Below are 42,257 nucleotides of genomic sequence, written 5' to 3' on the forward strand. Positions count from 1 at the left end.
CTGCCGCCCGGGGGGGGGGGGATAAGGCGGCTCCGCCCCCGCGGGGCGTTTCCCCCGCCCGGCCGGGGCCCCGTCGGGCCCCCCGCCCCGGGGGGCCCCCCCCGGGGCCCCCCCCGACGAGCGACTTGTCGACGAGGGAGCCGAGCAGATCCAGCACCTCGGCGGGGGCGGGCCCGGCCGGGACGGGGCCTTCCGCCGCCCCGAAGGGCGCGACGGGGCCGTCCGGCGCGTCCTTCGCGCTGTCCGGGGCGCCCTCCGCGCCGCCCGTCCCATCCTCCGCGCCGTGCGTCGCCTCCTCCGTGCCGGCCGGCGCGCCGCAGACCGCCTCCGCCGCCTCCAGGTCGCAGCCGCCGCGGAACACCGCAAGGCGGCGGAGCACGGCGCGCTCGCCTTCGTTCAGCAGGTCCCAGGACCAGTCGACGACCGCCCGCAGGGTCTGCTGGCGCGGCAGGACGGTGCGGGCGCCGGAGGTGAGGAGGCGGAACCGGTCGTCGAGGCGGTCGGCGATCTGGCGGGCCGTCAGTACCCGGAGCCGCGCAGCCGCGAGCTCGATCGCCAGCGGCAGGCCGTCGAGGCGGCGCACGATCTCGGCCGCCGCCTCCGGATCCCGCGCGACGTCGAAGCCGGGGCGCACGGCGGCGCCGCGCTCGCCGAGCAGGCGCACCGCCGCCGCGTCGGCCAGCGGGCCCACCGGGCGCAGCACCTCGCCCGGCACGCCCAGCGGCTCCCGGCTCGTCGCGAGCACGGTCACGTCCGGGCAGCGGGCCAGCAGGGCGGCCGTCAACCCGGCCGCCGCGCCCACCACGTGCTCGCAGTTGTCGAGCACGAGCAGCATCCGGCGCCGGGCGCAGTGCTCGACGAGGACGGTGAGCGGGTCGCGCCCCCCGGCGTCCGGGAGCGCGGATCCGCTCCAGACGGCGGTCTCGCGGGCTTCGAGGGCGGTGAGGACGGCGGCGGGCACATCCGACTCCTCACGTACGGAAGCGAGTTCGGCGACCCGGACCTCCTCGGCCCGTGCCGAGACGGCCTCCAGGGCGAGCCGGGTCTTGCCGACGCCGCCGGGGCCGGTCAGGGTGACGAGCCGCGCACCGCCGCCCGTCAACTCCTTCTCCAGGTCGCGCAGTTCGGTGTCGCGGCCGAGGAAGGAGGTGAGCGGCGCCGACACCGGACGTCTGGCGGCGACGACCGGCTCCACCGCCCGGCCCTCCAGCAACTCGGCGTACAGCGCTTTGAGTTCGGGTCCCGGCTCGGTGCCCAGCCGGTCGGCCAGGGCCCGGCGCACCGTCTCGTACGCCTCCAGGGCCTCGGCGGGTCGACCGGCGGCCCGCAGGGCGCGCAGGCGGAGGACGTGCAGGGGCTCGTCGAGCGGGTGCTCGGCGGTGAGGGCGGCGAGCGGGGCGAGGGCTTCCTGGGCGCGGCCGAGGGCGACGTCGGCCGCGAGCCGGTCGCGGCGGGCGCGGGTGCGGCGCGCCCCGGCCCGTACGGCGAGCGGGTCCGTCTCGTGTCCGGGGAGGTCGGCGAGGGCGGGGCCGTGCCAGAGGCCGAGGGCGTGGTCGAGGAGGGCCGCGGCGGAGCCGGGGCGGCCGGCGTCCAGCTCCCGCACGGCCTCGTCGGCGAGGTGTTCGAAGCGGAAGACGTCGACGTCCTCGGGCGCGGCGGCCAGCCGGTAGCCGCCGGGCGCGGAGGCGACCGCGTCGCGGCCGAGGGCGCGGCGCAGCCGGCCCACCAGGGCCTGGAGGGCCGCGACCCGGTCCTCGTCGGTGTCGTCCGCCCACACCTGGGCGATCAGGGCGTCGGCGCGGACGGTGCCGCCGCCCGCCGCGGCGAGTGCGGTGAGCAGGGCACGCAGCCGGGCGCCGTTCAGGACCGCTTCGACGCCGTCGGTGCGGCGGGCCCGGGCGGGGCCGAGGACGCGGTAGGGCGGGGACGGGGGCTCGAACGGCGACTGCACCGGCCCATTCTGCCGAATCCACCCGTGTGGCGTCGTCCGCGCCATGGCGTGCGCGGGGTGCCGGTTCGACAATGGGGAGGATGACCGATGACGAGCGGAGCACGCGCGGCGGCGAGATCGGGCCGACCGAGCGCCTCGCCATGAACCGTACCGGCAGTTTCGACTGGGACCTCGACACGGGCACCATCGATGTCGACGACGCGGGACTGCTGGTCTTCGGTGTTGCCCCGCACGAGTTCGACGGGCGCCCCACGACGCTCGTGCGCGGTCTCGACCCGACGGAGCGGACGCGTCTGGAACAGGTGATCCGCGACGCGATCACCGGCGGCAGGTCCTCGTACACCGCGCACGTCCGGCTGGAGCGGGCCGACGGTACACCCCAATGGACGCACGTGCAGGCGCGGATCCTGCGCCGGGGCGGCGGGATGGCGCACCGGATCGTGGGGATCGTGCGGGACGCGACGGCGGAGGTGACGCACTCGGCGTTCGTCCTGGACCTGGAGAAGCGCCGCGAGGTGCAGACCACGATCGTGGAGCGGACGACGCACGCGCTGTCGCGCGCGGTGACCGTGGACGACGTGACGGCCGCGCTGACCGGGCCCGGCGGGCTCGCGCGGCTCGGCGCCGAGGGGCTGGCACTGGGCCTGGTGGAGCACGGCTCGCTGAACATCATCGCGCTGAGCGGCGAATCGCTGGAGGCCTTCGACGACTTCCGCAGCCGGCGGCTCGACCGCGGGCTGCCGCTGGCGGAGACGGTGCTGAGCGGGCGGCCCCGGTTCGTTCCCGCCTTTCCGTCGCTGGGGCAGGACTTCCCCGAGCTCGCCCCGTACGTGGCGCGGATGCCGTTCCTCTCGGCCTGCTATCTGCCGCTGGTGGCGCAGGCCCGCTCGCTGGGCGGGATGGCGCTGTTCTACCGGCGCCGCAGCAACTTCAACGCCGACGAGCGCAACCTGCTGCTCGGACTCGCGGCGATCGTGGCCCAGTCGCTGCAGCGGGCGATCCTCTTCGACGAGGAGCGGGAACTGGCGACCGGGCTCCAGGCGACGATGCTGCCGCGCCGGATCCCGCAGATCACCGGCGGTGAGATCGCGGTGCGCTACCACGCGGCGTGGAGCGGACGGCAGGTCGGCGGCGACTGGTACGACGTGATCCCGCTGCCGCGCGGCAGGGTCGGGGTGGTCGTCGGCGACGTGCAGGGCCACGACACCCACGCGGCCGCGATCATGGGCCAGCTGCGGATCGCGCTGCGGGCGTACGCGGGCGAGGGCCACGCACCGTCGACGGTGCTCGCCCGGGCCTCCCGGTTTCTCGCGGAGCTGGACACCAATCGCTTCGCGACCTGTACCTATGCCCAGGTGGACCTGGCCGGCGGTACGGTGCGCGGGGTACGGGCGGGGCACCTGGGGCCGCTGATCCGGCACACGGATGGACGGGTGGGCCGGCCGAAGCTGCGGGGCGGGCTGCCGCTCGGCCTGGCGACGGTGTTCGGGGACGAGGAGTTCCCGGAGACCCGGCTCGACCTGGTGCCCGGCGAGACGCTCGTGCTGTGCACGGACGGCCTGGTCGAGCAGCCCGGCACGGACATCGAGGCGGGTTTCGCGGCGCTCGCCGAGGCGGTGGGCAGCGGCCCTCCGCAGGCGGAGGCGCTGGCCGACCACCTCTCGGAGCGGCTGTGGGAGCGCTGGGGCTCGGGCGACGACGTGGCACTGCTCGTGCTGCGGCGCAGCCCGGACCCGGGCACGCCGAAGGCGCCCCGCATCCACCAGTACATCCATCAGGCCGACCCGCAGGGCCTGTCGGACGCGCGGGCAGCGGTGGGGCAGGCGCTGGTGGACTGGGGCATGCCCGAACTCGCCGACGACGCGGAGCTGTTGACGGGCGAGCTGCTCGTGAACGTGCTGCTGCACACCGAGGGCGGCGCGGTGCTCACCCTGGAGGTGCTGCCCGAGCCGGTGCGGCGGGTCCGGCTCTCGGTGCAGGACCGGTCGAGCGCGTGGCCGCGGCGGCGCACGCCGGGCGAGGCGGCGACCTCGGGCCGTGGACTGCTGCTGATGGACGCGATCGCCTCGCGGTGGGGCGTGGAGCCGCGCGGCGAGGGCAAGGCGGTGTGGTGCGAGATCGGGCCGCCTCCGTCGGACCTCCCGGCTCCGCACTCGGCCTCGGCGTCGGCGTCGACGTCGGCCTCGACGTCGGCGTCCTCCTCGGTCTCTTCGGCTTCTTCGGCTTCTTCGGCCTCTTCGGCGCAGAGGCCGGCGGACTAGGGCGAGGGCCTGCGGACTGGCGGAGGGTGGTGCGGCCGATGGACCCGGTGGCGGCGCTGGAACGGATCGCGTTCCTCCTGGAGCGCTCGCAGGCGCCCACGTACCGCGTCCGCGCCTTTCGTACGGCGGCAGCGGCCGTGACGGCGCTCGGCGCGGAGGAGGTGGCGCGGCGCGCCGCCGCCGGCACCCTCGAGGCGGTGAAGGGCATCGGCCCGAAGACGGCGGCGGTGGTGCGCGAGGCGCTCGCGGGGCGGGTTCCGGACTATCTGGAGCACCTGGAGCGGGAGATCCCGGTCCCCGAGGCGGACGGCGGCGAGGAGCTGCGGGCGGCGCTGCGCGGCGACTGCCACGTGCACTCGGACTGGTCCGACGGCGGCAGCACCATCGAGGACATGGGGCGCACGGCGGCCGGGCTCGGGCACGACTGGACGGTCCTGACGGACCATTCGCCGAGCCTGAAGGTGGCGCGCGGTCTCTCGCCCGAGCGGCTGCGGGAGCAACTGGACGTGGTGGCACGGCTGAACGCGGAGTGGGCGCCGTTCCGCCTGCTCACCGGCATCGAGTGCGACATCCTGGAGGACGGCTCACTCGACCAGGAGCCCGAGCTCCTCGACCGGCTGGACCTGGTGGTCGGCTCGGTGCACTCGAAGCTGCGGATGGAGGCGCGGGCGATGACCCGCCGGATGGAGCGCGCGGTGCGCAATCCGCTGATGGACGTGCTCGGTCACTGCACGGGCCGGCTGGTGAGCGGCGGACGGCTGCGGCCCGAGTCGGAGTTCGACGCGGAGCGGGTCTTCGCGGCCTGCGCGGAGTCGGGTACGGCGGTGGAGATCAACAGCCGCCCGGAGCGGCTCGATCCGCCGCGCAGGCTGCTTCGGGAGGCGGTGGCCGCGGGCGTCTACTTCGCCGTGGACACGGACGCGCACGCGCCGGGCCAGCTGGAGTGGCAGATCTTCGGCTGCGCGCGGGCGGAGGAGTGCGGGGTCCCGGCCGACCGGGTGATCAACACCTGGTCGGCGGACGAACTCCTCGCCTGGACCCGCGCCTGAGCAGCCGTCCCCGGCCCGGCGCGCACGAAGCCGCTGCCCGGACCAGACCGCAGGAAGCCGCTGCCTGGACCCCTCAGCAGGAAGCCGGTCCCTGGACCCGCGCGCAGAAAGCCGGTCCCTGGACCCGCGCCTGAGGAAGCACGTCGGGCCGCGCCGGTGTCAGGCGCGCTGCCAGACCGTGGTGACGTTGCAGAACTCGCGGATGCCGTGGCCGGAGAGCTCACGGCCGTAGCCGGAGCGCTTGACGCCGCCGAAGGGCAGGGCGGGGTGGGAGGCGGTCATGCCGTTCACGAAGACGCCGCCCGCCTCCAGGTCCCGTACGAAGAACGCGATGTCCTCGTCCTTGCGGGTCCAGACGTTCGAGCTCAGCCCGAACGGCGAGTCGTTGGCGACGGCCACGGCCTCCTCGATGTCGCCGACCCGGTACAGGGTCGCGACGGGCCCGAAGGTCTCCTCGCGGTGGACGCGCATCTGCGGCGTGATCCCGGTGAGCACGGTGGGACGGTAGAACCAGCCGCGGGGCAGCTCGGACGGGCGGCTGCCGCCGCACAGCGCGGTCGCGCCCTTGTTCACGGCGTCGTCGACGAGCTCCTCCAGGTCGGCGCGGCCCTGCTCGGTGGCGAGTGGCCCCACGTCGGTGTCGTCGTCGAGCGGGTCGCCGACGGTGAGGGCGTTCATGGCGGCGGTGAAGCGTTCGGCGAAGTCGTCGTAGACGTCGCGGTGGACGATGAAGCGCTTGGCGGCGATGCAGGACTGGCCGTTGTTCTGCACGCGAGCCGTGACCGCGGTCTTCACGGCTCTGGGCAGGTCGGCGGAGGGCATCACGATGTACGGGTCGCTGCCGCCCAGCTCCAGGACGGTCTTCTTGACCTCGTCGCCGGCGATCGCGGCGACCGAGCGGCCGGCGGGTTCGCTGCCGGTGAGGGTCGCGGCGGCGATCCGGGGGTCGCGCAGGACGCCCTCGACGGCGCCGGAGCCGATGAGGAGGGTCTGGAAGCAGCCCGCGGGAAACCCGGCGCGGCGGAACAGCTCTCCGAGGTAGAGGGCGGTCTGCGGCACGTTGGAGGCGTGCTTGAGGAGTCCGGTGTTGCCGGCCATCAGCGCGGGCGCGGCGAAGCGGATCACCTGCCAGAGCGGGAAGTTCCACGGCATGACGGCGAGGACCGGGCCGAGCGGACGGTAGTGGACGCGCGCGAGGTCGGCGCCGGAGTCCTGGACGTCGTGCTCGGCGGGACGCTCGTCGGCGAGCAGGGCCTCGGCGTGCTCGGCGTACCAGCGCATGGTCCGGGCGCACTTCGCGGCCTCGGCGCGGGCGGCGACGATCGGCTTGCCCATCTCGGTGGTCATGGTGCGGGCGATGTCCTCGGCGTCCTCGTCGAGGAGGGCCGCGGCGGCCTTCATGAGCCGGGCGCGCTCGGCGAAGGGCGTGGTGCGGTACTGGCGGTAGGCCTCGTGGGCGGCGTCGATGCGCCGCTCGACCTCGGCGGGGCCGTGGGCCTCGTACGTGCGCAGCGTCTCGCCGGTCGCCGGGTTCACGGTGGCGATGCCCATGTCGTCTCCTCCTGAGCTGGAGCCCCCGGCCGCAACCTCCCCACGGTCAACCTTCCGCCGCCCGGCGCGGCCCGCAAATCGAGGCGGGGCGGCAGGGTGACGGACGCACCGGGCAGGCCTGCGCCGGGACGCCGCTCCGACGCCGGTCAGCCGCCGGTCACCCAGTGGAGGGCGCCCGCCAGGTGGGCGCGGAAGGCGGGGTCCGCGTACGCCTCGGTGGTGTGGCCGAGGGCGGTGAACAGCACCCGGCCGCGGTCGGGCGCGGCCTCCCGGCACCACACGAGGGGATGGTCGGCGCCGAGGGTACCGCCCTCGTAGCTCGTCTCGTCGGCGCGGGCGAGCACGTGGACGCCGGAGGCCCTGGGATGGGTGGTGTACTCGTACCACTCGTCGGTCCAGGACCAGCGCGCGGGCAGCGGGGCGGTGGCCGGGTGGGCGTGGTCGTCGACGCACACGGTGCCCGGCTGGAGCGGAGGGTGACCGGCGAAGCGGGTGCCGAGGAGTTCGCCGTAGAAGGGCCAGTCGGGCTCGGCGTTGGCGGCGGCGTGGACGACGAGGAGGCCGCCGCCGCCCCGTACGTACGCCTCGAAGGCGGCACGGCCCTCGCCGGTGAGGACGGTCCCGGTGGTGGAGAGGAGCACGACGGCGGCGCAGCGGGCCAGCCGGTCCGGCGCGAACGCGGCCGGGTCCTCGGTGGTCTCGGCGGTGAGACCGGCCGCGGCGGCCAGTTCGGCGAGCGCGGCGGCCCCGGCGGGGATCGAGTCGTGGCGGTAGCCGGTGGTGCGGGTGAAGACGAGGACGTCCGCCGCCCTGCTGCTGTGCACGTGCCGCCACTCCCCTGCCGTCGGTGTACGGTCTCCGGCGCTCCGCGTGGAGCAAGCGCTTTCTCACCCTGACCGTAGCCAGCGAAATCCGGATGCCGCAAGATCCCCGTCTGCGTCAGACTGCGTCATGGACCTCTTGCCCCGGCCCCGCCGCGCCCTCGCCCACGTCTCCGCCCGCGCCACGGGCGGCCCGGTCGACCCCGCTCTCCGGGTCACCCTGAACTTCCACCCGACCTTCCTCGACCGGCTCTCCGAGGACGGCGTCTACCGCTCGCAGTTCGTCACCGGCACGAGCAACGGCGGCCTCACCGCCCGCCCCGGCGGCGATCGCTGGCGCTGGGAGAGCCGGATCTTCGGCGGCGCCTACGACGACGCCCCCGCGCACGAGCGACCGGTGTACGGCGCGCTCGACCACCGCCGCAGACCGTACGGCGCCGCGCCCCGGTTCGGCTCGGCCCATCTGCGGCTCACGTCCGCCACCCTCGCCCGTACGACCTTCTGCTACCCGGACAGCGTCATGGAGCCCGAGGACTTCGGCGTCGCGGAGCGGGCCGCCGCGCTGGTCGAGCTCGCCCTCGCCGACGGCCGGGACCCGCTCGACGACTACGTCGAGGCCCAGGTGCACGGACACGTCGAGATCGGCCGGGACGTGGAGGCGCTGGTGCTCGATCCCTCCTTCCGCGGCACGGCGGTGGAGGCCGCCGCCCGCGCGCTGCCCTGCGCGGTGGAGTGGCACGGCGGTTTCCGGCTCTCCGTCGCGGAGCTGCGCCGGCATCCCGGGTTCCGCGGACCGGAGTACGTGGAGCTGGGCGCCGCCATCGCCGTCGACGGCTGGCTGGATCCTCGGATCGTGCAGGAGGCGGCCGAGTCGGGGCGCCACGACCGGCAGGACGTGAAGCGGGTCTGGCACCTTCTCGCCCGGTTCGGGGCGCCGGAGGTCCGAACGGATGCGCCGGCGCCGAGCACCGCAACCCCGGCTCCGGAAGCCCGAGTTGCGCCCTGAGCCCCAGCGACTACGCCCGGTCCGGCGGCCCCGTGGGCCGGGTCACGGACTCCAACAGCGGAGCCAGGAAGTCGCGTTCGAGGCTGCCGGGCGGGAGCTCGGCCGGCTCGACGTAGCTCTGCGCGAGGCCGCCTTCGCGCAGGGCGACGACCAGCCGGGCGAACCGGTCGGCGTCCACGGTGAGTTCGCGTCCGGCGCGGCTCAGCACCAGCTCCAGGCCGCGGGCGATCTCCGTGCGGAGCCGGGCGTCGTGCCGGGCGAGCACCCACGCCGCCTGGGGGTCGCGGATGGCGTGGAGCGTGAACTCCGTGCTCACCAGGTACCAGTCGCGCTCGTCCGGCTCGACCCGTGAGGCGAGCCGGGCGAGCCGCTCCAGCGTGTAGTCCTCGGGCCCGAGCGCGTCGATCGCCTCGGCGAGGCGCCGCACGATCCGCTCGCCGTGCTCGTCGAAGAGGGCGAGGAAGAGCTCCTCCTTGCTGGCGAAGTTCGAGTAGTACGCGCCGCGCGTGAAGCCGGCGCGCTCACAGATCTGCTCGATCGACGCGGCGTGGAACCCGTGCTCGGCGAAGGTCTCCAGGGCCGCCCGCAGGAGGGCCGCACGGGTGCGGGGACGGCGCTGGGTGACACCTTTCGGCACGGGTGGGCTCCTCCTGCTTCGCGGTCGCGCTCGTCACGGTCTGCCAGGTCGTGGTCGTGGTCGGCCGGTCGCGGCCGTCGACGGTCGGCGGCGGCACTTCCCGGCCGGCGCCCGGGTCGGGCCGGCCGGGCCTGGCCGGCCGCCCACGATACCGGCGCCTCGTCCGGCCTCCCCAGCCCGGCCTCTCCGCCGGCCTCCCCCGCCCGGCTCCGCGGGGCCCCTCCGCCCGGGCCGGCGGGAGTCCTTCCGCTCGCCCGGCAGGCAGCGGCGCGCGACGTTAAGATTCACGCATGGGAGAGCGGCCCGGCGCGCCCGCCGCGCCCGAACTGGTCCTCGAGATCAACGGGGACGCGACCGTGATGAACCCGGGCCGCGTCTATCGCATCGGACGCGACCCCACCAGCGATTTCGTCCTCGCCGACGCCCGGGCGTCCTGGCACCACGCGGTCCTGCGGACGGTCGGCGGCCACTGGACCCTCGAGGACGAGGGCAGCACCAACGGCACCTTCGCCGACGACCGCCGGGTGGCCCTCAGCACGGTCGGCCCTGGCACCGTCATCCGCTTCGGGCATCCCCTGGACGGCCCCCGCGCCATGCTGCTCCCGGCGGGGCCGTCACCCGAGCCGCGGGAAGCACGGCAGGCGCAGCAGGCGCCCCCGGTCGCGCCACCTGAGCCGGCGCCGGCACCACCGCCGCCGCCCCCGCCCGGTCCCGAACCCGCGCCCGTACGGGCACCCGCGCCCGCGCCCGCTCCGGCGGTGAACGCGCCACCGCGCCCGTCCTCCGTCTCGTACCCCGCGCTCACCGGCACCTTCCGGCAGCCGACGTCCGTGCGGCCGCTGCCGGCCCGCAGCATCCGCATCGGCCGCGCGCCCGACAACGACCTCGTCGTGGACGACCTGACCGTCTCGCGCCGGCACGCCGAGTTCCGGGCGGCGCCGGACGGCACGTACTGGATCCGCGACCTCGGCAGCCACAACGGCACCTTCCTCAACGGCCGTCCGGTCGTCGACGCGCGGGTGACTCCCGACGACATCGTCGGCATCGGCCACTGCGCGTACTGCCTGATCGGCGGCAACCTGGTCGAGTTCACCGACACCGGTGAGGTCTCCCTCGACGTGCAGCGGCTCGCCGTGACCGTCGACCACGGCCGCAAGACGCTCCTCGAAGACGTGTCCTTCCCCGTCGGGCAGAAGTGCCTGCTCGCGGTCGTCGGCCCGTCCGGCGCGGGCAAGTCCACCCTGCTCGGCGCGCTCACCGGGCAGCGGCCCGCCGACCGCGGCACCGTCCTGTACGACGGCCGCGACCTCTACCGGGACTACGCGGAGCTGCGCCAGCGCATCGGCCTGGTCCCGCAGGACGACATCCTGCACCTCCAGCTCACCGTCCGCCGGGCCCTGGGTTACGCCGCCGAGCTGCGCTTCCCCGAGGACACGGCCCGCGCGGAGCGGCGGGCCAGGGTGGACGAGGTGATCGGGGAGCTGGGACTGGAGGAGCGGGCCGGGCAGCCGATCCACAGCCTGTCCGGCGGCCAGCGCAAACGCGTGAGCGTGGCCCTGGAGCTGCTGACGAAGCCCTCGCTGCTCTTCCTCGACGAGCCGACCTCCGGCCTCGACCCCGGTATGGACCGCTCGGTGATGCACATGCTGCGCGGCCTCGCCGACGACGGGCGCACGGTCATTGTCGTCACCCACAGCGTGCTGAGCCTCGACGTGTGCGACCGGCTGCTCGTGCTCGCTCCCGGCGGGCGGGTCGCGTACTACGGTCCGCCCGCCGACAGCCTGGACTTCTTCGGCTTCGCGCAGTGGCCGGAGGCGTTCGAGGCCTTCGAGAACGACCGCGGACGCGACTGGGCGGGCCAGTACCGGACCTCGCGCTTCCACCGGCAGTACATCGACGATCCCTCCGTACGGCCGGGACCGGCGCCGGCGGCCGGTGTGCCGCCGGAGCCGGCCCCGCCGCCGAAGGCGCAGAGCTGGGGCGCCCAGCTCCGTACCCTCGTCCGGCGGTACGCGGCGGCGCTGTCCGCCGACCGGACCTTCCTGGCCATCATGGTGGCGCTGCCCTTCGTCATGGGTGCCATGGCCCGGGCCCTGTCGGAGGGCAGCCTCAACCCCGAGTCGACGCTGAACGTGCTCCTGATCCTGTGCGTGGGCGGCGTCCTGACGGGCGCGGCGAACGCGGTGCGCGAGCTGGTGAAGGAGCGCACGATCTACCGCCGTGAGAGAGCCGTCGGCCTCTCCCGTTCCGCGTATCTGATGTCCAAGGTCACGGTCCTCGGTGTGATCACGGTGGTGCAGGCCGTGGTCCTGACGCTGGTGGCGCTGATCGGCGTCCCGCTGAACGTTCCGGGCGACGGCAAGGGCGTGCTCATGCCACCGCTGATCGAGCTGACGCTCGCCGTCGCGCTGCTCGCCTTCACCGCGATGATGCTCGGTCTGTTCGTCTCCGCCCTGGTGAGCAAGGAGGAGGTGACGATGCCGCTGCTCGTCCTCCTCGCCATCGTCCAGGTGGTGTTCTGCGGCGCGCTGCTCCAGGTGAGCGGCACGCCCGTCCTGGAGCAGCTGGCGTGGCTGGTGCCGTCGCGGTGGGCGTTCGCGGCGATGGGCGCGACGATCGACATCGGCGCGACGGTGCCGGGCGAGAAGACCGCCGACCCGCTGATGGACCACTCCGTGGGCGTCTGGCTCTTCGACATGGGCATGCTGGTGGTGCTCTGTGCCGTCCTCGGTCTGGTCGTGGCCCGGCTGCTGCGCCGGCACGAGCCGGTCGTGATGCGGAGGTAGGAACCCGTGGTCTCTACGGATGGCACGCCGGAGTACGTGCCGGGGTACGTCCCGGAGTACGTGCCGGACTTCCGGCCCACGCACGTGGTGCCCCGCGACGGGCTGCCCGCGTGGGAGGCGCCCGACCCGACGCTGCCGACCGCGTCCCTGGACGCTTTCCTGCCGGTGCAGCTGCTGGAGCGGGTGGGTGACTGGGGCCAGGTGCTGTGCTCCAACGGCTGGTCCGCGTGGGTGGACGCACGGCTGCTCGTCTCCGTACCGGCGGATCCGCCCGCCGCGGGCGGCCCGTCGGCCCGCACCGCCGACCCCCGCCCGCTGATCGCACGCGCCGAGGACGCCCTCGGGCGCTACCGGCGGGCCGCGGAGGAGCTGGCGGCGGGCCGGGCGGACGGCGAGACGTTCCGGCAGCGCACCCGCGGTCTGCGGGTGGGGATGGTCGTCGACGGCGAGTCGGTGTGGCTGTACGACGCGGAGCACGAGCGGTGGGTGTACTGCGACGGCGTGGGGCTCCGTACGTACGCGGCCTCGTCGGGCCCGTCGGCGGCGGCGCGCACTCCTGCGGCCGGGCCGGCGCCCGCCGCCTCTGCCGGACGGCCGGCGGCCGCGCCCCCTCCGCAACCGGCGCCCGAGCTCCCGCCCGAGGCCTCGCCCCAGCCCCGGTCGCAGCCCCAGCCCCAGTCCCAGTCCCAGCGCGAGCCCACGCCCGCCGTCGAGCTGGGTCACGAGCCGACCCAGGTGGTGCCGCAGCTCGTCCAGGACGCCGCGCGGGGCACCGTGCCCGGGGAGGGGCCGGAGGCCACCAGGGTCGTCACGGAGCCGCCGGCGGAGGAACGGGCGGACGCCGGGGCGGAACCGCCGGAGCCGGACGGAACGGGTGAGGGCCGATGACGCCCCCGGCCGGGGCGGACGGGCGCGGCGAGCCGGGCACGGCCCCGGCGCCCCACCCGACCACGCATCCCGGGCTCCCCGCCGCCGGCCGCGACTCGGGCGTCCTCGGCAAGCGGATCGCCGGCTACCTGGTGGAGGAGGAGATCGGGCGCGGCGGCATGGCCGTCGTCTACCGGGCCTTCGACGTCAAGCTGGAGCGGACGGTGGCGCTGAAGCTGCTCGCTCCCGAGCTGGCCCGCAACGACACCTTCCGCAAGCGCTTCGCGCACGAGTCGCGGGTGGCGGCCGCCATCGACCATCCGCACATCGTGCCGGTCTTCGAGGCGGGCGAGACGGAGGGCGTGCTGTACATCGCGATGCGTTACGTGCCGGGCCAGGACCTGCGGGCGCTCCTCGACCGGGAGGGACCGCTGGCCCCGGTGACGGCGGGTCGGATCGCGGCACAGGTGGCCTCGGCCCTCGACGCGGCGCACGCGCACGACCTGGTGCACCGCGACGTGAAGCCCGGCAACATCCTGGTGGCCGAGGGCACGGACCGGGACCACCCGGAGCACGTGTACCTGACCGACTTCGGGCTGACGAAGAAGTCGCTGTCGCTGACCGGGTTCACGACGGTCGGGCAGTTCGTCGGGACCCTGGACTACGTGGCGCCCGAGCAGATCTCCGGCAAGCCGGTGGACGGGCGCTGTGACGTGTACAGCCTGGCCTGCGTGGTCTTCGAGACGCTGACGGGAGTGCCGCCGTTCCGCAGGGACGACGACATGGCGCTGCTGTGGGCCCACCAGTACGACCCGCCGCCGCCCCTGTCGGAGGAGAAGGCGGGCCTGCCCGAGGCGGCGGACGAGGTGTTCGCCATAGCGCTGGCGAAGACTCCGGACGAGCGCTACCGCACGTGTCTGGAGTTCGTGACGGAACTGCGCGCTGCCTTGGCGCGGGACGCGGGCACCGGCGGCACCGGCCGGACGAGCCGCGCGAGGAGCGACGAGTGGCGGCCCACGCCGCCGCCGGAGCCTCCGGCGTGGGCGCGGCCGGTCTTCCGGTCCCTGTGGCCGTGACGGCGGACCGCGGGTCACGATTGCGCGCCGGCAGGGCCGCTGCGATCATCCGGTGACGCCGAGGGGATGATCGGCGGACGAGGGGGGAAACCATGCGTGAGGGATCTCGTGGCGCCGTTCTGCGCGTCGCCGCTGCTCGTGCCGCCGCCGGTGGCGCGCTTCTGGCCGTCGCCCTGACGGGCTGTTCCGGCGGATCCGGCGGATCCGGGAAGGACCCGTCGGCCGGCGCCGGGACACCCGCGGCCTCGTCGTCCGCGCCCGCGCCCACACCGTCGCGGCCGTCCCGCGCGGAGGTCGCCCAGCGGACCGGCGCGCTGCTGACCAGGACGCTCGGGGCCGGCGAAGCGGAGGACGCCGCGGGCCCTGGCGGGCTGATGCTGGTGGACGCGTGGCCCAGCGGCCAGGCCGAGTACGTGTGGGAGACGGCGGACGGGCGGCTGTGCCACGCCACGGTCGGCCCCCAGGTCGTGGGCGTACGGGCGTGCCTGACGGAGCCGCACCACCCGCCCGTCGGGAAGTCGGGCGGGACCAGCGGTCTCTTCACCTCCTTCGCCGAGGGCTGGGGGCGGATCTTCGCCGCCGACCACGCGAAGGTGACGGCCGCGAGCTGTGGCGGCGAGCCCGTCGAGGTCATCCCGATCGGCACGGTCGCGGACGACGCCCGCACGCTGTACGCCGTGTGGTTCCCGGACTACACCAAGGGCGAGATCCTGCTGACGCTGCAGCGCGGCGACAAGACGTCCCGGGCGCCCTTCACGCTCGGCGACATCGGCGACGACTCCTGCGCGGCGACTCCCTAGCGTCCCTTTCGGATCTTGGCCGGGTCCGCGGCCTGTCCGGCCCCGATCCGAAGGAAACGGCCTGGTGACCTCACTGGCGCCGGTCCGCCGGCACCTCGCCGCGCCGGTGGACCCGGGTCGCGAGGAGCGCGCCCAGGAAGCCGGCCACCAGGCCCCAGAGCAGGGCCAGGCCGACGATCTTCCAGATGTGCGGCCGGAGGACGACGTCGGCGCCGAGCCCACCGAGGTCACCGATGCCGAGGATCGAGAGGCCGAAGCTCGCCTCGACGTTCGTGAGCGGGGCGACCACGAGCATGGTGACGGCGAAGGCCGCGCCGACGTGGACGGCGTGCCGCCACAGCGGGACGCCGGCGGGCGAGCGGACGGCGGCGAGGAAACCGGCGGCGAGGACGAGGACCACCGCGATCGGCAGGAGCCACCAGGCGCGCGCGTCGTATGCGGCGAGGCTGGACAGGTCGACGGTCGACAGGTCCCGCCCGCCGTCGCCGCCGCGGAGCACGGAGTCGAGGATCTGGGGCATCGGCAGGCCGAACGGGCCCTCGACGCGGCCGTCCCACGAGCCGCCGATGCCGACGCCGAGCGCGAGCCACGCCACGTTGGGCAGGCCGAGCAGCAGCACGGCCAGGGTCTCGGCGGCATGCCCCTTGGTGGCGGCGACGACCAGGCCGATGACCAGGGCGACCGCCACGTACGCGAGGAGCAGGAGCAGCATCGCGGAGGCGGCGGGCCGTACGGCCTGGTGGTAGCGGACGAACCGGGGCGGCAGCGGCGTGCGGCGGGAGACGAGCAGGGCCACGACGAGGACGCCGAGGATCCACAGCAGTCCGTAGAAGAGCGTGGGCCCGACGTCCGTGGTGAAGCCGACCTTGGGATCGGCGGCGTCCAGGAGTTCCTTGAAGAGGTCGCCGAGGTCCCCCGTGTCCTCGGAGGTGCCTCCGCCGAGGCTGATCGGGAAGTCGTGCCGCGCGAGTGCGCACAGTCCGCCGAGTCCGGCGAGCCAGAACACGACGGTGGGCACGGCGAGGGCGAGGAGGACGCGGGCGGGCGCGACGGCGTGGTGGCGCAGCGGGCGCAGGAAGACGCTTCCGGTGACGAGTGCGCCCACCAGGGTGACGGTGAGCGGCATGGCGCTGAGTTCGGCCTGGGTGCCGGCCAGGGATCCGGCGTCTCCGGAGAGGGAGACCTGACCGCCGGTGCCCATGACGACGACCGCGGCGAGGACGGCGACGAACGCGCCGCTGCCGCCCGGCAGGTCGGCCGCGCCCGCGGCCCAGAGTCCGAGACCTGCGGTGAGGCACATCGCCGCGTAGCCCGCGACGACGGCGGCGAGGGCCCACGCGACGGCGTGGGCCGTCCGGACGCCGGTGGCGTCGGTCGCGGCCTTGCCGGGTGGGGTGGGGAGCCGGGTGCTCACCTTGCCCACGCTAATACCGACGGCTGCCGACCGCTTGCGGAGCGTCCGCACGGGCCCGCCCACCGGCAGCGCGCTTGCCGGCCGGCCGCTCGCGGACCCTCCCCGCGGACGCGCTCGGGGGCCTTCCGCTTGCGGGTGACCCCTGATCGGCGTACACAATGGGCCCGGAACGGAAGAAAGGGAAAAAAGTGACTTCCCACCCGCCGTCCGGCCAGCCCTCGGTCCCTCCCAGCGGTCCGCCCTCGGGCCCCCTGTCGGGTCCCGGCACGCGCCCGGGCCAGACCCCTCCGCCACCGCCTCCCGGCCCTCCGCACGGCGGCTCGGGCGGCGGAGGCGGCCGTGGCGACGGCCCGGGCGGCCCAGGAGGCGGTACGGGAGGAGGCGCGGCGCCCGGCGGTGGCGGCCAAGGCCCGTGGTGGCGCTCCGTGCCCAAGGTCGCCTCGCTGACGGCGATTCTGGTGGCCGTGGTCGCGCTGGTCGTGGTCCTGACCGTGCGCGACGGCGGTGGCGGCGGCAACCAGGCCGGCTCGGGCGGCGGCGAGGTGTTCCTGCAGAACACCTCCGCGAGCGGCCCGGATCCCTTCACCCGTTCGACGGCCCGCACGGACGGCGCCACCGTCTCGCCGCCGCCGCTGCCCAGCGAGACCGGCACGGCGGCCAACGCGGCGCGCAGCGTCACGGGTTCGACGCCGGGCCTGTACGGAGGCACGCACCGCACGGCGAGCTGCGACGTCGAGCAGCAGGCCCGCTTCCTGGCCGACGAGCCCGCCAAGAACGCGGCCTTCGCCTCGGTCCTGGGCATCTCCGCCAACGAGGTGCCGGGCTATCTGCGCTCCCTGACCTCGCTCCAGCTGCGGGTGGACACCCGGGTGACCAACCACGGCTTCAGCGACGGGAAGGCCACCTCGTACCAGTCGGTGCTCCAGGCGGGCACCGCGGTCCTGGTCGACGACCGCGGGGTGCCGCGGGTGCGGTGCGCCTGCGGCAACCCGCTGACGCCGCCGGTCGCCCAGCAGTCGCCGAAGCAGGTCGGCGCCGCGTGGCCGAACTACCGGACGGGCAACGTGGTCGTCGTCCAGCCCTCCGTGACAGTGATCAACGTCTTCGTGGTGTACGACTCGCACACCGACCGCTGGATCGCCCGGGAGTCGGGCGGCAAGGGCCACCAGCACGACAAGCACACCACTCCCCCGCGGCCGCCCACGCACACCCCGACGAAGTCGCCGTCGACCTCCCCCTCGACGTCCCCCTCGACGTCCCCCTCCACCTCGCCGTCGTCCCCGGTGCCGTGCGTGACGATCACGGGTACGGAGACGCCGACGCCCAGCAACGGCGTGACGCCCTCGCCGTGCCCGTCGACGATCACCCCGACCACCCCGACACCGTCCACGTCCACCCCGACCCCGTCGGACTCGACGCCTTCGGACACGACGCCCTCGACGCAGTCCTCCGGTCCCGAGTCGCAGCCGGCCACGGGCCTGACCTCGTCCGGCGCCTCGACGGCCGGGCCCGCGAGCGGCTCGGCCGACGCCTCCTCGTCCTCGCCGCCCGCGCCGGGCGCGCCCGGCGGTCAGCCGCTGATCTGAGCGAACCGGCCGAGGGCCTCGGGGCAACGGTCCCCGCGCACCCGTCGGCGGGAGCGCAGGGACCTGAGGAAGGTCCCGAGGGCCCACGGTGCGGCGATCCGCTCCTCGGCGCGCCGCTGCCAGATCCGCTCGTCGCGATCGGTGAAGTCTCCGGACATCTCCCCTGCTCCTTCCTCTGGGGCCACCAGGCCACTGACAGGGAGTCTGTAGCCTTATTGGCCTGGACAGCACAGCCAATGAGGAGTGATTGGCATGGCAGAGGGTCGAGTGGTCCGCTCCGTGGTCACCGCATCCGACCGGACCCTGAGCGGCCGTCAGCTCGCGGCCCTGCTCACGCCGCCCGCCGAGGGCCGCTTCGGTTACCGCGAGCTGGCCCGGGCGGTGCGGCAGGCCCTGCTCGACGGGCGGGTCGCGCTGCGGATGCGGCTGCCCGCCGAACGCGAACTCGCGGTGGCACTCGGGGTGAGCAGGACGACGGTCACCGCCGCGTACGACCTGCTGCGCGAGAGCGGTTACGCGCACAGCCGGCAGGGCGCGGGCACCTGGACGGCGCTGCCCGAAGGCCAGTCGCCGATCGGTCCGGCCGCCCTGCACGGGGACTCCGGATCCCTGATCGACCTCGCGCTCGCCGCACCCGAGGCGCCGGCCGACCTGGTGGTGCAGGCCCTCTCCGAGGCCGCCGCCGAGCTGCCGCGCTACACGGCGGCCCAGGGCTACCACCCGTACGGGATCCCCGAGTTGCGCGCGGCGATCGCCGAGCGGTACACGGCACGCGGCCTGCCGACCCGGCCCGAGCAGATCCTCGTCACCACGGGTGCGCAGCAGGCGCTCACGCTGGCCCTCGCGCTGCTCGGCGGTCCGGGCGACCGGGTCCTGGCCGAGAACCCCTCGTACACCAACGCCCTGGACGCCATGCGCGGCCACCGGATGCGGATCACCCCGGTGCCGGTCACCGAGGCGGGCTGGGACAGCGGTCTCGTCGACGCGGCGCTGCGCCAGACGGCGCCCCGGCTCGCCTATCTCATCCCGGACTTCCACAACCCGACGGGCCGCCTGATGCCGGACGAGCAGCGGCGGGAGGTGTCCCGGTCGGCGCGGGCCACCGGAACGTGGCTGGTGGTGGACGAGACGCTGTCCGACATCGCCCTGGACGTGCCGGCGCCGCGGCCGTTCGCCGCGTCGGCCGGTCCGGGCACCGGGGAGCAGATCATCAGCGTGGGCTCGCTCAGCAAGAGCTGCTGGGGCGGGCTACGGGTCGGCTGGGCCCGGGCGTCCTCGCGGGTGGTCACGGAGCTGGCGCGGGTGCGGATCACCCACGACCTCGCGGGCTCGGTGCTCGACCAGCTGGTCGCCGTCGCCCTGTTGGACCGGATCGACCCGCTGCTGCCCGGGCGGGCGGCGGAGCTGCGGCGGCGCCGGGAGGCGCTGGTGTCGGCGCTCGCCCGGCACCTGCCGGAGTGGCGGTGGACGCTTCCGCCGGGCGGGCTGTGCCTGTGGATCGACCTCGGCCGGCCGTTCGCCTCGCAGCTCGCGGCGCGGGCCCTGCGGCACGGGGTGCGGGTGGAGGGCGGTGCCCGGTTCGGGGTGGATCCCGGGACCCACGAGCACCGGCTGCGGATCCCGTACGCGCTGCCGAGCGAGGTGTACGAGACGGCGGCGGAGCGGCTCGCGGCGGCCCTGGACGGGGCTCCGGCCCGGCTCGCGGACCCGCACCTGCCGGACTGGGTGGCCTGAGGCGCGGCCGGGCGCCCGATAATCGGATGCCCCGGGCAAACACTCGGGTTACGGTCGCCGGGTGGAACCACTGACCGAGAAAGAGATCCGTTCGTCCTTCGTGAACTGCACGAAGGGCGACGCGGCCCGTATGAAGCTGCCGCTCGACTTCGCCGAACTGCCGTGGGAGGACCTGGACTTCCTGGGCTGGGTCGACCCGGGCGCGCCGCTGCGCGCCCACCTGGTGGTGCCGCGCGCCGAGGGTCCCGTCGGCATCACGCTGCGGGTGCCGGCGGTGGGCCGTACCAGCGCGACGAAGTCGAGCATGTGCCAGATCTGCCTGACCTCGCACGCCTCCTCCGGCGTGACCCTGCTCGCCGCGCCGCTGGCGGGCACGCGGGGCCGCGAGGGCAACACGGTGGGCACCTACGTCTGCGCCGACCTCGCCTGCCCGCTGTACGTGCGGGGCAGGCGGCAGCCGAAGCTGCGCGGCCGGCGACAGGAGGAGTCCCTGACCCTGGAGGAGCAGGTCGACCGGATGACGGGCAACCTCAACGCCTTCGTGGACCGGGTGACGGCCGGCTGAGAGCCGGCACCGCGGGGTCCCGGCCGGGGCCCCGCCGACGGGGTCAGCGGAAGGCCTGCTCGCCGGTGAGCGCCTTGCCGATGACCAGGGAGTGCACCTCGCTGGTGCCCTCGTAGGTGAGGACCGACTCCAGGTTGTTGGCGTGGCGCAGCACCGGGTACTCCAGGGTGATGCCGTTGGCGCCGAGGATGGTGCGGCACTCGCGGGCGACCGCGATGGCCTCGCGGACGTTGTTCAGCTTGCCGAGGCTGATCTGCTCGGGGGCGAGCGTCCCGGCGTCCTTGAGGCGGCCGAGGTGGACGGCCAGCAGCATGCCCTTGCCGAGCTCCAGGGCCATGTCGGCGAGCTTCTGCTGCGTCAGCTGGTACGAGGAGAGCGGCCGGGCGAAGACGGTGCGGTCGCCGGCGTACGAGATCGCCGTCTCCAGGCAGTCGCGGGCGGCGCCGAGGGCGCCGAAGACGATGCCGAAGCGCGCCTCGTTGAGGCAGCCGAGCGGGCCGGAGAGGCCGCGCGCGCCGGGCAGGACCGCGTCGGCGGGCAGCCGCACGTCCTCCATGACCAGTTCGCTGGTGACGCTGGCGCGCAGGGAGAGCTTCTGCTTGATCTCGGGCGCGCTGAAGCCGGGGGTGTCGGTGGGCACGACGAAGCCGCGGACGCCGTCCTCGGTGCGGGCCCAGACGACGGCGACGTCGGAGACGGAGCCGTTGGTGATCCACATCTTGGTGCCGTTGAGCACCCAGTCCGCGCCGTCGCGCTTGGCGTTGGTGCGCATCGCGCCCGGGTCGGAGCCGGCGTCCGGCTCGGTGAGGCCGAAGCAGCCGATGTACTCGCCGGCCGCCATGCCGGGCAGCCAGCGCTGCTTCTGCTCCTCGGAGCCGAACTTCCAGATCGCGTACATGGCGAGCGAGCCCTGCACGGAGACCAGCGAGCGCAGGCCGGAGTCGACGGCCTCCAGCTCCATGCACGCCAGGCCGTACGCCACGGAGTTGGTGCCCGCGCAGCCGTAGCCCTCCAGGTGCATGCCGAGGACGCCGAGGCCGCCCAGGGTGCGGGCGAGCTCGCGGGCGGGGATGGCGCCCGCCTCGAACCACCCGGCGACGTGCGGGCGCAGCTCGCGGTCGGCGAGCGCCCGTACGGTGCGGCGGATCTCCCGCTCCTCGTCCGTCAGGAGCCCGTCGATCGCGAACAGGTCGAGCGGGTGGACGGGCGACGGATTCGGGGACTTCGGCGACTTCACGGACGGCCTCCTGGCGACAGTGGCAACTCGGCGAGCCGCAGCCTAGCGGGAGATCGGATATTGGATCCAGTATTGAATGTGCGATCACCGAAGCGTACGGTCCGGCGTGGACCGGCTGGATCCGACGGCCCCGGCGCGGGGCCACGAAGGAGAGCGGTATGCGGGCGGAACGGCCGGAAGGCCCTGCGGACAGTGCCCTGTCCGGGAGGCCGGCAGGCCTTGCGGACGGCGCCCTGTCCGGGATCGTCGTCGCCGACTTCGGCCGGGTGCTCGCCGGCCCGTACATGACGATGCTCCTCGCGGACCTCGGCGCCGAGGTGATCAAGATCGAGCGCCCCGGTTCGGGCGACGACACGCGCGCGTGGGGCCCACCGTTCGCCGCCGGCCAGGCCACCTACTTCCTCGGGGTGAACCGCAACAAGCGTTCCGTCGCGCTCGATCTGGGCGATCCGGCCGACCTGGAGACCGCCCGGGCGATCGTCGAGCGGGCCGATGTCCTCGTGGAGAACTTCCGCCCCGGCACCATGGACCGGCTCGGCCTCGGCTACGAGCGGGTGCGGACCGCCAACCCCGGCCTCGTCTACTGCTCCGTGACCGGATTCGGCTCCGCCGAGGGCGCCGCGCTGCCCGGCTACGACCTGCTCGTGCAGGCCATGGGCGGGCTGATGAGCGTCACCGGCGAGCCCGGCGGCCCCGGCACCAAGGCGGGCGTCGCGCTCGTGGACGTCATCACCGGCCTGCACGCGGGACTCGGCGTCCTGGCCGCACTCCGCCACCGCGAGCGGACCGGCGAGGGCCAGCGGATCGAGGTGTCGCTGCTGACCTCCCTGCTCTCCGCGCTCACCAACCAGGCGTCCGCCCACCTCGCCGCCGGGGTCGTGCCCCGCGCCCTGGGCAACCGGCACCCCAGCATCACCCCGTACGAGGTGTTCGAGGCGAGCGACCGCCCGCTCGTGCTCGCCGTCGGCAACGACCGCCAGTTCCGCGCCCTGTGCGAACGGATCGGCGGCCCCGGGCTCGCCGACGACCCCCGCTTCGCCACCAACACCGCGCGCGTCGCGCACCGGGAGGAGCTGGCCGCCGAGCTGGCGGGGCGGCTCTCGGCGCGCACCGCCGACGCCTGGTTCGAGGAGCTGACCGCGGCCGGCGTGCCCTGCGGGCCGATCAACGACCTGTCCGGTGCCTTCGCGCTCGCCGACCGGCTCGGGCTCGGACCGCGCGTCCCGGAGGAGGCCGCCGGACCGGGGCAGGTCGCCCACCCCGTCGCCTTCGGCGCCACGCCCGCCGCCTACCGCTCCGCTCCCCCGCGCCTCGGCGAGCACACCGCCGAGGTCCTGGCGGAGCTGGGACTGACGGGGCGCGAACGAACGGGGCCAGCACGGGCGGACCTCGAAGGGACACGGCGATGAGCGGCACGGCGGAGAGCGGCACGGCGGAGCGGCGGCGGCCACCGACCGCCCAGCAGTTCGTCCTGGAGGAGCTCCGACGCGCCATCACCACCGGGGAGTTGCGGCCTGGGGACCCGATCCGGCAGGACTCCCTCGCGGCGAGCCTCGACGTGAGCCGGGTCCCGCTGCGGGAGGCGCTGAAGGCCCTGGAGGCCGAGGGCCTGGTGGTGCACCACGTCCACCGGGGCTATTTCGTCGCCGAGTTGTCCATGGCCGACCTGGAGGAGATCTACCGGATCCGGCAGCTCCTGGAGACGGAGGCCGTCCGCGCCGCGCTCGCCAGGATGCCGGACGGGCTGACCGGCACGCTGGAGCGGATCCAGGAGGAGGTCGAGCGGGCGGCAGGCGCGGGCGACGTCACGGCCATGGCCGAGGCCAACCGGCGCTTCCACTTCACCCTGATCGAGGCCTCCGGCATGCCGCGCCTGGTGCGCCTGATCGCCACCCTGTGGGACGCCACCGACGCGTACCGCGCGCTCTACTACGCCGAGGACCCGCACCGGGAGCAGGCGGTCCACGAACACCGTGCGGTCATCTCCGCGGTGGGCGAGGGCGACGAGGCGGCGGCGGTGCGATGGCTCGACGAGCACCGCGACCACGCGGTGGCGGCGCTCCGCGAGGTGCTCGACCTGGACTGAGCCCCCGGTGCGCGGGCGCGGGGTGCAGCGCCGGCCGCGGCGGCCGACCATGGAGGAGTGGTGCCCTCGGACCCCTCCCAGGAAGGCGCCGACCATGTGCAGCGACACCGACACGCTCCGTGGCAGGCCCCCGTCCGTCCTCGACGTCCTGGTCGTCGGCGCGGGCCCGGTCGGGCTCACGGCGGCCGCCGCTCGGTGAGCTGGGCCATCGCCCCGTACCCGGCGCCGGCCAGCTCGGTCTTGAGGCGGCGCAGGGCGGCGTCGTCCCAGCGCGGGTGTTCGGCGAGCTTGCGCAGCCGGTAGCCGACGACGAAGGCGGTGTCCCACACGCGTCGTACGGCGTCGGGGCCCAGGTCGGGGAAGAGCAGTTCGGGAAGCTTGGCCGGTTGGCCGACGACGTCGAGTTCGGCGGCCGCGAGGATCCCGGCGAGGTACTCGGACGACTCCGCGCGGGCGGCGAGGGCGTGGTCGTCCTTGTGCCGGAGGGTGTGGGTGTTCATGCGGCGGTCTCCATCGGGCGGACGGGAAGAAGCAGCGGAAGCGGACGGGCGGTCGGCGCCGGGCGAAGGAGCACCAGGTGCCGGGCCGGGCCCGCAGCTGGCGGGGGCGGGGTGCGGGGGAAGTCGGGCAGGCCGGGGATGGCGAGCTGTACGGGCCGGCCGCGCTCGATCCCGCGCCGACGGATCCCGTCGGTGGTGGGGGCGGCGACGATGGGCCAGCGGCCGTCGGGGACGCCCCGCGTGCTCGCGGGCAGCAGCCCGACGGTGCGGGCGGCGTCTCGAGGAGCCGCTGGCGGGTCGCTCTCCTTGTCCAGGTGGAGCAGGCGGCACAAGGCGCTGCGGTGCCAGTTCGCCGTGCGGACGTCCATTCCGGCTCGGTAGGAGACGAGTTCGTCGTCCGTCTCCCGGGCGAGTGCGCGCAGCAGCAGCCGCTTCGCCTTCAAGCTCTCGCCGGAGACCTGCAGAACGGCCGGCCGGGCAGGGGCGGGCTGTGCGGCGAGGCGGGCGATCAGCGCGCGATGCCGCTCCAGCGAGGTCTGCCCGCCCCAGATGCCGTCCGGCTCGACCAGCCGCCGACAAGGCCTATAACAATCGGCCCTGTCGTGAGTACCTGCGGCGTCGGGGTATCCAGCACACCATCCCGGAGAAGACCGACAGCCAGGCCGCCCGCCTGCGCAAAGGCTCACGCGGCGGACGGCCACCCGACTTCGATTCAGGGCGGCGGCTGAACTACACGAGTCGCTGACCCCGAACGCACCACCAGCGCCCTCAACCGATGCAGCCTCCCCAGCGGACGATCGTGCGACCGAGCCCACCACGCCCTCATCGCTGCGCCGGACGGAGGACAGCGGTCCCGCACCGTGCGAAGTACGCAGGACCGCCCTCGACCACACCTGTCCTGATGGGTGCCATCGCGACCGTACGAACCGGCCGGGTGACCCGCCCCGCCGAACGCGCCGTACGGGTTACCCGGCCTTCACAGTGACTGGTGATCACGACGCCGGAGCCATCCTGACAGCTCCGTTCTCCGGGCTGAGCCCGCGGCGGTCCCCGCCCAGATGACAGGGCCGCCTCCGGCCCTCACGGTGCAGCGGTCTACCACCAGCCCGTGCAAGAGATGCCAGCGTTTCCGGGCCACAGCGAACCGCAGACACGGAAGGCGCGGCTCGGGGAGGAGCTGGTGGGGTAGGCAGCGGTCGTGATTCTGTTGTACAGCGTGGTAAATGGGCCGCACTGGATCCACGAGTTCCCGCCGTCGTTGGTGACGTCCATCCAGACGTCACCGTACGTGTGCCAGCCCGTGCTGTGGAACTGAAGGTATCCCCAGCCCATCTCTTGCCCGTTGACGTAGCCGGCCTGCATCCCGTACGAGGCGGAAGAGCCGATCTCGCCGCCGCCCGTCACGACCAGCCCTCCGCCTGCTATGCCACGGCCGGTCTGGCTGTTGGGAATGTCGGTGAATCCGTTCACACCTCCTTCGCAGTCCGATCTGGCGGCCAGGGCGGTGCCCGAGGACCCTGCCACGAGCCCTGTGGCAAGCAGAATCGCTGCTGATGCCAAGCTGAAGAACCGGCGGACCTCACGCATATTCGTTCCTTTGTCGAAACCGAAGCTGACTCGAGGGCATGTCTTACGCAGGTGATCACTGAGCCGAAGACACAGTGCAGGCGTCGCCTGACTCGACGCCTGACCGTGTACCCAAGGCTCCCCAACGCCAGCCATCTTGGGCAACGCTTTCGATGTTCTTCAAACTCTTCGGCTGGATTGCCTCTCGATGGCTACTGAACTTGATTGAGTGATGTCGGAGCCGTTTGCGTGACGGCGGTAGGACCGTTCCGATAGCCCTGGACTGTGAGATGCGCGCAGGGCGGCGGGCTGACCGACGCCGGGAGGGCCGCGCGGGAGCGGGTGCGGCTGCAGGCCGTGGAACGCTTCAAGGGCGGGCAGAGGAACCGGGAGATCGCTGCCGTGCTGCGGGTCAGCGAGCGGTCCGTGGAGCGGTGGCGTCGTCAGTGGCGCGAGGGTGGCGAAGCCGGGGTCCTGTCGATGGGATCCCCGGGCCGGCCGAGGCTCAGTGATACGCACATCGCCACGCTGGAAAGCGAGTTGGAGCGAGGACAGCTCGTCCACGGTTGGGCGGACCAGAGGTGGACCCTGGCTCGCTCCTCTCCTCAGTCGCTCCGGCGTTCAACGAAGTGGGGAGTTTCAACGAGCGTCGCGCCGTCCGGCGACCGGGCCGCCGCTCGTGGAGTGTGCGGGCCGTCCCAGGTCAGCGCCGGCCACGGTGCCTCGGCAAAACCGTTGGCGGACCACAGTGAGCACTGCTAAATTTCCGAAGGCCGTGCTGGAGAGCGAGGAGGTGGTACCCGTGAACGTATCGACATGGGTGCTCCCCTCTGGGGTCACGGTCGGGCGATAGGTCGTCCGGGAGCGCCGTCAATGGCACTCCCGAAAGGCACGACCGTGCACTTCACTTCTGAACAGCGTCTCGACGGCGCTGTCATCGAGCGCGAATTCACCCTCGGTGAGATCCCCGGCATCCTGTGGACGCCCGGATCCGGATCAGCATCCGCACCGGCGCCACTGATCCTGCTCAGCCCTCCTCCTCTCGGGCTGCGCAAGATGTACCCCCGGTTGGTAGCCCGAGCCCGGCACTCCGCGGCAGACGGCTTCGCCACGGCCACCATCGAGCTCCCCGGAAGCGGCGACCGGCCCCGCCTGCCCGCCGCCGAGCAGGCCGTCGCCGACCTGCGCCGGGCGATGGAGGCCGGTGAGCCGGTCAGCGACGAGATCATCGACGCTCTCATCCTCCCCCTGGTCGACAAGGCGGTCCCGGAATGGCAGGCCGCCCTGGACGCCCTCCTGTCGCTGCCCGAGATCGGCGGCCCGGTCGGGTACTCGGGTGGAGTGATCTCCATCGGGACCCGGCTGGCGGTGGTCGAGCCGCGCATCTCGGCCGCTGTTCTGTTCGCCGGGAGTTTCGTCCCTCGCGCCATGTTCGAGGAGGCCCGCCAGGTCACCATTCCGCTGCACGTCCTGCTGCAGTGGGACGACGAAGGGAACGACCGGCAGGCGGCCCTGGACCTGTTCGACGCCTTCGGCTCCAAGGAGAAGACCCTGCACGCCAACATGGGCGGGCACGCCGGCGTCCCGCAGTTCGCGGGGGTCGCCGCGGCCCAGTTCTTCACTCGACACCTGAAGTGAGGCCAGACCGCCAGGCCGGCAACACACGATAGGCGGTGTCGGCCGGGATACCGCTCGTCGAGGACAAGTCCTGGCGCTCCTCGATGAGCGGCGGCCAGCAGATGCATCACCGCCCCGATCGCGGCAGTACTGGCCGGTCGGGGCGGCGCTCGAGCCGGGATGACGACCCACAGTCATCGCGGCTTCTTGAGTGGAGGGCCGTCAGATGCCGTACGGGTGGGGAGATCCATCGAGCAGGTCTGGGTCACCCCCGAGCAGGGCGTGTGGCGTTTCAAGGTTCTGGCCGCGCTTCCGTGAACGATTGGTCTTGCTGATGTGAGGTGACCGGTGGGGCATCCTGGTGCGATGGATGATGCCGAGACGACTTGGCAGTCGTGGTTGTCTGGACTTGCTCCGTCGAAGCGGACTGCGGCGGAGTCGCTTCGGATGCAGTTCGAGGCGCTCGACGCGGCTGATGCTTCCGATTGGGCGAGGTCGGAGATCGATGAGGACCAGCCGCAGCTGGCGCGCTTCGTGCTGCTCCGTTCACTGTGGCGTGGTGCGATCGACGGCTGGGCAGGCCCGGGAGCGTTGGAGCAGGTGGCGGCGGCCCAGCGTCTGCTGGACGCGGGGGCGGACAGGAGCGACCTGGTGCTCCTGGCACGGGCTGTTGCCTACGAAGCCGTCTTCACTGCGGTTGACGAGTTGGATTGCGGTGGGGACGTGAACGTGTCCGGGGTGGATGCCGGCTGGGTGGTCATGGAGGCTGGTGACGACGGGTCGTCCACTGGTCGCCCCCTCACGGGCCTTCACGAGGACTTGCTGAGGATGGATCCGAGTGGACGCGACGGCGCGGATCTGTGGCGGTAGGTCGCTGAGCTGGGCGATTGCGTGATCACGGCCGGGTGAGGATTTGGATGCGAAGAAGTCGGAACGAGGCGCGGCCGTACATGGCTCGCTTGATCGTTTTCACTCGGTTGACGTGGCCCTCGACTCTGCCGGCGCTCCATTCGTGGGTGAGGCCGGCGGTGACAGCGTCGATGTCCTGGCGGAGGAACGCGGCGAACTTGGTGACGGGTACGACGTCGGATTGCTCGGCCTGCCGGATCCAAGCGGTCAGCAGTTGGCCTCGGCGCTTGCGGACAAGGTCCGTGAAGGCTCGGGCGAGGTCGCATGCCCGTGCGATATCTGGGCATGCGAGGCGGGCCTGGTCGAGGTGCTCGGTCTCCTGGGTGCTGAGGCTGTCGCGGTCGCGCATGATCCATGCGGTGATGCGGCGCGGGCTCGGGATTTCCGCTGGTGCGGCCAGAGCCGTACCGGCTTTCAGGGTTCGCAGGTAGGGGGTGAGTGTCGAGTAGCCGCCGCGGAATCCACGCTCGCGGATCTGCTGGAACAGCGTGCGGCCGTTGGTGATGCCTGCGGCGTACTGCTGCTGTAGGTACGGCTTGAAGGCGTCCAACTGCTCGGGACGGCGGTCACGGGCGCTGTCGAGAAGGTGGACGAGGCTGGTGTCGCGATAGCGGCGGACCGTCTTGCGGTCGAGGCCGAGGCGGCGGGCGATGTCGCTGAGCGGGTGGCCGGCGGCGTCCGTGCGCGTGACTTCCGCGTGGTGGTGGAGAACGCGCTGGACGATGCGCGTGGGCGGCAGCGCGTCCACCAGCGGCATCTGGATGGGGCGGTCCCCTCCCCGTTCCGCGTGCTTCTTGAGGCACGGCCGGTGCTGATGGCACGTCTTCTCAACGGCGTTGGAGAGGTTCTGGAGCAGGTGCCAGCGGTCCGCGATCTCCAGGGCGGCCGGGGCGGCTTCCTTGACCGCCTTGGTATAGGAGCTGGCTCGGTCGCGGCAGATGATCTCCGCACCCGGATGGGCAGTCGGCCAGCTGGCGAAGGTCTCCGAGGTACGGTCGGGCAGGACGTCGACCACCCGGCCGCTCCCGACGTCGACCAGGATGTTGCCGTACCGGCGCCCGCGGCGGAAGGCGAACTCGTCCACGCCGAGGACCCGCGGTGCCCGCTCCGGCGTCGGCGGTTCCTCCAACAGTCCCAGCAAGCGGTTTCGGCCCGCCGCCAGATTCAGCTTGCGGCACAGTCGCTCGCCGGGCCGGCCGCCAAGCTCGACGGCCACCGTCGTCAGCCACTCCTTCAACCCGACGCTGGAGCGACGGCGACGCTCCGGGGATGTTTAGAACTACACGTCACGAAATGTGCGCCGCGGCCGAATCCAGATATCGCCATCAGGTCGCTCCGTCACACTAGAACGGAGGCCGCAACGCCGTGCCGGTGATGATCGTTGGGTGGGCATGAAGAACACCACCTCACGAATCGCCATTGCCTCCGCGGCCGCGCTGATTGCGCTGGGATCGGCCGCGGGGTCGGCCTCCGCAGCCGACATCCCGCCGACTGGATCCTTGCTGAGCGACCCGCACGGCTTCAAGGACGAGTCGTTCAAGTTCCTGCAGGACGACCCCATCGACGACCTCCTCTTCGTCCTCCTTGGCGAGGACCTCGACGCCTGAGCTGAGCGGCAGGAGGCGGGGCACCCCCATCACGGGGCGCCCGGCCTCCTGGTGTCCGTTCCTGGCCCGGCCGCCGTCCCCTCTGCCTCAGGCTCGGTGTGACGGGGGCCGTCCCGGTTGCTGCACCACTTCCTCGACGACGGGCGGGCGGAGCTTCGACCCCAGTCACGGCACGGGGAAGCAGCGCCGTTCTCGGTAGCAGCTGCCTATCCAAGAGCTATGTCGCTTGCCCTACGCGGCCGCCACCCCCAATGTCGGACGACACCGTGACCGTCACGAAATATCCGCCACAGCCATTTTCAAGGAGCCCCATCATCACCTGGGTGGGTGCGTCATGCGGCCCTGGTCAGGCCTGGTTGCGGTGGCTGAGGTGTGTATGGCGGGTGCCTGACGGCGCGGTCCGTCAGGTTGGATGGCACCGTGGCGAGACGACCCAAGACAAGAGCCCCCTTCGGCATACCGAAGGAGATCATCCTGCTGACTAGGCAAGACGTGTGGCCCTACACGTTCATCGCCGACGACTCGGGTGGCGGATGCGGCAAGGTCCCGATGCCCCCGGACGCGCCCCCTGAGGAGGTACAGACGGCGATCTTCACACAGCTTGCGGACCTCACTCGCATATTCCACGACGTTGAGATCGACGTTGAGTGGTCCTCCCTGACGCCGGACTCGTGGGTGGGCCACATCCGGCGTGTCAGCGCGGAGGAGCCTGCTCCGCCTGTCGTGGTACCTGAAGTCGGCTGACCACGGATCGGCCCACCGGGCACCGATCCCGGCCGCCAAGGCCAAGTTCGTGGTGCCAGCGCCTCAGAAATCTCGAAGTCAGGCGCTTTCGTCGGCGACTACATCGGCGACTCCACCCGCGCTGAGATCGCCTACGCGCGCAAGCTCGGCAAGCCGGTGGCCTTCACTCACCCGGAAGTCGCCCCCGCCGCGTGAGCTCGATCAGCGACTTCAACCCGTCCGCCCGCGCCGACGCTCGCAGGGACCCGCGGTACGCCGCGGTGCTGGAGCAGGTCCGGAAGATGGCCTGGCCGGCCGGGAACCCGATGGTGCCCGGCGGTTGGGCGGAGACCCTGGCGAAGGACGTGATGGCCCCGGTCCGCCGCCAGGAGGGCCAGCACCGAAGGATCACTCACCACACCTACGAGGGTCCCGGCCCGTGCCAGGCGACGTTCTACGGCGCCGGGGCGTGCGGCTACCCGCGCGGCGAGCACGCCCTCGTCGACTACGAGCCTGAGCCGGCCGCCAAGGACAGCGGCCCAGGCACGGAGGGAGTCGTGGACGGCGTCCTGACGTACATGGGGCCGGGCGACGTCGCCGACCCGACGTGGTGAAGGCCAGCGATGCAGTCGCGGTGGGTGGTGAGGCAGGGGGTCGGGGGCCTTCGCTGTTGCGTGGCCCGGCGGTTCCGGCACCGCCGGGCCACGCACGGGTCAGGCGAGGCCGAGCTGCTTGTAGAAGGTGTTGTTGTCCCAGAAGAGGAACTCCTCCTGCATCACGCCGTCCTTGTTCCAGATGCCGACCGTGACCATGTTGATGGAGAACTTCTTGCCCGTCGGCTGGATGAAGCCGCCCTTGCCGTCCGGCATGGGCTTTGTGAAGGTGCCCTGCATGACTCCGGTCACCGAGGTCAGGTTGCCCTTGGCGATGCGGTTGGGGTGTTCGGTGATGCGCGTGTCCGGCGCCCAGGCGAACTGGCTCTTCATGTCGGCGAGGTGCTGGTCGATGCCGTCCGTGTAGTGGCCGTCGGGCCAGTGGACGCGGATGTTCTCCGCGTGGCTCTCGTCGATCCGGTCCCACTGCTGACCGGAGAAGACCTCGAAGTCCAGCTCGTCGAAGGTCTCCAGGTTCTTGCGCTCCTCATGGGTCAGGTTGGCCGGCCAATGCGACTCGGTCTGTGAGGTGACGGCCGGGTCGCCGATCGGGTCCGGGCTGCTCGTGGCCGAGGCTGCCAGGCCGGTTCCGGTGGCTACCGCGGTGAGGACGAGAGCGCCCAGGGCGGCGGTGCCCGCGCCCTTCAGGACGTTGCGGCGGTTGATCATGGCGAAACTCCTTGTCTTCAAGATCACGCTGGAGGGGACGGGGGGTTTCAGAAGGCGTAGGGGCCGAAGCGGCCCCAGGCCACCTCGGCGGCCAGGACGAACAGGACCAGGGCGATCGGGAGGGCCTTCGCCTCCCTGCGGCGCAGGTGCAGCACGGTGGCGCCGAGCATGGTCGCCGCGAGTCCGAGGGCGGCCCAAGCCGCCAGGGCCGGCGCGATGCCGAGCGCGGCCGGGACGATCAGCCCCACGGCGCCGAGCACCTCGACGGCGCCGACCGTCTTGACGGTCCCCGGGGAGGAGTCTGCGGTCCAGGCCATGCCGGAGGCGGCCAGCTTCTCGCGCGGCTGGCTGATCTTCATCAGCCCGGCCGTCAGAAACACGAGCGCGAGGACACTGGCAATGACCCACAGGGCGGTGTTCATTAGGGGACTTCCCATTCATTGACTTGAACCTTCAATTTCGAAGCTAACGCGCGAGACTTGAAGCGTCAAGCGAAAGGGTTGGATTTAACTTGAATGGTCAAGCTAGGATGAGGCCATGGACGCATGTGAACCCCGCTGGCTGAACGCCGAGGAGAGGCAGACCTGGCTCTCCCTGACCGCCATGGTGATCAACCTGTCGAACGCGCTGGACGCGCAGTTGCAGCGCGACGCCCAGATCAGTCACTTCGAGTACCAGGTCCTCGCCACCCTGTCCGAGGCCGCCGAACGCACCATGCGGATGAGCGACCTGGCGGTCCTCACCAACGGCTCCCTCTCACGCCTGTCCCACGTCGTCAAGCGCCTGGAGAAGCAGGGCTGGGTGCGCCGCACCCCCGATCCGGACAACGGCCGCTACACCCTGGCGATCCTCACCGAAACAGGCTGGGAGAAGGTCGTCGCCACCGCCCCGGGTCACGTCGAGGAGGTCCGCCGCCTAGTGTTCGACCCGCTCACCCAGGCCCAGCAGCGGACCCTCCGTAGCATCGGCCAGCGCGTCAACCAGGCTGTCGACCCCACCGGCACCGGCCCGGAGTGACGGTGCACCCCACCCGTCACTCCGGGCCGCCCCGTAGAAGGCTCACCGTGTCACCGATCTTCGATCCCGTCGTGCCCGCCGGCGCCTACGACGACTTCCTGCCCGGCGCCCTGCGCCGGGCCCGCGCCCAGCGTCATTGGACACCCGCCGACGGTCCCCTGCCCGCCCTCTGCGTCAGCCACGGCGCCCCGCCGCTGCTCGACGACAGCCCGTGGATGCGCCAGCTCCTGGACTGGGCCCAGAGCCTGCCCAGACCCAGGGCCATCGTGATCGCCTCCGCCCACTGGGAGCACGCGCCGCTGTCCCTGTCGGCATCTGCCGCGCACACCCCGCTGGTCTACGACTTCGCCGGCTTCCACCCCCGATACCGCCAGGTGCGCTACGACACCCCCGACGCGAGCGCGCTGGCCAGACGGGTGGGGGCGATGATTCTCGGCATCAAACCCTCGGAGACCCGCTCGACCGCCCTGTTCCAGCTCGCCACGAACTGCCCGCAGCCGTTTCTCGCCCGCACCCTCGGCATCGACATCACCGTCGCCGTCAAATGGCAGCGAGCCGCGGCTGGGGACTGGGGCGCTTACGCCGCCGACGTCGGCCGCCGGCTGGGACAGATCGACTACCCGGGTTCCCCGATCACCAGTTGCACAACAGCGAAGGAGGGCTTCGATGAGGAGTGAACCGGTCACCGAGGAGTCGATCGCCGAGGCACTGAAGTTGGCTCTTGAGGAGCCGAGCACCGGTGGGCCGGTTCTGGCCCGGCGCCTGCTGGAGTTCGGTTGGCGAATCGATCGCGAGCGGCCCTCTGCGCGCATCCCGTATTTCGAGGAGGCCGCGGCAATCTATCGGGGCCTTCTCGCCGACGGAACCGACGAACACCTTGCAGCCGCAATGCATGCGATCTCCTCGCTTGGCCTGCAGTACTCGCTTGCGCACGCCGATGATCGTTCCCTGGCTGCGAAGACCGAGGCTGCAACGCTTGCCCGGGAGTTGCACCGTCACCGCGAGGACGGAGACAGGGAGATACAGATCCTCGGCGCGTTCGCGCACGGTCTCGCCGAGGCCGGCCAGTTCGAGCGGGCCGTTACCGCTCAACGCGAGGTGGTCGACCTTCACCGCGCGACGGACGGCCCTGGAGGCTACCCCTCCCCTGATGGCGTCGTGTGGTCGCTCCTCGAAATGGCGATCTACCTCGATCTGGCCGGGCAGACCGACGCGAGCCTGGAGATCGAACGCGACGCGCTCCAGCTCAAGCGCCGCATGGCCGCAGCCGATCCCCGGCGGCTGCCCGGACTGGCGATCTGGCTCGCTGGGGTCTCACCCCGGTTCGCCGACACCGGGCATCCACGCGAAGCCAGCCAGCTCCTGGCCGAAGCCATCGCCGCCTGCGACCTGCTTCCACCCGAAGGTGACCGCGGGAACTTCGGATTCCACCAGGCCGTCCAGGCCGCATTGTTCGCCAGGTCCGGCGCCCGAGACGAGCGCATCAGCGACGGCCGGACGATCCCGATCGGCGTCAGCCCAGATCCCCAAGCCCTCCAGCCCGTACTCGGCGTGAGCTTTCACTGGTGGTCCTTCAGCGTCCGGCAGGCCTACCGCGCCGGACGCGAGGCCATCGACGACGCGATCTCCGCGACCGGAGACCGGTCCACTCTCGATCCCGCACAGTTGGCCGAGTTCGGGACCCTCCTGCGCCGCCGCAACATCCGCCAATCGGTCGCCTTCAACTGCATCCCGCAGCAGTTCACCGAGAAGGTCCTCCCGGCCCTGGCTGAAAGCGTCGCCCTCGAACGCCAACTTCTCGCCGCTCGCCCGAACGGTCCGCGACGCTTGATCCGATCGCTGACTGACCAAGCAATCGGGCACCTGGTCGCCGGCGCGAACTCGACGGCAGGTGAGACCCTCCGCGAGGCTCATGACCTATCCACAGCTGCCCAAAACGAACCAAACTGACAAACTGACCCGCCCCAAGGGCGAGCCGACCAGGCATTCGGACAGTTCCAACACCCGACCCCACCATTACGGGTGACCGAGAAACGGACCCGGTCTGCGGTCGACAAACTCGTCTCACGCCAGTTCGACCGGCACGGTAACAAGATCTGGACCCAGGCCCGCCAGCTCCTGGAACACGAGCACGCCCGCCTGCGGATCGGCCAGGTATCCGTCCCGCTACGGCATCTGCGTCGAGCCGAGCGACGTCAAAACCGGCGGCCACGGATGCCCGTTTCGGTTCCGCTGCGTCGGCTGCGACCACTTCCGCACCGACCCCTCGTACTTGCCGGAGCTGCGGACCTATCTCGACACCCTGCTGCGGGACCGCGAACGCCTTGCCGCAGCCACAGACTTGGATGCTTGGGCCCGCAGCGAGACGCCCCCCCCCGACGGGGAAATCAAGCGCATCCGCACGCTGATCCGGCGCGTCGAAACCGACCTCGGCGGGCTCACGGACGACGAACGCGAGCAGATCAAGGACGCCACGCGCACCCTGCGCAAGACCCGCGCTGTCTCCCTGGGCATGCCCGGCATCCGCCCGCCGGAGCCGGACCTGTGGCTGGAGCGTGACGCGTGACCACATCACCAGTCCACCTGGCCCGAGCAAGGGCTGCGGACTCCGACCGGCGATGGACCCGTGTCCTCAAGGCCCTCGACAAGTGGCCGCGGCCGGCGAGGAGATCACCGTCTCCTCCGTCGCCCGCGCCACTGGTGTCCACCGCAGCCTGATCCACCGGCACGGTGACCTGCACGCGGCCGTCCTCGCCCGCGCGTCCGCGCCGCCGCCCGGGACGGCAACCGGGACGCAGGTCAGCCGCCAGTCGCTGCTGGCCGACGTCGCGAACCTGACGGCCCGCAACGGCCGTCTGTCCGCACACATCACCCGGCTCGAACAACGCCTCTCCGAGACCTCGGGCAGGCGGCTTGGCAGGCCTCCGGTCTCGGCGCCCCCGCCGACGTCGAAACGCTCACCCGCCAGGTCACCGAGCTACAGCAGCCCATCCTTGACCTCCGATCCGAACTCGCCGAGCGCGCGGAGACCTTGCCGCAGCACGCGCCGCGAACCGGGAGTTGATGGCTCAGCTGAACCGCTGACCATGTCGTCACCAGTGACTCAGTCGACGAAGATCATCCGTGAATAATGGTGCGACTCTCCAGTGCCACAGGTCCGACAATCATTCGGTGACTGACAAGAAGCGTTGCCTCACCCTCCACGTTGCCGTTCCTGATCTTCCGCAGAGGGGCGCAAACGTGGAAGTCCGGCCGCTGGTCGATGGTGAGGACGTCCTGGCGGAGGTGTTCACGGAAGGACCGGGCGAAGATCCCAAATATCTCCTGCTGCCGGATGGCCCTCTTACTGCTGGTTCGGAGCCGCACGAGGTGCGGCTGGCCGAGGCAACATGCACCGAGGGGTGCTGCGGCGCTCTCTACGTGACCATCCGGCGTGACGGCGACCATGTGATCTGGAGCGAGTGGCGCAACCCCGACGAGAACGGCGTCGACCTGCCTGAGTTCTGGTTCGATGCACAGGAATACCAGGCAGAGGTCGAGCGAGCGGTTGCGGACCGCAGCTGGGAGTGGCCAGCGCGCTCCGTTGCGCGGCTGCTGGAGCTGGACCTCAGCAAACGCACTGACTGGCTTGCGCGGTGGGGATGTGAACTTGGCGGTGTGTCCGCCTGGCTTTGGGAACCCGGCCAGATCAACCTCTTTCTCTTCCACCCAGGTCGTTCGGCCATCAGGGAGAACCGCCCGTGGCTGCAGTTCCGGATGGTGCTTGACGTCTCCAGCGGCGCCCCTGAAGTGCAGGCCGCCAGACTGGCTGAACAACTCGTGGCGGGTGACCCGCGTGAGACAGCCGAGGTCTGCGGCGGATCGCCGGAATACGCCATGCAGCTCGGTTACCCGTGGCCACAGCGGCGGAGAGTCTGAACGTCAGTACCGCCCGGGTCCCTGTTGATCTCCACCAGCAGCTACCCCTGACACAGGGCTGTCCGCGACACCTGTCGCGCACCCGAAAACCCACCACGACATGGCGCTGAGCTGCGCGGTCATCGCCCTGCCCCTGTAGCCCCGCTCACGCCAACCCCAGAGAAGCGACGTGTCGCGCACACGCGGTTCGGCCTTCCCGGCCAGGCCGGCCCTTAGCGACAGCATCCCGGTCCTGCTGCGCCCAGTAGTCGCCGATCTCGTACGCGGCGGCGAACCGCGAGGTGTTGCTGCTCCTGGGTTCCCTCCCAGGTCTTGTGTGACGTACGGTCACCGAAACGGGGCGGAACTGGTTCTGCGCGCGAGAATCCACATACTTCGATCAAGAAGCGGTCACTGTGCGTTAAGATCAGTGTCCGTGGGGCCCGGACGCACACCGCACGGGTGGCGGGGCAGGTCACCTCTGACTGTGGACGCGGCGGCAGGAGACACGCGGGGCGAGTTCGCCCGGCTGTACGCCGTGCGGGAGCCGACGGCCCTCCTCGTGCGGCCCGATGGCCATGTCGGTGCGCGGCTCTCGCCGTCCGCGACGGCCGGGCTCGACGCGTACCTGGCGGGAGTGTTCCGCGGCTGAACGGGCGGACGCCCGGTGCCCGGGAGTCACCGCGCGCGGGCACGCGGGCGCCTGGGCAGGTCACCGCCGGTGCGGACACCCGCTCGTCCCGGAACCGACGTGTCACCGTCCCCGCCGGGATTCCCGGCGCCTGATTCCGGGCCCCCGGGCCGTCGGCCGACATCCGTGAGGGATCATGGACAAAGGAGCCGAGAAGGGACGGGACGAACGATGAGGCACCGCAGTGTCGCCGACCTCATGACGCCGACCGCGATCGCGGTGCAGCCGGGCACTCCCTTCAAGGAGATCGCCCGGCTGCTCGACGAGTACGGCATCACGGCCGTGCCGGTCGTGGACGAGGCGAACCGGCCGGTGGGCGTGGTCTCCGAGGCGGACCTGCTCAGGCGTCATACCGCCAAGGACGGTCCCAGCACCGCCGAGGCCATGATGTCGAGCCCGGTGGTCACCGCCCGCCCCTCGTGGACGGCGGTGGAGGCGGCCCGGCACATGGAGCGGCACCGCGTGAAGCGGCTGCCGGTGGTGGACCCGGACGGCCGGCTGATCGGCGTGCTCAGCCGCAGCGATCTGCTGCAGTTGTTCCTGCGCCGCGACCGGGCCATCCAGGAGGAGATCCTCGAGGACGTCGTGACCCGCATCCTGCGCCTGTCTCCCGCCTCCCTCCACATCGACGTGGCGGAGGGCAGGGTGACGCTGAGCGGCACCCTGCCGCGCAAGAGCCTCGCACCGATCTTCGTACGCCTCTGCGAGGACGTGGACGGGGTCGTGGAGGTCGTGGACCGGCTCGCCTACGAGGACGAGCGGGAGAACGGGGCGGGCTGAGCGGCCGCGGAGTCCGGCGGGGCCGTCCACGGTCCGGACCGGAGGGCCGGGGGCGGGGCCGTCCACGGTCCGGACCGGAGGGCCGGGGGCGGGGCCGTCCACGGCCCGGGCCGGAGGGCCGGGGGCGCCCCGGGCAGCGCCCGGCCCGTCGGTGCGGGCTGCACCGGCGGGCCGGGACGGACGGCTGTGCGGCGGTCCGTCACTCGACCGCCTCCGGCCAGCCGTATCCGGGTCCGGTGCGCCGCGGCACGGTGTCGGCGCCCACGGCCTCCATCTCCCGGTCGGCCTCCCTCATCAGCTTTCCGGCCAGATCCTTCATGGCCCGGCCCGCGGCGAGTTCGTCGCCGATGACCGGTACGTCCACGTCCGACGGGTTGCAGCGGGCGCTGCCGTGTCCGGTGAGGGTCGACGTACCGGTGTCCAGGCGCGCCTCCGCCTTGGTCCTGCCGCCTTCCTCGACCAGATCCACGCCGACCTTCCACTCCAGGTGCCGTGTCATGGTCCGCCTCCTCGTACCCGCGACCACGCGAGGGCACCGCGCGGCCCTTCTCCTCTCAGCATCCCGCCGCTGACGGCTTCGCGCCACGGAGGGCGGCGGGGCCGCCGGCCCTCGACGCCGTCACTTGCGGCCGACGCCCGCGTACATCGCGACGTCGTCCGCCGGCGTCTCCGGGCGCCAGGCCGAGCACGAGACCACGCCCGGCTCCAGCAGTTCCAGGCCGTCGAAGTAGCGTGCGACGGCGGCGGGGGTGCGCTGGGTCAGCTTCGGGGTGCCGTGCTCGTTCCAGAACGCGACGGCCGCGTCGACGTCCGGCATGTCGGGGTGCGTGACCGTGTGGGACAGGACGAGGTGGCTGCCGGGCGCGAGCGCGTCCATGAGGCGGCGGACGATCGCGTACGACTCCTCGTCGTCCTCGACGAAGATGACGACACCGAGCAGCATCAGCGCGACCGGCTGCGAGAGGTCGAGCGTCTTCGACGCGGCGGCGAGGATCGTGTCGACGTCCCGCAGGTCCGCGTCCAGGTAGTCCGTCCGGCCCTCGGGCGTGCCGACGAGCAGCGCGCGGGCGTGCGCGAGGACGAGCGGGTCGTTGTCGACGTACACGACCCGCGCGTCGGGGGCGACGCGCTGGGCGACCTCGTGGGTGTTGTCGGCGCTCGGCAGGCCGGTGCCGATGTCCAGGAACTGCCGTATCCCCGCCTCGGAGGCCAGGTGGCGGACGGCCCGCCCGAGGAACAGCCGATCCGCCTTCGCGTACTCCCCGATCCCGGGGTGCAGCTGCCGGATCCGGTCACCGGCCTCCCGGTCGACGGGGTAGTTGTCCTTGCCGCCCGTCCAGTAGTTCCAGATCCGGGCGGTGTGGGGCCGGGACGTGTCGATGCGCGATTCGATGTCGGTCACCCCCTCAACGTAACCCAGCGCCCGGCCAACTCCCCTGCGCTGCCGTCTCCTTGACCTCTGTTGTTCACGTTGTCCGACTCGTTCCCCGGGGCAGCGCGTCGGCGACGGCGTCCGGCAGGCGCGGCCGGGTGGGCGGGGCGGCGCCTCGCGGGACAGACTGGGCCCATGGGCGAGGCGCGGGCGATCGAGCTCAGCCGGTTGACCAAACGGTACGGGCCGGTCACCGGGGTCGAGTCGCTGTCCCTGACCGTGGGCGCCGGCGAGGTCTTCGGGTTCCTCGGCCCGAACGGCGCCGGGAAGACCACGACGCTGCGCTGCCTCGCCGGGCTGCTCCGCCCCACCGCCGGCAGCGTGCGGGTGCTCGGCCTCGATCCCGTCCTCGACCACGCGCGGCTCGCGCCCCGACTCGGCTACCTCCCTGGTGAGCTGCGCTTCTACCCCGAGCTCACCGGAGCGGACACGCTGGATCTGCTCACCGCCCTGCAGCACGCCCCGTCGCCCCGCCGCCGGGAACTCTGCGCGCGCCTCGCCCTCTCCGACCGCGACCTGCGCCGCCCCGTCCTCGGGTACTCCCGGGGCATGAAACAGAAGCTCGGGCTCGTGCAGGCGCTCCAGCACGATCCGCGGCTCGCCGTCCTGGACGAACCGACGGAAGGACTCGACCCGCTCGTGCAGGAGACGTTCTACGAGCTGCTGGCGGAGGCCGCCGAAGCCGGGCGCACGGTACTGCTCTCCAGCCACGTCCTGCCGGAGGTGCAGCGGGCCTGCGGTCGGGTCGCCATCGTCCGCGAGGGCCGGCTCGTCACCGTCGAGCGGGTCTCCGCGCTGCGTGAGGCCCGGGCCCGCCGGATCCGCGTCACCCTCGCCGCGGGAGAGGGGGCCGGGGCCGGCGGCGTACGGAGCCTCGGGGACGCGGACCGCTGGAATCCGCGGTGGCAGGGCGCCCGGGCCGAGCTGTTGGTCCCGCCGAGCGACATCACGGCCACCCTGCGCCAGCTGCTGACGCTTTCCGTCACCGACGTCACCGTGGAAGAGGCCGGTCTCGACGAGGCGTTCCTCGACCTCTACCGCGACCTCCCTCCCGAAGCCGACCGACCGTCCGGACACGAGCGCCGTCCCGAAGGCGACCGACCATCCGGACACGACCGCCCCTCCGAACGCGACCGCCCTCCCGAAGGCGACCGAACCTCCGGACACGACCGCCCTCCCGAAGGCGACCGACCGTCCGGACACGACCGCCCTCCCGAAGGCGACCGACCGTCCGGACACGACCGCCCCTCCGGACGCGACCGCCCGACCGGAGGACCGCCGTGAACGCCCGCCTGCCGCTGCTCTGGCTGGCCCTGCACCGCAGGCGCCGCATGCTCGTCTCCCTGCTGGTCGGCATGGTGGTCTTCGAGACCCTCATCGTCGTCGTCACGAACACCATCCCGCCCGGGCAGCTCTTCTCCGGCGGCGGCAAGAGCCCGCCGTCGGCGTACCGGGCCTTCAGCGGCTCCAGCGGCGACGTCTCGATCGCCAGCTACGCCGGGCTGCTCGGCGCGGGACTGACGCACCCGTTCTGGATCGCCCTCCAGCTGACGGCGGTCGGCTCCCTCGCGGCCGCCGCCGTCGCCGCCGACGTGGAGTCCGGGACGATCGAGCTGGTCATGGTCCGCCCGGTCACCCGTACCCGGCTCCTCGCGGAGCGCGCCGCGGCGCTCCTCCTCGCCTCCGCCGCCCTGACCGCGGCGGCAACGCTGACCGTCGCGGTCGGAGTGGCGCTCTCCCCGGAGATCCACGCGGAGGTGGGAATCGGCGGCGTCTTCGCCGCCGGGCTGATGGGGTACGGCTTCGCCCTCTGCCTGATCGGACCCGCCTTGGCCGTGTCCGCGGCCGGGCGGCGGCGGGCCCAGGTCCTCGGCGCGGTCATCGCGATCGGCGCGGTGGGGTTCGCCGTCAACTTCATCGCCCTCGCCTGGGAACCCGCCGCGCCCCTGCGCTTCATCAGCCCGTTCCACTACTACACACCGGGCGACGCCCTCGCGCGGGGCGCCGTCCTCTGGCCGCGCCTCGCGGTCCTCGCGGGCGTCGGCGCGGCCGGCCTCCTCACGGCCCACGTGCTGCTCCGCCGCCGCGATCTCGCGCCGTGACGCGCCGTACACGCGCTCGCGCCCGACCGGCCTCCGGAAGCCCGCGTGCCACGGAATGCCGGGCGTGGCAGGCCGGTTGGGACTCCACAGATGATCCATCGTCCGGTGGATCGGACACGGGAGGGGGCGGACGAGTGTTCGCAGTGATCTATCGGTGGCGTACGCATCCGGGCAAGGAGGACCTGCTCGTGGAGGGCTGGCACCGGGTGACGGTCGCCATCCACCGGGAGTGCGGGAGCTACGGGTCGCGCCTGCACCAGGCGGACGACGGCACGTGGGTGGCGTACGCGCGCTGGCCGGACGCGGAGACCCGGGAGCGGTGCGACGTGCCGGACTCCGAGGGGGAGGCGATGATGCGGGAGGCCATCGCGGAGTACTTCCCGGAGACCCGGCTGCGCATCGTCGACGACCTGCTCGCGGAACCGGAAGCCGCCCGTCCCGCCGCCGGTGGCCATGACGGCGTCGGCACCGCGTGAAGGACGCAGCGGTCCCGGCCGATGAGCTGACGGCAGTGGTCGCCCGCGGCCGGCAGAAGGTAGCGGGGGCCCGCCGGGCTCGTCCGGAACCTGCACGCGGTTACTTCGGGTCGTCGTTGAACTTCGACGTCGACCAGAGGTAGCCGAGTACCGCGAGGCCGGCGCACCAGGTGACGGCGAGCCAGCCGTTG

Annotated in this window: 43 protein-coding genes and 1 pseudogene; 29 read left to right on the forward strand and 15 right to left on the reverse strand. The window is 72.7% G+C overall.

The window, feature by feature from the left end; translation table 11 throughout:
- A partial coding sequence (locus ACFY8W_RS25680; RefSeq protein WP_391109696.1) for a BTAD domain-containing putative transcriptional regulator occupies nucleotides 1–1,996 on the reverse strand: 1,996 nt, incomplete at its 3' end.
- Between the two features lie 35 nt (nucleotides 1,997–2,031).
- On the opposite strand from ACFY8W_RS25680, the gene ACFY8W_RS25685 reads away from it, so the two are divergent.
- A complete protein-coding gene (locus tag ACFY8W_RS25685) occupies nucleotides 2,032–4,212 on the forward strand; it encodes a SpoIIE family protein phosphatase (RefSeq protein WP_391109519.1) in 2,181 nt (726 codons plus the stop codon).
- A 38-nt stretch (nucleotides 4,213–4,250) separates the two neighbouring features.
- Complete coding sequence (locus tag ACFY8W_RS25690) at nucleotides 4,251–5,261, forward strand: PHP domain-containing protein (RefSeq protein WP_391109522.1); 1,011 nt, start codon at nucleotides 4,251–4,253, stop codon at nucleotides 5,259–5,261.
- 159 nt (nucleotides 5,262–5,420) lie between these two features.
- Here ACFY8W_RS25690 and ACFY8W_RS25695 read toward each other — a convergent pair whose 3' ends face one another.
- On the reverse strand, nucleotides 5,421–6,812 hold the full coding sequence (locus ACFY8W_RS25695; protein ID WP_391109525.1) for an NADP-dependent succinic semialdehyde dehydrogenase: 1,392 nt from the start codon (nucleotides 6,810–6,812) through the stop codon (nucleotides 5,421–5,423).
- A 146-nt stretch (nucleotides 6,813–6,958) separates the two neighbouring features.
- Nucleotides 6,959–7,636 (reverse strand): ThuA domain-containing protein, encoded by a 678-nt coding sequence (locus ACFY8W_RS25700; protein WP_391109527.1) that lies wholly within the window; start codon nucleotides 7,634–7,636, stop codon nucleotides 6,959–6,961.
- Nucleotides 7,637–7,763: 127 nt separating this feature from the next.
- Between ACFY8W_RS25700 and ACFY8W_RS25705 the strand changes: the two genes are divergently transcribed.
- Nucleotides 7,764–8,639, forward strand: coding sequence for a DUF3626 domain-containing protein (locus ACFY8W_RS25705; protein WP_391109529.1), 876 nt, complete (start codon nucleotides 7,764–7,766; stop codon nucleotides 8,637–8,639).
- A gap of 10 nt (nucleotides 8,640–8,649) precedes the next feature.
- On the opposite strand, the gene ACFY8W_RS25710 is transcribed toward ACFY8W_RS25705, so the two are convergent.
- Nucleotides 8,650–9,276, reverse strand: a complete 627-nt coding sequence (locus ACFY8W_RS25710; protein ID WP_391109532.1) for a TetR family transcriptional regulator — start codon at nucleotides 9,274–9,276, stop codon at nucleotides 8,650–8,652.
- Nucleotides 9,277–9,566: 290 nt separating this feature from the next.
- On the opposite strand from ACFY8W_RS25710, the gene ACFY8W_RS25715 reads away from it, so the two are divergent.
- From ACFY8W_RS25715 to ACFY8W_RS25730, 4 genes are all read left to right on the forward strand, one after another.
- Nucleotides 9,567–12,062 (forward strand): FHA domain-containing protein, encoded by a 2,496-nt coding sequence (locus ACFY8W_RS25715; protein WP_391109535.1) that lies wholly within the window; start codon nucleotides 9,567–9,569, stop codon nucleotides 12,060–12,062.
- Between the two features lie 6 nt (nucleotides 12,063–12,068).
- Nucleotides 12,069–12,950 carry a hypothetical protein gene (locus ACFY8W_RS25720; RefSeq protein ID WP_391109538.1) on the forward strand — a complete coding sequence of 294 codons (882 nt, stop codon included), beginning with the start codon at nucleotides 12,069–12,071 and terminating at the stop codon, nucleotides 12,948–12,950.
- On the forward strand, nucleotides 12,947–14,005 hold the full coding sequence (locus ACFY8W_RS25725) for a protein kinase (protein ID WP_391109541.1): 1,059 nt from the start codon (nucleotides 12,947–12,949) through the stop codon (nucleotides 14,003–14,005). The genes ACFY8W_RS25720 and ACFY8W_RS25725 overlap by 4 nt, the downstream gene beginning before the upstream one ends.
- A 92-nt stretch (nucleotides 14,006–14,097) precedes the next feature.
- The gene (locus ACFY8W_RS25730) at nucleotides 14,098–14,805 is read left to right on the forward strand and encodes a hypothetical protein (RefSeq protein ID WP_391109544.1); all 708 of its coding nucleotides are present in this window, start codon (nucleotides 14,098–14,100) and stop codon (nucleotides 14,803–14,805) included.
- A gap of 70 nt (nucleotides 14,806–14,875) precedes the next feature.
- On the opposite strand, the gene ACFY8W_RS25735 is transcribed toward ACFY8W_RS25730, so the two are convergent.
- On the reverse strand, nucleotides 14,876–16,219 hold the full coding sequence (locus ACFY8W_RS25735; protein WP_391109547.1) for a streptophobe family protein: 1,344 nt from the start codon (nucleotides 16,217–16,219) through the stop codon (nucleotides 14,876–14,878).
- 188 nt (nucleotides 16,220–16,407) lie between these two features.
- Here ACFY8W_RS25735 and ACFY8W_RS25740 point away from each other — a divergent pair, with 188 nt between their 5' ends.
- On the forward strand, nucleotides 16,408–17,805 hold the full coding sequence (locus tag ACFY8W_RS25740; protein ID WP_391109550.1) for a DUF6777 domain-containing protein: 1,398 nt from the start codon (nucleotides 16,408–16,410) through the stop codon (nucleotides 17,803–17,805).
- On the opposite strand, the gene ACFY8W_RS25745 is transcribed toward ACFY8W_RS25740, so the two are convergent.
- On the reverse strand, nucleotides 17,790–17,963 hold the full coding sequence (locus tag ACFY8W_RS25745) for a hypothetical protein (RefSeq protein WP_391109553.1): 174 nt from the start codon (nucleotides 17,961–17,963) through the stop codon (nucleotides 17,790–17,792). The two genes, ACFY8W_RS25740 and ACFY8W_RS25745, sit on opposite strands and share 16 nt — an antisense overlap.
- A 94-nt stretch (nucleotides 17,964–18,057) precedes the next feature.
- Between ACFY8W_RS25745 and ACFY8W_RS25750 the strand changes: the two genes are divergently transcribed.
- Nucleotides 18,058–19,539, forward strand: a complete 1,482-nt coding sequence (locus ACFY8W_RS25750) for an aminotransferase class I/II-fold pyridoxal phosphate-dependent enzyme (protein WP_391109555.1) — start codon at nucleotides 18,058–18,060, stop codon at nucleotides 19,537–19,539.
- Between the two features lie 61 nt (nucleotides 19,540–19,600).
- Nucleotides 19,601–20,104: an FBP domain-containing protein gene (locus ACFY8W_RS25755; RefSeq protein ID WP_391109559.1), complete on the forward strand. Its 504-nt coding sequence runs from the start codon at nucleotides 19,601–19,603 to the stop codon at nucleotides 20,102–20,104.
- Between the two features lie 43 nt (nucleotides 20,105–20,147).
- Here the strand turns inward: ACFY8W_RS25755 and ACFY8W_RS25760 are convergent, their stop codons facing one another.
- Nucleotides 20,148–21,341, reverse strand: a complete 1,194-nt coding sequence (locus tag ACFY8W_RS25760) for an acyl-CoA dehydrogenase family protein (protein ID WP_391109562.1) — start codon at nucleotides 21,339–21,341, stop codon at nucleotides 20,148–20,150.
- Nucleotides 21,342–21,499: 158 nt separating this feature from the next.
- Here ACFY8W_RS25760 and ACFY8W_RS25765 point away from each other — a divergent pair, with 158 nt between their 5' ends.
- Both ACFY8W_RS25765 and ACFY8W_RS25770 read left to right on the forward strand, forming a co-directional pair.
- The gene (locus ACFY8W_RS25765) at nucleotides 21,500–22,750 is read left to right on the forward strand and encodes a CoA transferase (RefSeq protein ID WP_391109565.1); all 1,251 of its coding nucleotides are present in this window, start codon (nucleotides 21,500–21,502) and stop codon (nucleotides 22,748–22,750) included.
- Nucleotides 22,747–23,427, forward strand: a complete 681-nt coding sequence (locus ACFY8W_RS25770; protein ID WP_391109568.1) for an FCD domain-containing protein — start codon at nucleotides 22,747–22,749, stop codon at nucleotides 23,425–23,427. The genes ACFY8W_RS25765 and ACFY8W_RS25770 overlap by 4 nt, the downstream gene beginning before the upstream one ends.
- Before the next feature lie 176 nt (nucleotides 23,428–23,603).
- Here the strand turns inward: ACFY8W_RS25770 and ACFY8W_RS25775 are convergent, their stop codons facing one another.
- The 3 genes from ACFY8W_RS25775 to ACFY8W_RS25785 form a co-directional block, all read right to left on the reverse strand.
- Nucleotides 23,604–23,927, reverse strand: a complete 324-nt coding sequence (locus tag ACFY8W_RS25775; RefSeq protein ID WP_391109571.1) for a hypothetical protein — start codon at nucleotides 23,925–23,927, stop codon at nucleotides 23,604–23,606.
- Entirely contained in the window at nucleotides 23,924–24,370 is a 447-nt protein-coding gene (locus ACFY8W_RS25780; protein ID WP_391109574.1) for a hypothetical protein, read from the reverse strand. Before ACFY8W_RS25780 ends, ACFY8W_RS25775 begins: the two co-directional genes overlap by 4 nt.
- A 652-nt stretch (nucleotides 24,371–25,022) precedes the next feature.
- Complete coding sequence (locus ACFY8W_RS25785) at nucleotides 25,023–25,397, reverse strand: hypothetical protein (protein WP_391109577.1); 375 nt, start codon at nucleotides 25,395–25,397, stop codon at nucleotides 25,023–25,025.
- Nucleotides 25,398–25,835: 438 nt separating this feature from the next.
- Here ACFY8W_RS25785 and ACFY8W_RS25790 point away from each other — a divergent pair, with 438 nt between their 5' ends.
- From ACFY8W_RS25790 to ACFY8W_RS25800, 3 genes are all read left to right on the forward strand, one after another.
- A complete protein-coding gene (locus ACFY8W_RS25790; RefSeq protein ID WP_391109699.1) occupies nucleotides 25,836–26,255 on the forward strand; it encodes a helix-turn-helix domain-containing protein in 420 nt (139 codons plus the stop codon).
- Between the two features lie 135 nt (nucleotides 26,256–26,390).
- Complete coding sequence (locus tag ACFY8W_RS25795) at nucleotides 26,391–27,131, forward strand: alpha/beta hydrolase (RefSeq protein WP_391109702.1); 741 nt, start codon at nucleotides 26,391–26,393, stop codon at nucleotides 27,129–27,131.
- Between the two features lie 345 nt (nucleotides 27,132–27,476).
- On the forward strand, nucleotides 27,477–27,980 hold the full coding sequence (locus ACFY8W_RS25800; RefSeq protein WP_391109580.1) for a hypothetical protein: 504 nt from the start codon (nucleotides 27,477–27,479) through the stop codon (nucleotides 27,978–27,980).
- Between the two features lie 25 nt (nucleotides 27,981–28,005).
- Here ACFY8W_RS25800 and ACFY8W_RS25805 read toward each other — a convergent pair.
- Nucleotides 28,006–29,268: pseudogene (locus tag ACFY8W_RS25805) on the reverse strand (ISL3 family transposase); the annotation flags it as partial.
- A 136-nt stretch (nucleotides 29,269–29,404) separates the two neighbouring features.
- Between ACFY8W_RS25805 and ACFY8W_RS25810 the strand changes: the two are divergent.
- The 3 genes from ACFY8W_RS25810 to ACFY8W_RS25820 all read left to right on the forward strand — a co-directional run bounded on the left by ACFY8W_RS25810 (nucleotide 29,405) and on the right by ACFY8W_RS25820 (nucleotide 30,963).
- A complete protein-coding gene (locus ACFY8W_RS25810) occupies nucleotides 29,405–29,626 on the forward strand; it encodes a hypothetical protein (RefSeq protein ID WP_391109582.1) in 222 nt (73 codons plus the stop codon).
- A 420-nt stretch (nucleotides 29,627–30,046) separates the two neighbouring features.
- The gene (locus ACFY8W_RS25815) at nucleotides 30,047–30,370 is read left to right on the forward strand and encodes a hypothetical protein (RefSeq protein ID WP_391109585.1); all 324 of its coding nucleotides are present in this window, start codon (nucleotides 30,047–30,049) and stop codon (nucleotides 30,368–30,370) included.
- A 191-nt stretch (nucleotides 30,371–30,561) separates the two neighbouring features.
- Nucleotides 30,562–30,963: a hypothetical protein gene (locus ACFY8W_RS25820; protein WP_391109587.1), complete on the forward strand. Its 402-nt coding sequence runs from the start codon at nucleotides 30,562–30,564 to the stop codon at nucleotides 30,961–30,963.
- Nucleotides 30,964–31,062: 99 nt separating this feature from the next.
- Here ACFY8W_RS25820 and ACFY8W_RS25825 read toward each other — a convergent pair whose 3' ends face one another.
- Both ACFY8W_RS25825 and ACFY8W_RS25830 read right to left on the reverse strand, forming a co-directional pair.
- A complete protein-coding gene (locus ACFY8W_RS25825; protein WP_391109590.1) occupies nucleotides 31,063–31,671 on the reverse strand; it encodes an ester cyclase in 609 nt (202 codons plus the stop codon).
- Between the two features lie 47 nt (nucleotides 31,672–31,718).
- On the reverse strand, nucleotides 31,719–32,108 hold the full coding sequence (locus ACFY8W_RS25830) for a DoxX family protein (RefSeq protein ID WP_391109593.1): 390 nt from the start codon (nucleotides 32,106–32,108) through the stop codon (nucleotides 31,719–31,721).
- A 100-nt stretch (nucleotides 32,109–32,208) separates the two neighbouring features.
- Between ACFY8W_RS25830 and ACFY8W_RS25835 the strand changes: the two genes are divergently transcribed.
- From ACFY8W_RS25835 to ACFY8W_RS25870, 8 genes are all read left to right on the forward strand, one after another.
- On the forward strand, nucleotides 32,209–32,688 hold the full coding sequence (locus ACFY8W_RS25835) for a MarR family transcriptional regulator (RefSeq protein ID WP_391109595.1): 480 nt from the start codon (nucleotides 32,209–32,211) through the stop codon (nucleotides 32,686–32,688).
- A 47-nt stretch (nucleotides 32,689–32,735) separates the two neighbouring features.
- Nucleotides 32,736–33,365, forward strand: a complete 630-nt coding sequence (locus ACFY8W_RS25840) for a hypothetical protein (protein WP_391109597.1) — start codon at nucleotides 32,736–32,738, stop codon at nucleotides 33,363–33,365.
- Nucleotides 33,355–34,638, forward strand: coding sequence for a tetratricopeptide repeat protein (locus tag ACFY8W_RS25845; RefSeq protein ID WP_391109599.1), 1,284 nt, complete (start codon nucleotides 33,355–33,357; stop codon nucleotides 34,636–34,638). Before ACFY8W_RS25840 ends, ACFY8W_RS25845 begins: the two co-directional genes overlap by 11 nt.
- Nucleotides 34,639–34,960: 322 nt before the next feature.
- Complete coding sequence (locus tag ACFY8W_RS25850) at nucleotides 34,961–35,254, forward strand: transposase (RefSeq protein WP_391109602.1); 294 nt, start codon at nucleotides 34,961–34,963, stop codon at nucleotides 35,252–35,254.
- Nucleotides 35,255–35,336: 82 nt separating this feature from the next.
- The gene (locus tag ACFY8W_RS25855; RefSeq protein ID WP_391109605.1) at nucleotides 35,337–35,819 is read left to right on the forward strand and encodes a hypothetical protein; all 483 of its coding nucleotides are present in this window, start codon (nucleotides 35,337–35,339) and stop codon (nucleotides 35,817–35,819) included.
- Between the two features lie 40 nt (nucleotides 35,820–35,859).
- Entirely contained in the window at nucleotides 35,860–36,606 is a 747-nt protein-coding gene (locus ACFY8W_RS25860; protein WP_391109608.1) for a hypothetical protein, read from the forward strand.
- Between the two features lie 466 nt (nucleotides 36,607–37,072).
- A complete protein-coding gene (locus ACFY8W_RS25865) occupies nucleotides 37,073–37,237 on the forward strand; it encodes a hypothetical protein (protein ID WP_391109611.1) in 165 nt (54 codons plus the stop codon).
- Between the two features lie 210 nt (nucleotides 37,238–37,447).
- Entirely contained in the window at nucleotides 37,448–38,056 is a 609-nt protein-coding gene (locus ACFY8W_RS25870; protein ID WP_391109613.1) for a CBS domain-containing protein, read from the forward strand.
- Nucleotides 38,057–38,255: 199 nt separating this feature from the next.
- On the opposite strand, the gene ACFY8W_RS25875 is transcribed toward ACFY8W_RS25870, so the two are convergent.
- Both ACFY8W_RS25875 and ACFY8W_RS25880 read right to left on the reverse strand, forming a co-directional pair.
- On the reverse strand, nucleotides 38,256–38,555 hold the full coding sequence (locus tag ACFY8W_RS25875) for a DUF1876 domain-containing protein (protein WP_384423622.1): 300 nt from the start codon (nucleotides 38,553–38,555) through the stop codon (nucleotides 38,256–38,258).
- Between the two features lie 120 nt (nucleotides 38,556–38,675).
- Entirely contained in the window at nucleotides 38,676–39,458 is a 783-nt protein-coding gene (locus tag ACFY8W_RS25880) for an SAM-dependent methyltransferase (protein WP_391109617.1), read from the reverse strand.
- A gap of 165 nt (nucleotides 39,459–39,623) precedes the next feature.
- Here ACFY8W_RS25880 and ACFY8W_RS25885 point away from each other — a divergent pair, with 165 nt between their 5' ends.
- The 3 genes from ACFY8W_RS25885 to ACFY8W_RS25895 all read left to right on the forward strand — a co-directional run bounded on the left by ACFY8W_RS25885 (nucleotide 39,624) and on the right by ACFY8W_RS25895 (nucleotide 42,066).
- Nucleotides 39,624–40,772 (forward strand): ATP-binding cassette domain-containing protein, encoded by a 1,149-nt coding sequence (locus ACFY8W_RS25885; RefSeq protein WP_391109619.1) that lies wholly within the window; start codon nucleotides 39,624–39,626, stop codon nucleotides 40,770–40,772.
- A complete protein-coding gene (locus tag ACFY8W_RS25890; protein ID WP_391109622.1) occupies nucleotides 40,769–41,590 on the forward strand; it encodes an ABC transporter permease subunit in 822 nt (273 codons plus the stop codon). Before ACFY8W_RS25885 ends, ACFY8W_RS25890 begins: the two co-directional genes overlap by 4 nt.
- 134 nt (nucleotides 41,591–41,724) lie before the next feature.
- Entirely contained in the window at nucleotides 41,725–42,066 is a 342-nt protein-coding gene (locus ACFY8W_RS25895; protein WP_391109625.1) for a hypothetical protein, read from the forward strand.
- Nucleotides 42,067–42,257 lie beyond the last annotated feature (191 nt).

It is taken from the genome of Streptomyces sp. NPDC012637 (genome assembly GCF_042954805.1).
In the GTDB taxonomy this organism is placed as follows: Bacteria; Actinomycetota; Actinomycetes; order Streptomycetales; family Streptomycetaceae; genus Streptomyces.

Bases quoted from the DNA above. Each gene is read 5' to 3' on its own strand.
- ACFY8W_RS25685 (WP_391109519.1), top strand. From the start codon at position 2,032: ATGACCGATGACGAGCGGAGCACGCGCGGCGGCGAGATCGGGCCGACC.
- ACFY8W_RS25690 (WP_391109522.1), top strand. From the start codon at position 4,251: ATGGACCCGGTGGCGGCGCTGGAACGGATCGCGTTCCTCCTGGAGCGC.
- ACFY8W_RS25695 (WP_391109525.1), bottom strand. From the start codon at position 6,812: ATGGGCATCGCCACCGTGAACCCGGCGACCGGCGAGACGCTGCGCACG.
- ACFY8W_RS25705 (WP_391109529.1), top strand. From the start codon at position 7,764: ATGGACCTCTTGCCCCGGCCCCGCCGCGCCCTCGCCCACGTCTCCGCC.
- ACFY8W_RS25715 (WP_391109535.1), top strand. From the start codon at position 9,567: ATGGGAGAGCGGCCCGGCGCGCCCGCCGCGCCCGAACTGGTCCTCGAG.
- ACFY8W_RS25725 (WP_391109541.1), top strand. From the start codon at position 12,947: ATGACGCCCCCGGCCGGGGCGGACGGGCGCGGCGAGCCGGGCACGGCC.
- ACFY8W_RS25730 (WP_391109544.1), top strand. From the start codon at position 14,098: ATGCGTGAGGGATCTCGTGGCGCCGTTCTGCGCGTCGCCGCTGCTCGT.
- ACFY8W_RS25745 (WP_391109553.1), bottom strand. From the start codon at position 17,963: ATGTCCGGAGACTTCACCGATCGCGACGAGCGGATCTGGCAGCGGCGC.
- ACFY8W_RS25750 (WP_391109555.1), top strand. From the start codon at position 18,058: ATGGCAGAGGGTCGAGTGGTCCGCTCCGTGGTCACCGCATCCGACCGG.
- ACFY8W_RS25765 (WP_391109565.1), top strand. From the start codon at position 21,500: ATGCGGGCGGAACGGCCGGAAGGCCCTGCGGACAGTGCCCTGTCCGGG.
- ACFY8W_RS25770 (WP_391109568.1), top strand. From the start codon at position 22,747: ATGAGCGGCACGGCGGAGAGCGGCACGGCGGAGCGGCGGCGGCCACCG.
- ACFY8W_RS25775 (WP_391109571.1), bottom strand. From the start codon at position 23,927: ATGAACACCCACACCCTCCGGCACAAGGACGACCACGCCCTCGCCGCC.
- ACFY8W_RS25800 (WP_391109580.1), top strand. From the start codon at position 27,477: ATGGATGATGCCGAGACGACTTGGCAGTCGTGGTTGTCTGGACTTGCT.
- ACFY8W_RS25825 (WP_391109590.1), bottom strand. From the start codon at position 31,671: ATGATCAACCGCCGCAACGTCCTGAAGGGCGCGGGCACCGCCGCCCTG.
- ACFY8W_RS25830 (WP_391109593.1), bottom strand. From the start codon at position 32,108: ATGGGAAGTCCCCTAATGAACACCGCCCTGTGGGTCATTGCCAGTGTC.
- ACFY8W_RS25835 (WP_391109595.1), top strand. From the start codon at position 32,209: ATGGACGCATGTGAACCCCGCTGGCTGAACGCCGAGGAGAGGCAGACC.
- ACFY8W_RS25845 (WP_391109599.1), top strand. From the start codon at position 33,355: ATGAGGAGTGAACCGGTCACCGAGGAGTCGATCGCCGAGGCACTGAAG.
- ACFY8W_RS25870 (WP_391109613.1), top strand. From the start codon at position 37,448: ATGAGGCACCGCAGTGTCGCCGACCTCATGACGCCGACCGCGATCGCG.
- ACFY8W_RS25875 (WP_384423622.1), bottom strand. From the start codon at position 38,555: ATGACACGGCACCTGGAGTGGAAGGTCGGCGTGGATCTGGTCGAGGAA.
- ACFY8W_RS25885 (WP_391109619.1), top strand. From the start codon at position 39,624: ATGGGCGAGGCGCGGGCGATCGAGCTCAGCCGGTTGACCAAACGGTAC.